The organism is Enterococcus sp. DIV0806c (assembly GCF_051710905.1).
In the GTDB taxonomy this organism is placed as follows: Bacteria; Bacillota; Bacilli; order Lactobacillales; family Enterococcaceae; genus Enterococcus_B; species Enterococcus_B mundtii.
On the sequence record NZ_JBIOLO010000002.1, the window covers coordinates 57,672 to 115,342 of the forward strand.

A 57,671-nucleotide genomic window follows, 5' to 3' on the forward strand; every position below is an offset into this window, starting at 1 on the left:
TCCTTCGTTTCATAAACTCTTCGTAACTATACTTGTATTCATTCGTTGGTAGCTGTTTAAGAGGTTGAAAGGATCGTTCCTTGTAAATAGCTTGTAGCTGATTGACACTTTCTATTAATGGTTTTATTTGACTATCCTGTCTCTTCAACTCTGTTAAAATCGCATTTCCTGTGCGCTTTTTCAAATCAAACAGGGCGTTTTTCTCTGCATCTTTTGTTTCTCTTTTGCTTTCCCCATAAAGACTTTTGGCTTCTTCTTTCAATGCTTTTGAAACCTGTATATATTCTTGATATCCAGGTTCTTTTGTTAAAACATATTTGGTTAGTTCATCGAGTTTCTCTCTTGTGTACGGTGAAAGCTTGGTTCGATTTTCATCCCCATAATTCCATTCTGAACGTTTGTCAGGTAAGGTTTCATATACTTCCTTTAATAATTTCATGGCGTGTCGATCGTAGCGTGCTGGCTCTTTTACTACTTTTGTTAAGGTGTTACGCAAATCACTTTTTCGTGTCAATAAATTTCGTTTCTCCATCCCAATCATTCGATCTTTATCATAAGAAAAACGTTCTAACTCATGTACATAATTGGTTTTCATTGCGTCTAACGTTGCTTGCCTTCTCTTCCCTTTCGGTACGATATAACTCACACCATTTTCAATCTCAGTATACGGCTTGCGCGTATTTTCTTTTTCAACAACTGCGAAATGAATATGGATATGTTTCGTATTGCGGTGAATCGTTGCCATCCAGTAACCTGTTTCATTTAATTGCTCTTTCTCGAATAATGTCTCCATCATTTTTCTTCCTGCTGCTTTCAAACCTTCTTCATCTAAGGTATCTGTTTTGGGATCGTACAAGCCTATTTTTTCAAGATACGAATGATCATGAGAGACAACATCTTGATAAATGATTGAGCCTTTTTGTTGCCCTCTTTGAAAGACTTGTTTGATCTCCTTTAGATCACTACCCTTCACTTCGTCTGAAGCAATAGAAAAAACTCCAGGAAGATTTCCTGAAGCTTTCTGGTGGGGTTCTATTTGATATTTTTCCATTGCTTGGTTCAAGCGTTGGTATTCTTTTTGTTCACTTTGCGTCAGTTCTTTCTTTTGCTCTAAAGCATAGTGGCGCGTCATATAAGAAAGATAATTGGTAAAATCTTGTTCCTCTAACTTGTCAAAATTGATTCCATGTTCCATCAACGATTGCGCTTCATTCGACGTTTCGCTGAATTCTTTACCCGTCTTACTCTCCGAAAAAGTTTCCCCTTCAGGAATATAGAAATCATTCAATACACCTTTTATTCGTTGTAGTTCCTGTTCTTCTTCTGGTGTTCGTCGTTCTATTTCTTCAAGAGCTTGTTCCCTTGTCATATAATCAATGTAAGTAGAAAATGACTTTTTATTTGGCAAAGTAAATTGACAAGTGAGAATGACTGCAGGCGATTGAGTCATTATTATTCTCCTTCATTTCTATCTTTTTAAAAACTGTGTTGGATCAAACGGATCGACTCTGGCATGAACAGATTCATTGATTGGTTTCTTGATCTTAGGAGAATATTTCTTCGTTTGATTCGCTTTTATTTTCCCTTCTACTCGTTCTTTTGCTTCTTGATAAACAGTTGAGTTTGTACCAATTAGTATTCCTGTATCTTTCAAATGAACATCTGCAAACTCTGAAACCATTTCGGTTAAAATAGAAATTTCCTTACTCATTCCATTCAACTTTGCTTGATTGGAATTTACTTTTTTCTCCATTTCTGGATCATAATTCATACATAAAAACCGAACAGCTTCACTATAGTTTTTAACCTCTGCATGAGTAGAAATAATTTCATTCAATACATCGATATGTGTTTGGTGAAAGTAAATGTGTTTGTCTATAACCTTTGCCATATCAAAGTTCACTTCCTCTATTTTGTTCAATTAAGATTTCTAAAATACGATTATTTTGGCTAACATATTCTTCTAATATCTTTGTGTTATAGCTTTGAATTTCTGTAAACTTTTCTAATAACTGGTCAAACTTTTCTTGTTTATATTCCATCAAAGGACGATCAAAATCATTTTCAACGAGTAGCTTTAAATAATCATTGCGACTCCATTTATTTCCTGTTCGATTTGTTAATTCTACGCATCTTCGATCAATTTCAGAAATGAATTTTGGATCTAAATCTCTAATTTTTATATTCATAATATCCTCCAATACAATATAGGATAGTGAAAAGGAGCCTATCCTTTTCACTATCCTACTGCTATCCTTTTGCCATCCTTCGCTATCCTTTTACTATCCTTTATAATAACAATTTGGGGTCATTTATTTTTTTCAGAAACGTGATAGGCACAGCCTATCCACCCACTTTTTTTAAAAGTGGGGTCACGTTTCCTTATGCTCTTTAAACTTCGTTCAACAGATGTATCTTAACAAGATTCGTTTGTAATACCTGATCAGAATAGATATGGTTACTACAATTGCTTAAAATCCATTCAAATTCTTGTTTATTTGATTTTCTGATGTTTATTTCATCTTCTCCTATCCCTAATTGAAATGTAGTAATTTCATATGCTTCTTTATATCTTTTGTCTAATTGAAATTCTAAACACTGATTTTGTTTCTTATAAATCACGTGTAATATTTCCCATAATGAAAAATATTCGCCATCCATTTTTATCTTTTTTATTACCGCTTTTTCACTTGAAAAAACTGTTCCAAATCGAACATCAAAGAAAATCATACTTACCAGTTCTTTGATGGTAGGAAATAACAAAGGTTCATCTAAATATAATTCGTAATCATATTCAATTTGATAATTCATTTCTATAACTCCTATTCTCTTATTTTATTATCGTTTAAACTAATTCAATTTGAGTTAATCGTTCTTCCTGAATCTTGTTTAAATAGATACCACAGGTTTGAACGGGGTGTTTGTCATTGGTAAATGTCGTATATATATATTCATAATCTTTTTGATCAACAAATACTTTCTGAAATGGAGAAACATAATACTCATGATATTTTTCAGAGCAGAGTAATTTCATCTGGTTATTATCGTATCTTAGTAACAGTTTTTTCTTATCAAAAAATAAATACTTAGAATAGATATAGCCAATAGTTTCATCTACTAGTGAACTATTCGTCTCGCATAGTTCACTAGACTGATAATTATTTTTCATAGAAAAACTCCTTATAAAGTTTTTTTAGGTATTTCTAGATCCCCACTTTTCCAATGAAAATAGGATGTGTTTTGCTGGATATTGCTTCCACCTAACCATACATTACCTATTCCATATCGTAAGCTTGTTTCCACTTCATAAAAATTGTAAACCTTCTTTTGTCGATCAATGAACTTCCTTTTTTTCTGTCCCTGAATAGAGTCTTTGATTTCCTTATTTGTAAATTCTTGAATACTCGTATGGACGGTATTCGTAAGAAGTAACCCGTCATACTTTCCATAGTTAACATAGTACTCATAACCAGAAAGCGTCGGGATCAGGTCACTCTCTATTTCTTTTTCAATTGAACGTTTAATAAGTTTCGTGGATACATACCCGATCAAAAAGAGAATAATACCCACTTCAAACAAATACATGTGTCCATTCAAAAATTGAACAAAGGTCATTAAAAATCCCTTCACTCCTTTTGTTGTTCTTCCAGATTGTTCGATTTGTTTTAATAGAGTCGCTAGTATTGCACTTACAATAATTAAATCGAATAGGCTTTTGAAAAGTTTTCCTGCTGTTAATTTTTGCCTGGTAAATTGCATGACTAATTGAGTAAAAATAGACAATAGTATGACAAAAATCAACGTCATTAGCACTGTAAAAATGTCTGATGCTGCAATCCTATTGGGATCATTTATTAAGTAATAAGCCGTTCCAAATACTCCAATCGAGTAAACGATTAAATCAAGAATAAGTCGAGACCCGTAACTACAGAGTTTACCTAATGGCCATAATTGTAATATCCAAAATTCTTTTCGCTTGATATTCGCTTTCAATGGAAACCAAGTGTGTTCCATCCAGTCATTGGATTTTATTTCGATTTCTTCTTTAATTTCCTTCTTCATTTCTTGCCAATGTGACGGCACAAATTTTCGGATCTTTAAAAATGAAAACATCAACGCAATGCACGATAGGAGACTCATAAACAAAAATGACAAATCTTTATTGATAAACCAAAAGAAAATTGGGGCGACAATCACAGCGAGACTAAAGAAAAAAACAGCTATACCTACGCTGATATAGCTGATCCATAAACATTTTTGATATACTTTTTTCACATAAAACCCTCCTGTTTTTATTTACTGTCAGCTGTAAAATATTTTTTTGCAGCCAAATAAAGAGCCTCAAAAGATCTGAATTTTAAGGTATCTATATTTTTTCTACCGTTCTTCAACTCAGATATTGTCGTGTTTGATAAATTCACTTCCTGACATATTTCTTTAACATTTACTACTTTGAGATAGGCGTTAATCAATACTTTTTGCTCAATGAAAGTATCTTTGCCAACCAAGTTCGCTCGCTTCATTTCCTTCACTCCACCTGTCCTTCTAAATATTTTCTTTTGACATACGATCAATTTTTTCTTGAATTTTTTGAATGATCTCTTCTTGATCTTTCATTTGTGTTTTCGATGTTTCAATTTCTTGCTGGTAACCATTTATCTTGTTCTCGGTATTTTCTTGATCATCTGCGACTTGATAAGGTAATTGATCTTTTAGTTTCTTCACTAACTCTTCATTCAAGTCGATGGTTGCTTGTAAGGTTTCCATCTGTTGTTGTGCTGTTTTTTGTTCTTTCTTGTATCCTTTCACTTTGTAATTGATCACATGTTGCTCGTAATCTTCATCTTTCACTTGATCCTTAACCTTATCTTCGTGAACATAATAAATCAGATCTTGCGGTTCTTGCATATCCACCTTTGGATCGATTTTTTCAGGAATAATCGTTAAGCGCATGGCGATATATTCTTCTGGTACATGTGCTAACTTCACTACAAAATAATCGTCAGACACCTTGATCACTTTGGCTTTTATTGCTTGATAATCGCCTTTTGCTGTCTTTACTTCTACTCGATAATTAAGATTAGCGAGTTCTTTTAACAAGCTTTGATCCTCATCATCGATCGCAAATTCAAAAACTAATTCTTGATCCGCTCCTTTTTCTTTTGAAACCATCGTCAGTTCTTTCGTGTTTAAAAATGTGTTCGTACTTACTTCATCTGGTACGTCTACTTTCTTATGCGTATAAATCGGACTCGCAAGGATTAAAAGGCCGAGAATCGTCAAAATTCCCAGCCATCGAAGATAACTTTTTCGTTTTTTAAACCGTTGTCTTGCTCCTTTTTTCTTACTCATTTTCTCCTCCTATCGAGTGAAGTAACTAAAGTCTGTGACTTTCCATTGTCCATCTACTTGTTTTTCAGTCACAGTCACTCCACCTTTTATTTTTTGTGGTTTGACATCTTTGAATTGAGGATTGCCGATCGTATAGTCCACAAAGACCACAAAATTTTGTTCTTCATTCTCACTGCTTGCTTGAGCGTAAGTTTCCACATCACCTAATGTAAAAGAGTAACTGCCGTAGTCATCATGCTGGTGACCATCGTCTACAGGACTTAATTTGTCGATCACTTCTTGGGTTGCGACATCTTTTAGTTTCTCTGTTACTTCATTCTTGCTTAATGATTTATCAATGGCTAATTGACCAAATGTTTCAGCCGTCTTTCTTTGTGCTTCAGTGACTTCTTCTTTTCCTTTTGTGCCGTCTTGTTGCTTCAGCTGATCGATTTCTTGGTTTTTCTCATGAATGGTTTGATTTAACTTGTCGATCTTCGCCTGTGCCTCAGAGGAACTTTTTTTGAGCGTCTCAGACGCGTTTTTAGCCACTTCTTCTGTTTGATAGGTATTTGTTGCTTGTTCCTCTTTCAACTGCCAAAACAACGCGATATTACCAATTAAACTAATACTAATTGCGGCTGTTAAGACGATTTTTAACGTTTTATTTTCCATCGTTTTTCTCCTAAATTATTTTTTACTGCTGTTCAAAAATGGTAGGGGATCAATCCACGTCCCATCATCAATGAAGGCATGGCCTTGTGCTTGACGCCAATCCATTCGCGTAAATCCTAAATGTAAGTGTTCCGTATCTCTAATTGCGATGACTTGACCAACTTTCACTTGATCTCCCACTTTCACACGAGAATTCCCTGTACTATTTGCAAATTCTTGATACACCATATTCAAGCCGTCGTAATTAATCACGATCACACACGCACCTAAACCTGAAATACCAGGATTGCCAACGTACACGACTTTCCCTCCATGCACCGCGTGAATTTCACTTCCTGGATGATCGACTGAACCAAAATCTAATCCGTCATGGAAACCATTTGGTCGGAACTCTCCCCCTGGATTCGTTCCAAATAATTGCCCACCGCTAAAGGAACTTTTATCTAAACTGCTACCAGGGAACGGGTTCGTCCATTCACCAGTAATTGGACCATTATTATTGCCACCTTCACCCCAATGTTTGATGGCGAATGCATCATATTCGGTTAATTGATTGCTATTAATAATCGACATACAATTTTTATAATACGCACTATCTTCCGTAATTCCCGCAGCGGCATACCCCCCTCGACCTAAGATCAATAGGCTCGCCCCAGGGCTTTTATTACCAACGCAAGCATTAAAATTGGACTGTGTGGCTACCATAAATCCGTAATATGAGAATGCGGCTTTTGAATTGGGAAACTTCATGTACCAACCCCCTTCAATCCCGCCAACTCCACGTGCGGTTCCCTTGGGGAACAAGCACCCATCAAACCAGGTGATCCCAAAAAAATTCAAGTCGTTTTTAGCAGATAATGACGTGCCAAACGCTGATTCATATCCGTATTGCGAAAGAATCACACTTGGTAATAATTTATATTTCACGGCTGCTCCTACGGCATATTGCGCAATCTCATCAGAAAAAGGACCTTTCCCTTTGATTTCTTTATAGATGGGTAAACCTTCTGAGTATTCTCCTGTAAAAGCTTCACCACCACTACTTGAACCTGAATCAGAGTTATCAATCGACCCCGCTGCCAGTATTAGAAAAAGCGTCACAAACACAGTGATCAAGAGGGTAAGCAAACCTGCAGAAGTACCAAACAACCACAAAAATAAGCGTCGCTTTGTACGACGCTTAACATACTGCTTGATTAAACTTTCATTTTGGCTTTCCATTATTTTCCTCCATCAAACAATTTTAACTGTCGATTATTTGGACTAAAATGAACACGAATTGTCTCTTTCGAACCAAAATTAATGACGGCCTCTCCTTGTTCTTGTTGAGGAATCGATTCTAATTCTGAATTCGTCATTGATTTACCGACTAACCCTTCTATATGACGTAAAATAGATTCGTCCATACGCATGAAGATCTTCGTAGAAGAAAATTCAAAGACTTTCTTCAGTTTCGAGAAGTTATCAGAAGACATATTTTCTGGCACCATTTCTTGTGGCGATTGGGTAGCTAAAACCGTCATCGCTTCTACTTTACGCATTTCTCGTTGGAAGTTTGTCACATAATTGACCGTTTCAATGAAATCTGGATTTATTGCATTATGACACTCATCGATCATGGCCAAGAAACGTTTGAAGTCTTGTTCTTCCATCTGGTTTTCTTTAATCAAACGTCGTTGTCTTCGTCCTTGAATCAATGCTTGATTCCAAATCAACGTCATCGCCATGTACATTTGACATTGTTGTACCCCGCGATCTAAACCTGTAATAGAGTCAATATCAAAAAAGACCAACTGTTGTTGGTCAAGGTGGCGAATCGTACTATGACCATCAAAGATCATGCCATACGTCTCACATAAGGATTCCACGATAGATTCCATTTCTTCTTTCCGATTCTTTTTCTCTTGGGAAGCACCTGGTAGTTCCAGTTGTCCTAAAAAGGCTAAAAATTCTTTGAACGTCGGATAAGCTTCTGGATCTTTCCCTGTGACTTGTGCCTCAGTATTTGAACGCGCATTGGAGGAAGTAAAGCCACGTGGCACTGTTCCATACTCTTCATAAAAACGATTCAAGTAGGTCTTGAATTCTGCTTTCATCGTTCCTGTTAATTGCGGACTAACAAGTTGTACTTGGTAAACCACTTTATCTAAATGCGTTTGATAAGACGCTGCTTCATTGATCAGTAAATCTTTGACTGATCCATCCTCATACAGATTGGAAGCATCGTCATACGTCCGTGTCGCAAAGATCTCTAAAGGATTGATCATTCCGTCAGACCCATCTAATCGCACCATAATGCCATTATATTCTTTTAAAAAGGGAATAAAGTCTTTTCCCTTTTCAAATCCCCAAATGAAATCTCCTTTAGCTAAATGGGATTCCGCAATCATTTTAAGAACAGTTGATTTACCAGCCCCCATCATTCCTAGAAGCAAGGTGTTGGTAGACAAACGGACGCTATTTTTATACGTGGCATTCCAAACGAATGGGCCACCCGTCATGGTTTCGCCATACTGTGTCCCTCCTGGATCTTTTAGCGTTTGGTGGTGGAACGGGAAGCCTCCGCCGATATTTAACGATGGCAGCGATTGTCCTTTGATATTTCCGAACCATTCAGCTTGTTCATCGAACATGGTGAACATTGATTGCCAATCTCTTTTGGTTTTGTGCAGATAAGTCACCCCACGATAATCCATTCCTTTTAGATTATCGATCAATTCCTGCGCCCGTTCATCGACTTCCTGAATCGTATTCCCATAGACATGCACTCGAACCTTGATTTGTTTGGAAATTTCCCCATTCGAAGTTAATTTTCGCGCATATTCCGCTAAATCCAAGTATTCTTCCGCACTTTTATTTCGGTCGGTTGCTTTTCGTTCATTATCTGATCGGTCATTTAATTCATCTAATGCGCGGTTGATTTGATCAATCACTTTTTGCTTTTCATCCGTGCAAGTATCGAGTGTGGATACGGTATGTGGATTGTTCATCAGGTTGGCTAACCAAAAAAGGGTTGGATTTTTTGTGTAATGATACACGGTCACACATCGCGAATACCCATTGCCATAGGTCACGTATTCTTCGTCAAAATTTAACCCACCTTGAGGCATCACTTGTTTTAAAAAATCCAAATCATAACCTTTGGACTTTAAAATCTCTATCTCACGATTGCCCAGTTGTTTTAATGGATCGATCACCCGTTGATTTTCCTGAGGCAAAAGTGCTGTTTTTATCATATCTAGCATGAATCATTTCCTCCCTCTTTCTTATTCGTCATTCATGTTGTTCATTCGATAAAGAATTTTGATCAATTCTTTTTTGTTGAGCGGTTTTAATCCTAAAATACCACTGGAACGCATTAACTGACGGTTTCTGGATTGTAAATCCTTGATTGTCTTTCCTTCAATGACGAAAAAGAAGCTTAAATCAGGACGTTCTTGTTCGGCCCGTTTAAGCTCTTGAATTTCTTCTACCAATTTCTTTTCGTATTTTCTCAGTTGATGTAAATTTTTTCCAAAGGTTTGTGCTAACCGATTTTTCTCTAGTAGCTGTCTTTTTTCGACAATTTGTTCCGTTAAATCTGTCTCTGTGGTCAAACTAACTAACTTAATTGTTGGTACATACGTACGCATGACGGTGGTCAATTGATTCATTCGCTCCAGTTTTTCTTGTTCATTTAATCCTTCCACGTCTGTAGAAACTACACGATAATATCGTTGGAAATGATCTTCTTTTGTTCGTAAGACGCCCTCTGCTGAACAAGATTTATAAGGAAATAAATCCAAAAGAGAGCGTTCCTCTGGTTTTCCAAACTGCAAAATGGATTTCTTATCCACGGAATTTTGCCCTTTAACTCGCATTTATTCTTCCTCCTTATAAGTGCCATGATAATTTCGATTAGGATCTAAGGCATGGTAATGATTTTTATCCGTAAAAAAAAGAGACTCAATAATCGCAAAAATTTGTCGTTGACCTGGATTATTATAGGGGCGCCAAACAATCACTAAGGCTATCGTAAACCATAACCCATAATTCAAAAAGGCAAAAAAGAGCGGCAAATGGACAATATTATTGACCATTTTTGCCCAAAAAATGCAGCCACCGATCGTTAATAGATCGATAAAGAAAAAAGCGAAAAACTTCCATTCGCCGCTAAATCTCGGAGGATTTTTCATATTAATGTATTTGTCCACAAATAATTTCTCCTTTTCATACATAGTATAGAAAAAAGGCCTAACTTGTAGGCCTTTTATTGTTTAATATCCTTCAATAGTTGTTCTTTCAATGCGTTGTTCTTGTCTTTGGTTTCTCTGGTCACATTTATTTTTGTTGGTGCAGTAAATGCAACATTTGCGGGTTTATAACCCGTATGAACTTGTTGAATAGGTTTGGGTGCAGCTTCTTTTGTCACAATATTTTGAACGGACACATTCCCTGTCTCACCACTTTCAGATAACTGATAAGAAACCGTTGTCTGATTCCCGTTTTCAGGCAAACGACTTGGTTTCAGTTGAACCTTATCCGCAGTTGATTGGTGAACAATGCTTTGTTCCTGCTCATCCAATTGATTGAAATGGCTATCTTTGAGTGGTAAATTCTGTGTCTTAGGCAAATCAATTTTGGTTGATTTTCCAGAGCCAACCTCGATGCCATTTTCATTTGGTAAATCGATGGAATCTTCATCCGTTTGTAATTCTTGATTTCGTTTGGGTAAATCTGAAATTCGTTTTTCATTTTCAGTGTTAACCGATTTATAGCGATACTGTTCTGGATCTGTTTTTGGCAATTGACCATTTTGTCCTTCTTCTGAACCTTTTTCTTCTAGTGGATTTTCGTTCGAAGGCAACTCTTCTTGGTGATCTTTGGCTGAAGGAATCGCTACACCTTCTTTGTTTTCTTTTTCTGTTGGTGCATTTGCCTTCACCGCTGCGTTGACTTGTCCTTCACCATAAGCTTCTTTTAGTCCTTCTTTGACTTCTGAAGCTTTTTCTTTTTGTTTTTCTAGTGCTTCAGATGGATTATTCACCGTTTCAGCCAATTCCTTAGCTCTAGTGCCGTCTAGTTTCTCTTCTAAAGTGTCTTTCGCTTTTTCTGTAAGATCTTCTGCTGTTTCTTTTAGTCCACGTTCATTGACGTACCCAAGCCCTTCTGCCGCTTTGACTACCCCGTTTTTCGCTTTCCCGAACATTTCAGAAACAGTTTTCTTACTATTAGGGATTGTTGTCGCTTTATCGTCTATTTGATCTTCCCCGTGATTATCGGGAACATCTTTTTGATTGCTCAAGCCATTTTTACGAATATCATTTAAATTACTTAAACCACTTTTCCCTGCACTTGCAAGGTTTTTAGTTCCACTACCCACATTTTTCGCAATATTTCCTAAGGCAAACATGCTAAGTAGAGAATTGCTACCGTTTTTCAGACTTGTATCAACACCGAAAATTTTCGTAACAGATTGAGAGCCTTTGAATAGCGCAATGGTTAATACCATTAGAGCGACCACATACAAGAATCCGTTGATTTTTCCTGCCGCGTGTAAATCTCCGACACCGGATAACATCAAGGTATAGATGCGTAATTCTAATATAGTGAATGCTAATAATAAGAAGGATTCGGAAATATCATATATTGCCGTTTTCATTCGTTGGCCTGTCTCAAAGTCCGTTGACGCGGCAATCACTAAATAGAATTTTTTAAATACTAACTCAATAATGCAAGTGACAATGGTAAATAGGATAAATAAATAAGCTATCGCCAAAGAAGATTGCCCAGCTAAAATAATACCTGGTTTACTACTGTACCGACGATACCCTGAAGTATACACATATTTAGCTAACCCCTCATCACTAATCTCTACTGGGATTTCTTTCCCATTATCATCTAATTCTAGTCGATACTGTAATGCCTTTAGTCGATCTTTTTGTAAATCTGATAATCCACTCTTCTCGTTATCAGCCATCTTAGCAGCTTCTTTAGGAATAATCACTGAATTAATATTAGCTGTTTTAAAGTTTTTCGCTGTGAGAGCATTTCTTTTGTTGGTTGGCAGCGATTCTACTTTGTTCGACTCAGTAGCTAGTAACGTACTTACATCGATCACATTATTCTGAATAATCTGGAAAGAAGGTGACCCAGATTTTTCTGCTTTATTTGCTGCAGTTACGTCTCCGTAAAAATTTTTACTGATATTTAGCCCTTCATCGATCAAAGAGCTACCACCAAAAATCAAAATCATGGCCATAACTAAATTCACTAAGATATTTTTCGGTTTTGGTGGGTTCTTACTCATGAAAAATTTCAAGCCTATATAGATCAACGTGACGACACAGAACAGCCCTAACACTTTACTGATCAAGCTTTGAAACAGTTCATTGACACCAGCGGCGTTCAATAATTCTTTTAAGTCAAAGCTTTGATAAATGGTTTTTTCTAGTAAAGTATTGAGATTATATAACCCCTTAATCAACCCCCATAGAAAGGCATTGTAGATCCAACTAAATACATCTTGATATTGCAAATAATTTCCATAATCTTGTAAGACTTTAGTGACAGCTTTTGGACTGGCATTACCTTCTCCAAATAAACCTGACCACCAATCGGAAATGTCGGAAAATATTCCTCCAATGATCATTCTTTCACCGCCTTTTCAGCTTCTAATAAAAGTCGTTTACTGATAACCTCTGTGATTTCTTCATTTTGACGCAATTTTTCAAGGTATTCTTGCAACCGATCCAGTTGCTTCTCTTCATAAAATTGAATAAGTAATTTTTGTGCTGTTGAGTTGTCTAAAGATTGAACGATTTTAATAAAAATGTCTTCTTTAGCTTCCTCTTCTATTTGATCGTGCATATTATGATAAAGTTGTCGTGCATATTCATCTGGTAGGAAATAGTCATAATTAATCTGCAAAGCCTTTAAATCGAGATCTGCGTGAGTACAATAAATATCAATATCATGAATGGTTCGACCTAAGGTGTCGAAATCTTCAAGATATTGATAAGCATAAGGACTATTTGTTTTTTCAGAATTAAAAATAGGATACGGTCGTATTTTATGCCCTTTCAAATCTTGTCGTTTTAACGGAGCGAGTACAATCGTTTCTCCTTCTAAGAAAGTTGAAATACGCTCAGGTGTTAAGATACGATCGGAATCAACATTACGATTGATATGAGTATTCATTCCTAAAGCATTGATCGTACTGTTTTCCTGTTCAACGGTTTTATTTCCAACCTTCTTAGAAAATTCTTCAATGGTGTTGTCGTCTGTCGACATAATATAGATATGTGTCTGGCAGTTTTCCTTAATGATCCCTGCATTTTTTTCTCCATATTTCGCGTAAAGTTGTTGATAGGATTGAATAAATAAATCCCATAACATATTACGACCTGCCGTAACCGTCATGATTCCTTCCATGTTGTCCATCGCTGGCATATTCCCGAATTCGTCTAAAATGAAATGAATTCTGCGGTGACATTTATCGCCTTTGGTCTTCACACATTGTGTAGATAATTCTTTATACAACTGACTAAGAAAAATGCTAACAATGATATGGTTAGAGGGATCATAATCGGGTGTTAACATAAAAATCGCCATTGGTTTATCGGTATAGTGCATCCGAATCGACTCGACTAATAAATTGCTTTTATCCTCTTCTAAAGTTAAAACCGCCTCTTTTTTTAACTCAGGTAAATGGGTTTCCCCACGTTTTTTTCGATAGACGATTTCTCCTTTTTCGTCTTTCAATGCTTCTTGAGTAAACCTATACCAAGCCGCAAATTCTTTTCCTTGATGATCGTATGTTAAGCAAACTTGATCACCTGCTGCTAAATGGCAGTCAAAATTGACTTCACAAAATCCTTTGTAACCTACTTTGACCCGTTCTTCATGAAATTTTTTACCTTCATGATAGAACGCTACTCTAATTCGCTGATTTAACAGACTTTCGTGTAATTTCAAATCTAAATATTTAGGAAACCCAACGGATTTATAATCAATCGTTGATTGAGAAGTCATCTTCGCAATTTTCGTTAGTGTAAATGGATTCAATCCTGTGATTGCCGTCGATAGAATGTTGCCTTTCGCTTTATCAGAACCAATTTTCGTTGCCCCATATTGTTTTTTTGCTAGATTTCCAGGTGGCAACTGATTCATAAACTCATCTAAAGCATTGAGTTGCTTAAATTCATTCGTCGGATCTTGATAATTGAAGCCACCAATTTCTGAAAGTAGTTCAACGAGATTATTTGGTGTTAATTTGGTGTAATCCCCTGTTTGATCCGCTTGTTCTAACAACGCAAAAATAAGCGCATTGACAGCCTTCTGTGCATTCTCGTTAAAGTATTTGTTATCTGAAGCATTCGCATCATAATAAATCGTGTTGGTAAAAGTATTCGCTAGCTGTGTCGCGGTATCTACGTCTCCTCGTTGCCAATATTTTACAATTAAAGCCAACGGATTATCACTCATGGACTGTAACGGTTCAGTCAGATTATAGGCATACACATCATAACCTCTGGCTTCTAATTCGTCTTTGCTGGCTACATACAATTCATTTTTGGGATCATTGACGACCATGGAACTTTGTCTTTCTGCACGAGACAAATTATCAATAGTCGCTAATACTTCAATCTGCCCTTTCCCTGATCGAGAAGTCCCAATAATACAAGTATTGACGGTATCTGTTTGGACATACCAGTCCTTTTTATAGTGGGTGATAGGAATGCCACCATATCCAGCAAAAGAACCTTTCGTATCCGGTATCTGAGGATAGATCTGTTGGATTTCCTTTAACGTCATTAAGCGATTATCTCCCTTTTGTCCATCTGCCAATGGGCGAAACCACATATCCATTTTCAAGCCCATAAGAACAGCTGGCACAACACAAATGGTAGAAACAACTAAACGTGTGCCTAAACTTGTTGCGGGGGTCAAAGGATTCCAAAAACCAGTTGAATTAAACTGGAATACCTGCGGCATTTCCTGTAATTGAAAAAGGTTCATTCCTTGTAAACTCCCTGGAATTATCTCAAATCGATGAAAGGCTTCTGGTATTCTTGTAACCAAATAGTTAATAGGAAGATAGACTAAACCACTATACGTTAGTTTTTGTTTGATTCGCTTATCATGCTTACCTGGTAACCGTTCACCTGCTGGCGCATAGCGATAAAAATGTGAAAGATATTTCTTTTTTTCTAATTTAAAAGGTTTGTCTTTTCGTCTCGTTGTTTCTCTGACGCGCATTATTTCACCTCATTTGATTCTGAACTTTCGGAAGAGGTTGATTGTACCGTTGAATCGCTTGATTCTTCTTTGGTCTTAGTAGAATCACTCTCTTTACTCTTTTCCGTACTTGAATCGATGGTTGATTGATTGGTACGATTCAATAATTCTTCCAATTGTTGTTCATATTCTTTTCTTGCTTGCTCCTGGGCTTCTTCCTTGATGGATACCGTTTTTGCTACAGAATCAGCTTGGGAAGATTGATTGATATGATTGAAAGCAAATACGGTCCCTCCGCCTAGAAGCAAGCTTAAACTTGCAATACATCCCACCATCCATCCGTTAAAGGAATGCCGTGGTGAAAGGGTTTGATTTCCTTGATTGTCCACTTGCGTTTGAAGAGTAGCGACTGAAGATACTGGTTGAGGTTGTGCTAGATAATTTAACTGTGCTTGTCGCAATGTATCCATTTGTTCTTGGCGTTCCTTACGAGCAGCCGCTTCTTTTTCCTTTTCTTGTGCTAATCGTTGTTGTTCTAACCTCATTTTCTGTTCGGCAAGATCCTGTTCTCGTTTCTTTAATTCTAATTGTTCACGCTCTTTTTCATTTTGCAGTTGTTTTTCTTCTTGCTCTTTCAATTCAATTTGTTGAAGTGTATATTCTTTTTTCCATTTTGGAATTTTGGCTTGTAATTCTTGTTGGATCTGCTCATGTTTTTCCAGAAGAACTTCGGTCGTTGTTTGATAGAGTTGATTCAGTTGCTCATTTAATTCTTTACTAATCTTTAGCTTATCTGTACGTAAGCCGCGATAAAATTCTTCTTTTCGTTCTCTGATACGTTCGTTTAACAAGTTTTCTTTTTCTTTCGACAACGCTTCTTGATTGGTCTTAGTAAAATTATTGATTTTTTCGACACACAACGCATACGCATTATCGCGTTTCTTTTCGTAGCGGTCTTTAATTTTTTGTACTTCTTCTTCGATCACTCGCTCTTCTTCTCTAGTTAATTCTTCTTTGGCTTTCTCCCAATTAGACGACTGTTCCGTCGCATACTCATTGATTTCTTGATCTGTTTCTTGTTGACGTTCTTCAAAGGTTCCTAATAGATCTTCTTGTGCTAGTTCATGCCAATTTGTTGCTTGAACAGACTCTAACTGTTCTAAAAGTGTGCCTTTCCCCTGTGAGATTAATTCCTCTTTGCTCTCTAAAAAAGCTTGGTACGTTTGAGGTAATTGATATTTCGAGTAGAGTTCATTTAAAAATAATTGATTTTTTTCTTTCATCCATTCATACGCAGGCGGATATTGATCCAATATAGAATCAAATACCGTTGCCTTTTGTATCTCTGCTTCCTTTTTCTCGACTTCTTCACTGATCAGTGGCTCAATATACGCCTGAGAATCCCCTTCAGTCCATGTTGGTTCTTCAGTAGCCTCGACTGTCTCAACTTCTACTTCTGTAATCTTTTCATCATCAATTACTTCTTCAAAAGGATCGCCATCCAATGGATCCATCACATTGGTTTCTTCTTCAAAAATGAATGCTTGAGTCGGAATGTCAGATGGTTCATTCACAAGGTCTGTCTCTTTTTCGTTTGATTCATCCTTTGGAAAGATGGGGCGTTCCCATGGGACTTCTTCGTTCGCTTCAACTTCACTCACTTGACTCACTTTTCTTTGATCGTTCTCTAACTCTTCTTCTAACACTTGAAGAAGTTTTTCATTTCGATAAGACTCTTCCACACTCATGGTTTCATCTGTTTCTTTAAAGACATCCTGACGGACTAAGTCCATCAAAGTAGGGTAGAAACCTTCTGACACCAGATAAGAAAGTGGACCGAAAACATATTCTGTGCCAGCTTTTTCTATTTTTCCTTCCGTATCATGCAAGGTGAGTGTCAATTCAATCGAAGGTTGATTTTCCTGTTCCAAAATTTTTCCCAACTCATGTAGTTGTTCTTCTGTTTCAATGACAGAATATTTAATTGATTTGGGTAAGACTGTAGCTTTTCCCTGTTCTTTCACAGCTTTTTTTAAAAGTTTTTTTCCTGATTTTGTATTGCTTGTAATCGTAAAGTACATTTCTTTTCTCCTTTCATAAAAAAAAGAGTAAAAAGTAGTCATTTACTTTTTACTCCTTCAATTTTTATTTTTTACAGTCCTTGTGGCGTTTGTCCAAACATTGCAAACATTGAAACAATAATAGAAGCTGCGGCTAAAATAACTCCTACCCCCATCAAGACATAACCGACGTGCATTTTCCCATTTTCAGCTCCTCTTCGGCCGAAGAAGAAGAATGTACCCCCAAGAACAATAGAGGCAACGGCCGCAACAGCGGCAAAAATCATTAGATTGTTTTTTAAACTAGTGGCTGCACTTTGTAATGCTCTAAAAATATCAACCGCAGCTACCATTTTTGGTTGTGTTAAAAAATTCATTGTCATTGATTCAAACATAAGATTGTTCGCTCCTTTTAGTGTTTACTAATTTCATCGAAAACGAGTTTTTCCCGTTCACGTTGATAGATATATTCTTCTAAGTCCTTATCTTTTCCCCGTAAGAGGTCAAATTGTACTTTTTCAAGGACTTCCTTTTTCCACTGTGTTTCAGAAACACCACGGCGTTCTAAGATCTTAGACGCGGCTTTTTCAAATGGCGTTTTAGCTTTTGCCACTATAATTCCTCCTTTAGGGTAAAGAAAAAGACTAGCAATCACTCGCTAGTCTTTTGTAATTTGTATTGATTTGATTGTGATCCATCATGAATCAAATCCTCTTTCGTTCGCTTTTCTTCCTTACTAGATCCAAGTAAAATCATTTTATTTACGCCATCCTTCTCATAAGGAACAACAATAAATAAATAATCGGGTTTATTAATAAATTCGTATACACCAGCTGAATCAACTACTTTATATCTCTCTAACCCTTGATAATCTTTTTGTTTTTCTACTGTTACTTGTACAGGCTCAGGACTCATTTCTTCAGAATATTCCCAAGTGGTATCATCTACTATTTTCAACTTATACCAAAATCCACCAATTTTTCTTTTCCAAACAGTCCCTGGCTGCAATAAACTATTATCATCTTTAGCTTCGGATTTCTTGTTACTTGAACATCCACTTAAAACGATAAAAAATAGTGCAAACATAGAGACAAACCATAGTTGCTTTTTCGTCATTTTAATCCTTCTTTCATTGTATATTATAAGTATATCAAATAACGAAAGTAGCAACAAATTTCTTCTTCTTACACGGGGAACGGATACTCATAAAATTCCTTCTTTCTATAGAAATTGTTTTCTTGATATTGTGATTTATTACAAAAAAGAGCTATAATAAAGAAAAAACAAGAGGGAGCTTTCAATAATGTACGCAGATAAAAATGAAATCGAATGGTTATTATTCGAAAGTGGAATCTCCGTTAAAGATATATATACGGAATCTGGTGTCGCACGTACTACAGTTATCGATTTGGTTAATAAAACCTCTTCAATCGACAAAATGCGTTTTGACAATGCAATCAAACTCACTAAGGTCGCGAAAAAGCGAAAAGAAATAACTGAGATTATATAATAAGAAAACCAATACCTTTGATGGAGTATTGGTTTTTTTATTGCTTTTTGTCGGCAAACCGTCAAATTACTCTTGACTTTTGTCGGTGTACCGTCATATAATTAATTTGTAATAATATTTAATCTATTTAGGAGTTGAAAACATGAAAATTTTAAACAAAAAAACTGTTTTAGCCATTGGAACATTTGCTGCTACACTTGGTCTCGCTGTATCGGTTGACGCTGCTTCGACTAACGTCATGTATCGTCTTTATAATCCAAATAACAATGAGCATTTTTACACCTCTAGCACCAAAGAACGTGATCACCTAGTGAAGATTAAGTGGGGGAATTATGAAGGCCCCGCTTGGGAAGCACCGACTAGCGGTGGGCACCTTGTCTATCGTCTCTATAATAAAGGATTACGTGATCACCACTACACTGCTAGCTGGGATGAAGTACAATGGTTGACCAAAAATTATGGTTGGACTTATGAAGGGCCTGCATGGCGTTCTGCCGAAAAAAATAATAAACCAATTTACCGCCTTTTCCTTCCTGGCGTAAAATCTGGTTCACATCATTACACTGCCAGTTGGAAAGAAGTACAATGGTTAACCAAAGACTATGGTTGGAAATACGAAGGTATTGGTTGGTATGGCGCTGACACCTCTACACCCAAAGTGAATAAATCCGCTTTAGAAGCTCTTTATACAAGCGTTAAGGGAACTAAAAAAGCTGACTATACCGACAATACCTGGAACACATTTCAAACTGCTTTAAACAATGCTAACAAAGTGTTAAATGACTCAAAAGCTTCTCAAACACAAGTGGATAATGCTAAAAATACATTAGATTCTGCTTACAAGGGATTAAAGAAAAAACCAGCTCCTACTGTGAACAAAGCTGAATTACAATCCTTGTACAACCAAGTAAAATCAACTGCTAAAGGTGATTTTACAGAAGGATCTTGGAATAATTTCCAGACTGCTTTATCCAATGCTAAAAAAGTACTAGACGATTCTAAGGCTTCTCAAACACAAGTGAATAATGCTAAAAATAGCCTTGATTCAGCGTTTAAAGGGTTACAACACACACCGAAACCTTCAGAATATGCCGTAACAGTTCGTCATGTCAATCGCCAAACTGGATCGGTATTGAAGGAAGAAAATGTCGCCGTTAAAGCTGGCACAAGCTATACAGCTAAAGCAAGAACAGATTTATCGAATTATGAAGCACCTCAATTTCAAGTAAATGGTGATTCCTCTCAAACAAAAACAATTAACGAAAATACCGTTATAACGTTTACTTATGATGAAGTCTTCTTAGTAGAAGTAAAAGCTCGACCAAACAAAATAGCTGACAGTGATCCGAATATTCAGGAGCTTTACAACTACACGAAGAGTTATCCTGTCGTTTATGGACAAAGCATCACAATTGAAGCACCTACGTTCAGTAATTTTGTTCTTGACCCTAGAGAAAGCTCTAGCAATACTGTGACTTTAAACAACGTTACAAGCAATCAAGGAATCAATTTTGCCTATACTCATGAATACAACGTCACTGTGAACCATATAAACGTTGACACAAACGTTGTTTTATCTACTGAAACACAAACAGTTTACGAAGGAGATAGTTTCTCTACTTCTTGGAAAAATATGACCAATCAAAACTACTTCTTGTGTAGAAATGACGATTCATCTGTGACTGTTGATAAAAATGGACAACGATCAATCAACAATGTTGACCAAAATCGAACGATCACTTTCAAATACAAAAATATCTCATTAAGTGATTTAAACAACTACGTGCGCCAAAAAGAACTTGCTTGGTTAAATAGCTACCGTCAACAAAATGGCGTTGCGCCAATGCAATTCAATGATATCGTTCAACAAGCGGCAGATATTCGTGCAAAAGAATTACAAGTAAGCTTCAGTCACTATCGACCTGGTGGCGGTACTTTCCAAGATTTATTAGAAAGCTTAGGCTGTTATGGTGCTAAAGGAGAAAATATTAATAGTTTCTACCTTTACGTGGACGAGATCCTTTCAGATACAGGAACGGTGAATGCCATGGTTATGTGGAAAGATAGCGCTGCTCATAACGCAAACTTGCTTTACAACAATCAAAGTATCGTTGGTTTATCCCATGCTTATGAAGTTTCTGCTGACGGATCACTTTCTTCAGACAACGTATTTATTAGTGCTAACCCAATTTTCAAATAGAAAAAAACAAGGCTGAAAACCAGCCTTGTTTTTTTGCTTAATTGAGCTTCAGAACTGCATAGCTAAAAGTAGCTAACGCAATTAATAGTAAACTTATCCCTAAAATTGTTACTAAATGTGTAGAACCTGTTTTAGGAATAATTACTTGTGGCAAGTTAGGATCAACACCGATTGTCACAACATTCGTTTTGTTTGAAATGTTATCTATTGCTGCTACAGCTTGGTTATCAATATTTTTTTCAGATTCTAGTGGGGTTTTAGCTGTAAATATCAGTTGGATTTCCCGTCCATCTAAAAGATTGTGGCTTAAGAAATCAGCGGAAGCTTCCCACTTCAGCGTTCTTGAATGGCTATCATAGATTAGCGTGCCTTCAGAAGTAATATCTTTTCCTGTACTCTTATCGATTACTTGCGCAGAACCTTCTTTATACGTTAAACGAGCTTCAATTGGATCTTGAATACTAAATTGCTTGTAATGATCTGACGCAGCGTCTATACCTTTTGTATGCCATTTTTGAGTGACTAGGTATTGTACTTCAGATCCTGCATTTAAAGGTGCTGTCGGTGTACCTTTCTTACCGCCATTTCGTCCATTTACATCTTTTCCATTTTGTTGCACTTCTTTCACTGGAATTTTAGGAAAATAAACGGTAATGATATTGGTATCCTTTTCTACTTTATTAATGATCGACGTTCCCTGATTTTTGGCCACACTATTTTGATTGGCCAATTCATTGACTTTCACATTGATCACTAATTCATAAGTCTCACCATCATACTTTATTCGATTGTTTAATGTGTCAGCTTTTGCTGCATATTTTACCTGGTGTTTTGCTTTGTCATAAGTCACTTCACCAGAAGTATCGAATTTTTTGTTTGTCCCACTTTCAACGTGTGCATCGACGTAATCGACTTCTTTTGGTAAATTATCGATTAACTCAAATCGATCGTAAACCGCTAATAAATCTACTCCTAATCGATTCACCTTCTGTTTGATTCGATATTGAATCGTGTCGCCTACCTGCAACATTGTATCGTTCACATTATTTCCATTTTTATCAACCCCTGTTTTTTCAGGTTGATCAGGAACAACACTAAAAATCGTCGCAGAAGACAAAGTAAACCAGGTCTGAACGTTAGAAGAACCAATCACAAAAGTTGGATTTGCTTCAGATATTTTATAGGACACGGTACCTTGACCAAACTTCGGATCTCCTAATTTATCATGCAAATTATTGAAATCATGATCTGCTTGTGTCAGCTTAGAGCTTCCTCCTGGGTTACCCCCTACTACATTCAGATTGTTGTAGAAAGATTTGAATTCTGAAAGAACCGTATCTTTTCTGACATACCAATCTGTCGTATTCATTTTGTCGTAGTGGGCATATTCTCCTTTAAGATCGGTGCTTTTTCCTCCTGCTGGATTCAAAGAATTAAAACTGATAAATGTGTCACCTGAGAATTGAACAGGACTTCCGTCCTCGTATGTGGCCACTAGCTGCACATTCATTTGTGTTGAATGGTAAACGATCCCTGAAAAAAGATTGTCTGAGATCCAAAGGACTGTTCTTTTTTTGGATTTACTCATTGCACCATTCGTATTTTTATACCCATCGTCTCGAAAGTGAGTTTTTGTATAGTCGTTATCCATTAGATTCCAGGGTAACGTATCCGAGTATAAATGAATATTAGATAAAACTAGCTTGATATTTACTTTTTTGCCATTATACGTTCCGATTTTTCCATAGTCAATATTGACCTTCGTATTGGTTGTTACACCTTCTAAAACAAGGTTGGTTTCACCATACTCTTTTTGAAACGAAGGATAGCGTATATTTTTATTTCCCTCAACTAAACCTACATAATCAGCTGTGAAATCTCCTTTGTTGGCATCCACATGATATTTATAAGTTTTTGACGCTCCCTCTACTGTAATATTGGTTTTGGCATTCGGTACATCTTTTGGAATAATAAAATTATTCTTCACATTTTGAATTGGATTCGACGGATCGACAATAACTTTTTCAGCAAAGACATTAGTTGTTTTTAGCCCAAACAATGTTCCTAACATCATCATTATGGGAAAAACATATTTTAACCGGCTAGCCCATGAGTGTTTAAAATTCATCCCTTCATCCCCTCTTTTTTATAAATAACTAGTGAAATTCCGACAACAACGATCAAATGGATCGTAATAAATAATGGATTCTTAATGAGTATTTTCATAATATCTAACGGCATAGAAGCCGCAGGTATCTTTAAAATCTTCATTAGGTAAGGTTGGTAGCTAGGCAAAAGTGATACTTGGGAAAAGAATAAACCGCAGTACAAGAAGACTGCGGTTAAACAAGAAAGATTGAATAATAATAATTTAATCCGTTTCATCTTATCTCTTCCTTACTCTATTGAAAACAAGTGAGTCATGAAATCCCAACAATTCTCAAAGAAATTTCTCTTTACACCAGTAGAAATGATTTTTTTCACTTCTTCTTTAGGCTGTGAAGCTTCTGATTTAGGATAGATCCACACATCCTTTATGAATTCACCATTTTTGTCAGAAACAGGTGCTACTAGCAAAATATCCTCGCTATTCGAAATGTTTTCAGGACTTGATTCATTGACAATATAATAAGCTTGTTTCTGATTTGCCTGTACTTCTACCGAGAATTCAAAGACACCTGTTTGTTGATCAATTGTCTTTGTTTCTCCGTTAGAAACTAGCTTCAATTGATCACTGGATAGTTTTTTCACTCGTTCTTTCAATTGGGATTCAATTTGATCCGTTGAGAGATCCTTAACCTCCATCTTTTGTAAAATGTCCGATACATCATAAACAGAAAACTTTGCGTCATTTACCCCTTCTTGTTTTTCAAGCTTTTGTCCCTGGTTGTCCAATTGTTCGGAAGAAATAATCTTTTGAACGTGAATAGTCTGTTTGATTATTTGATCGTCTTCAGCGATTGTCGGTTCTTCTGAAGATTCAACTGTGGACGAATCGACGGCTTCATCGCTACTTTGAATCGTGCTACTATCTGACGTTTGTACCGTTTCTTCTATGCTATCTGTGCTTTCCATGCTTTCTTGACTGTCTGCAAACATCAACTGTGTGTAGGCAGTGAAGGAAAAAAGAGCAGCTGCACAAACAAATAGCCATTTTCTATTCCTCATCATGCTGGTTAACCTCCTTTTATTTTTTCTTATGGCAGACGAAAATTGACCCACTAATGACAAGCAAAGTAAAAATAGCCCCACCAAAAAGCCATTTACTAGAAAGAATTTTCTTTTTTTCATGCTTCAATTCAGATTGATTGAAAGTTACTCGTTTACCATAAACAAGAAAACGGTGTGTGTTGACTCCTTTTGGCGTGCAAGTCATTAGCGTTACTCGATCTTCGTTGGGATTTGGTTCTAAGTAAGTGACAAAATTTCTTTGTAGTTCGTCTTTTTGCACTTCTTCAATCCGATCGATCTGATAAGCATGTTGCTCACCATCGACTTTTATATAAAACTTTTCTCCTTTTTTTACTGAAGGTAAATCATCAAAAAGGCTGTCTTTATACAGTCCGCTATGTCCTGCAATTAAAGGATTTTTACCGTTTCCCCCTGTGATATCACCAGTTCCTTCCGTAATTCCTACCCCATTTTCTAAAATTTTGTCGGACGTTCCGTCATAAACTGGTAATTTCAGAGAAATACTTGGAATTGTAAGAACACCAATGGGATTGCCTAACTCTATCTTAGCAACATCCAAAGAAGAATCCGTTTCTGTTGCCGTTCCTGTTCGATCGATTGCGGCAATCTGTTGATTTTGTTGGTATTTCGCTACGCTCGCTTCAGCGGGCATTAATAGTAAGACTCCTAAAGCTGAAAGTAACCAGAAAGCAATAATCCACTTTCCCATGATTCGCCTTTTCTTAGGCTTCCTGATAATCATTGGTTTTGATCCTTTTAAGCTTTCTTCTTAAAGTAAACAACTGCAGAGATTGCTCCTGCACCTAGCAATAAACAAGAAATCAATGCATAAGTTTGGAACCCATTGCTACCAGTCATTGGTACGGAAGCTTTTTGATTGTTTTTGATCGTAATTCGGTTTTCTTCTTTGTATGAATCTTTGTCTACTTTGAAAGAGATCTCTTTCGTTAATTTTTGATAGTTTTCAGGCGCTTTTGTTTCTTCCAGTGAATATTCACCTTCAGTTAAACCAGTGATTTCAAAGTGACCTTCTTTATCTGATTTTAGGATCGCTGCATTTGCTAAATCGTCTACCCATACTACTTCTTTGACACCGTCCTTATCAGTATCAACTAATCCACCGTAATATTTTCCTTCTGCGTTTTTAGCTGCAAATTCTGCGCCTTCAAGCGGTGTTGATTTGATACCAGTTCCAAACAATCCGCTATCGACTTTTAAGAATTTTGCGCCATAAGTTACCACGTCTGCTTTTGCTTTCTCATGGTGTTCTTCCTGGTTAAATGGATTATTGTTATAGACAAAATCAACGCTATTTGTTAATGGATTGGCAACAGCTGCGCTGTCATTTACATACATGTTATAAGTCATTTGAAGATCTTGCCCGTGTAAACTTGCGACAGTATCACTAACTTGACCATTATTCACGATAAAATCGATCACAAAGCCATTTTCTGAATTTTGGATCTTGTAATCTGTATTTTCTTTTAATACTACTGATCCATCTTTGTTTGTTACTTTGATATTTGCTTTAGCAGCGACATAAGAAAGTCCTTTTCCTGCCGTATCCCCCCATTTAAATACACTGTAAGGAGAAGTTTTACTTTTCACACCATTTACTGTAATTCCGTCTGTTCCACCTGCAATATCTGTTGGAATATGAATCGTTCCTTGATAATTAACGGCATCGCCAACTTGGAAAGAATGTTCGTCACCTGTTCCGTTGGTTACTGTCTTATCGATTATAGGAGCTTTGTAGTTTACGTAGGAAGCCTTTAGATCACTTGTCACACCGTCATTTGTAATTTCAAAGGTTAACTTATTATGTTCGTCGTTTCGAGCATCAGCTCCCAATAAATATTGATCAGCAGTAGTTTCTTGATCTGGTCCAACTACTACTTCTGAAGGAACTTCTACAAAATAGTATTTACCCAGTGTTAAATCTGTTGCAGTCAATTTTCCTTGATCATCCGATACGAGATCTCCTAATTTTGTTCCTTTTCCAGGTTCACCCTTGTATAACTCAAATTTTGCCCCTTTTAAAGGTGTTTGCTTGCTTTGAGCTGTGCCATCGTCACCAAATTTCGTTAATTCAAAACTCAACTTGGAAACAATGTTCTTAGGATACAAATGGATATCTTTTAAAAATCCTGATCCTGTGTTGTCTGTCATTGGCGCAATCACAACCATTGGTTTTGCTTTTTGCGTGACTAATCCAGCAGCGGATTTACTTTCATAAACCACATAGACATTCCCTTTGGAATTGACATAGGCTGGTTGATCAGCAAAAGTGATTTCACCATTTTCATCTACAGCTGAAGTGATTTTGTTGGTTGCATTCTTGATGTACTCACTGTTAGATCCCTTGTCTTCTACATCTTTAACGATTTCGTCCACTTTCGCGTTAGTTAGATCAGAATCATCAGACGGTAATACTTGGTCCGTAATATTTCCTAAAGTAAACTCCACGTCACCATAATCTGCTTTGTTGTATTTCATTACACCGTCGGGATATTGATCATGCGTATACCCATCATTTTTGATTCCATCGATATCTACATTCAATTGCGTCCCTTGATCGTACATTAATTTATGAACCGTGATATTGACTTTCTCTGGTGGCGTTTTTTGCGTCACATCTTCTGCGTATGCGCGATCCCCCTGGAAACACCCTGCAATAATCCCCAACATTCCAACGAGCATACCAGCTTTTTTTACATACTGATTGATTGCCATTTTTTTATCTCCTCATTTCATATTTCAACGACTCACGTTGATCAAAACCTTGTTATTGTAGCTCTCCCTGTACCACGTATCTTTCTTTGCCTTGTGCCGTATACACACAAGTAAATAACGTTAATAAGGGTTTCTCTCCTTTCTTTGGTAAAGACAAGAAAGAGTTCTCTTCAGGAACGCCATCGATTAATTTAAAGTACTCAGGTACGATAAATTGACGCGTTACCTTGTAACGATAAACCTCATCGTTACTAACTAAGTCCATCACCTCCCCTACTGACAATTGTTGAATATCAGAAAATAAAACACCTGGCATTTCCATATTGTGACCTGCTAGGACATAGTTTCCTTTGCCCATTTCGGCATCTTCATAAAAATAAGTCGCCGCTCCAAGACTCAACGTGTATTGATTGGCGCCTTTAAAAATCGGTAAGGCTAAACCAAGTGCAGGGATCTGAAGTTGGGCAAATACTTGTTTATTGATCCCCATTTCGATTGCTTCTTTTTGTATAGACGACATTTGCCCCAAAGACATATCATTATTGACGTTCGTTACATCATCCTTATAACTCTTTGCATGTATCTTGATTTGATCCGCGTGAATATTTTCGATATTTTGTTTAAACGTCTCTCCTTCCTGTTTTTGGTAACTAACATAGCCCAACACACTGCATAAGATGACTAAAGCAATTCCTAAAATACTAATTAATCTTTTTTTCATCTAGCTAGCTCCTTTCAGACAAAATAAAAAACACTTTCTCAAAACGAAAAAGTGTTTTTTAGTATTCCTATTCTAATTTATTTAACGGGTTGTTTATATTGGTGTGTAGCCATTGCCAGCAATAAGAACACAATCGGTATCCAACTGATTGTAGTTAATGTTTCTTCCATGAATGATTGGCACATGATCGCTAAAAAAGCCCACAAGAATGTTAGCTGTCCGTTTGTCAGTTCACGTTTTCTTACGAGCAACCATAAGAAACTAAGCAAAAGAATCATCGATAGAACAAAACCAATCAATCCATAGTGATTGACGAGTGCGTGATACGTATTATGATTGCCTAGAATCTGATTTCCTCTATGGAAGAAAAATGGTTTCATTCCTACAAATATTTGACCTGTTCTTTCTCCTAATGTTTCATAGAATTTCTGCCAAATTTCTTCTCGCCCTGTAAATAAGCGAATGTTGTCTGACATTGCAGCAAAATAAGAAATCGGTAAAGCTAGAAATGAAACTGCCGCATACATCCAAAAGGACAAGTGCGTATTTCGGAAAATTTTCTTAGGCAAAAGTTCTAAAATAACGAAGATAATAAGTCCGTACAATGCAGCTTTTGATTGGCAAACCCAAATGGTAATCCCCGCAAGAACCAAAGCTGGTAAAGATAGTAATCGCATGTACCATTTTCCAAATGAGCTAGCAAATCCTGTGATCAGAAGAGCTAATGTCATTAAGGAACTACCAATCGTGTTTGTGTTGATCCAAATATCTGATAATTTGTTTGATGGACTCCAAATACTTTGTCCTTCTGGTACTGGGATCTCGGTAAATACTCGGTAAACTGTTACGAGTAGAAAAACATAGAAGACTCCCAGGTACAAACTACGATCAAATACGGTAAATTCTGTCCAATTTACAACCAAAATAATGGCAATAATTGTTGGAACGATTAGATCACCATAGAAAGTATCTCCTCGATAGCTTCTAAAAAATGAAAAGAAAAGATAAAAAAGAATGCCAGCCGCAATATAGAATAGATCGTTTCTTTTTGCTTTATATAAATTTAGAAGAAATAAACAAGCTACGAAAAACGTCACTAACTGTGCAGCATGGTTATAAATAAATAATAGCATCGGCGGATTTAATCCAACCGTCCATATGAGATACAGCAAGGATATGAGCATTAATAGAAAAATGACACTCATTTTGTTAATCGTTTTTTCTACAAGTTCTTGTATGTGACCCACCTTCTTTATTTGTTGATTGTTTCTATATCGACTAACTCACACTGAATTACATCAACCTTTTTCATATCATTTGCTTGAAATCCTAAGAGCGTGAGTAGTGGTTTTTCACCAGCTTTTGGCAAGGATAAAAAAGAATTTGTTTCCTCAGATTGAACTATCTGGGGGTAATCAGAAATTTGTCCTATTTTGGAAACTTCATACTGATATTTATGCGTAGAATCAATCAAATAAATTTTTTCTCCTTCAGATAAAACTCCCAAATCTGATAATAAAACGCTTGATGCATCCACGTTATAACCAGCAAGAATATAATTTCCATTTCCCATTACAGCATCTGGATAATAAGTAGAAGCTACCCCTAAACTGAGCGTGTCGCTATTCGCTCCTCGAAAAACAGGAAGAGTAAATCCTGTGGAAGAAAAAATCAGTTTTCCAGCAATTTGATCTTTAAGATCTTTTTCTAAGGCCTGTTTTTGATTAGTCATAAGTTGCCTCTTAGAGATATCCGTGAAATTAGTTAAATCATCTTGATAGGTCTTAGCATGTTCTTGAATATAGATTGTTTTTGTCATATCATCTACACGTTTACCAATTTTGTCATTTTGATGTCCTTTATAAGCAAAATAACTAAATAAGAGAACAACAATGATTACTCCTAAGTAAGGATTCCATAAAGTTTTACTATTTTTATTCATCTATCTACCTTCTATACTTAAATTAATTCACCTATATTTACCTAAGATAAACCACGTTAAATTTTACTATTCTTTTTATTCAATAACAATGACTTATCACAAAAGATTATTTTCGCATCATAATTGATTGCTTTTATATCATAATTAATCATTCTTACGACATAATCGTTATGAAATCTCTAATAATAATTGACAACTAGCATTGTTTTTTACATAAGTACGTCTCAATTGTTCAAAATTTTTCATCGACCCTAACAAGCAGGCTTTCTCTTTTCCGCTTATCTGCGTATCATGGATATATTGCATGACAGATAATTGTTTGAGGTGTTTTTGTTTCATCGTTTCTAATAATGTCGCTTCTACTTCTTTTGACACTTCTTTTCTACTTTCAAATTCTTTGCTATTCAAGGAACTTCCTACCTTTCTTTTTCGTCAAAATAAAAAAGCCTATGCTCACATACGCTCTACACTTCACTCTTGAATTCTTTTTTCTATCATTAACAGACTACTTATTTTTTTCGATAATAAAATCTTTAATCTCTTTCGTCTTGTTTCGGTGTCTTAAACGATCTAAATGTTTGTATGCTTTGTAAAAAGCGTCATTGATCTCTTTTTGCGTAAAACCTTCTGTTTTCACCTCAAACATGACGCTATCTGGGTAAGTAGGTGTGTTATTAATCGGGTAGCCCAGGCCTTCTCCAGCACAAATGGATTTATTTTTTCCATCAATCCAAAATGGTCCGAATTGACTCCGCTCATCTACATTTTTAAAAAATAACTTCTTGCGATTGTCATCTACAAAATAGCCTCGACCATTCAGCCACTTGGTTAGCTCTTCATAAGTACCAACAAAAAATATCAGTTTGTTAAACATAATGAATGAATTCCTTTCTATGACATTTCTTCCGCTAATCTCCTACTTGGGTGGATTGCTGGCTGCCTTTTCTAACTGCTCGTGCTGGCTTTAAATCTTTGATCCCATTATGGGTTCTCCAATAATCGAACTCTTTTCGTAATTGTTCTTTTTCTATATTTGTTCCTTTGGATAGGGCTTTGAATACATCTTTAGGTGAATAGCCACGAGCTAACAGCTGTACGTACCTTCCTTTGGTCAAATTGTCCATATCCATCGCCTTTAAAACTGGTCGCGCCATCTAATGTTCCTCCTCACATCGAATTCCTTATTCTTTTTCCTCTGAAACAAAAATATCTAGTGTCCCTTCTTGTTTTTCCAAGACGATCACAGCGTCTCTTACTTCATAGTTGATTGCTCGATTCTCATCTGCTCCTTCCACACTAATAATAATGGCATTCCCATCATCAAAAGGTTGAACAATTTCAAAATCATCTTTATCAATTTGAAATCCTTGTTTTTTCGCTTGTTCTATCGCTTTTATAGCGGTTTCTTCCATCGCTTTACTTGTTTTCAATTTTGTCATTTGATTTCTCACCCCTTTGAACAAGTAGTTCCTTCTCTGACATGAATCAAAAAAATAAAGATATTTTATCGTTTTTCGTTTACTTAAAAAATAATATATATAATAAATCGACTCGTTTATGGCGTCCGAAACGAGAAACCCTAGTAGAAAACGGTAAATGCTCGATTGATCGAAAGATCAACGTCCTCGCAAGTATCTACATGTACTGCAGCACACGACACAACTTCTTGTGCGTCCTCCCCATTGCGAGAAGACCTACTCCTTATTCCATGAGTTTGCGTCAAAGCCTAGATCCCTTAGTAGCTGCTCATGTTTAATCTAGGCGCTATTCAAACTTGTCTAACTTCTACATTCCCTCTTGTTTACTTTGTGCATCTAATTTACACAAATTCATTTCACCACTATCCAAACAAAGGCATTTACTCGACTGACCAATTTTTTACGTTACCAATCGTAAAAACCTACCCCGTCACTTCCCGAAGGAAATTGTTGATAGATCAAGTCTACTCGTTGTTTTTCTAGAGATTCTAAGTTCTTTTAGAAGTCTCGACAATATTTTCAAGCAAGCGAAAAACGATAAAATATTTCAAACTTAACTGATTAACTGATTCCTTTTTTATTCTTTTGACCAGTTATCAGAAGACCTTGTTCATCATAAACATGTTTCATTCCGGTGAAGTTTATAAAGCGCCCCATCCCTTTTGCGGTACACCGTAAAACCCCATTTTTTCTTCGACCAATCAATACACCATTTTGATCATAGACATGTTTGATTTTTGGATATAACTCTTTCAACGACACAGGATCTTTTAACAGCACTTGTTTTCGTTTCCCGATGTAATAGATTAGTTCTTCTGATGCTTTATCTTTCTGTATCACATATCTTTTACATTGCACAACCGTCTTATTACAACCTGTCGACAATTTTTTAGTGATTTTCTCTGTAACGGTACACCGTTTACCGAAATGACAAATATCTTCCTGACTCAAAATCCCCGTGTATGACATAAAAAATAATCCTCCTACATTCTTAAACTATTATTAACCATTTTTTTGTGTTATTTTTCAAAAATAAAGAATTGATTTTCGTTCTTGACAAACGAAAAAGAGGGAGCGCATGCAAACATGCGTTCCCTCTAAATTCAGCGTTTATCCTACGGCAAAGAGCCACACGAGCGTTTTCTAACACTATGGTTTTCCATAGATTCATCGTTATACCAAAATTTTTTAACTTTCATAAAATCAAAAAAAGTGGTATCACTTTTGAATATCTGTTATACTAAGTCCGTTGCGGGTAGTACCGTAACACTGAAAGGTAAACGCATTAAGGGGCAAATCTTAATGCCGTGTATGAACGCTGACGAAGGTTACCAGCCTTCCGAGTTCATACCGCCTTTCTTTTTTTTGTATTTTCAATCATTCTAATCTATCGTCCAAATGTGCAGAACGAAAATCAATTCATCACAAGCATAGCAGACAATTAAATTTAAAACAACTAAAGCCATACAAAAAAAATGTAAATGAATATTAGCAATGCTGTTTGAAAAGAAGTAATATCAAGCTTTTCAGCTTAGTGAAAATGACTGAATTACCTCTATTTCGTGGATTATTATAACTCAAAAAAAAACAATTGCAAACACTAGTTCCCTATGTTTTTAAACGAAAATGGTCAAATAATCTAACGATTTTGAATTTAAAACCTGCGTTTGTGATTTTTATCATAAATTTTTAATCTTGAAATTCTGAAAGAATAACTATTACTTTGTAATATTTGTAATCAAATTAGAATTATAAAAAAAATCTAATTTTATACAGAAGAGCTTTTTTATAAACTACTCTAACCAATTTTCTGTACTAACTGTTGGTAATCCTTCAAGATCCTTTTTCTTTTCACCTACAAGCTTAGCAGCAATAGCTTTCTCAACAAACCAGTTTTTAACGTAAATAAATATTAAGTTTTGTAGATTATCAACTTTTTCTGTCTTCTGTTTTTGATAGGCTTTTAGTAAAGTCATATATAATCCTTTATCTGCGTCAACTCCATAATATTCGATTTCTTCGTAAACAATAATTGTATTTTCTGATTCCTGAGCCTTGTGTTTTGCATTGTGTATTGTTCTGACGGTTTGTTGTGCTTCACTGTAACTTTTTGAAAAAGTTTTAATTAAATTTAAAACTTTTTCTGGTATAAAAGTGTCAAAACTCGAATCAGTCATAATGTCAATAAAGTTATCTAGCAATAATTGATCTTGGAGCTGGTCTTTGTCAGTGTCTATATTGTGTCTATTAGTGTCTAAGTTATTATTATTAAGTTCTTGTATGATTTTCATACCCTCTGATTTATCAACGTTTTGAGAGGGTATGATTTTCATACCCTCTTGATTATCAATGGAGGGAGCTTTTTTATTTTCTTCTTTGGAGGGTATGATTTTCATACTCTCTGATTTATTAACGTTTTCTAGATTTTCTCTATCAAATTTTTCAAGCAGATAAATATCATTTTCTGTAACTTTTAACTCAGCAAGATAAAGCCTGTTTGGATTGTGTTTGCCTTGCTGTTTATTGAAACCCATTTTTTTTTGGAGTAATAAACCGAAGGATTCTAGTTCTTTTTTTATCGCTATTGCTTTTTGTTTTTGACAGTTTAGAACGTTGCATAATTCAGCTGTAGTGTATGTGAAAAAGATGTTGCCCTCTTCATCTACTTGCCTTTTACTAATTGCAATTTCTAGTCTTGCTTTTAAAAGCATATATGCGATTTTAGTTGAATCTTTCATTTTTTTATATTCGTCAGAAACGATAAAAACTTTAGGAAACTGGTAAAAAAGTTCATTGTATACTCTATCTGCTTTAAAATAATTAAAATCAGTCATGAATGCTCCTCTGCCTTCACTTTATATTTGCGTAAAAAATATCCACTCTTTTTGAAAATATCAAACATAAATAAAAAAAGCAAACGACATATAAGTTAATTTAAATTAAGTACTACCACCAAACAAATAAAAATTCCATTCTTTACTACCTTAATTCAAATTAAGTACTACCTCTTATTTTTTTGAAATTGTAATAGATACTACCATTAATATGAAAGCAGAAATACCTTTTTATTATTTTTTATAAATTAAGTACTACCCATTAATTAGTAGTACTTAATTTATATACTACCGCATGTTTATTTTTTAACTACCTCTTATAGATTTATATACTACCTAAGTAGAGTAGTTCGTATATTAAAACTTATATATATATATAAGTTAATGTAAAAATATTGATTAATGTACTACCAAAAAAATAATTAAGTACTACTAGGAAAACTCTTAAGTACTACTTTAATTTTGTAACTCAATAGATTAAATACTACCCAAAGTTTACATTTACATTATAAATAATAGTAGTTATAAACTACCGAATAATTAAATACTACCTAGAACTACATTAAATAGTTACTACCGTAATAATGATTAAATACTACTTTTCATGATTCTTTTAGATTATTAATTACTACCATATTTTAATAATCTACTACTAATGGATATATGGATTCTTTATAGCATTTTTTTGCTGTATCAATAAATTGTTGATATTAAATGATTTAACTACTACTTTTTTCAGGTAGTAAGTTATTTTTTTTTAGTTATCATAAATGGTAGTAAAGCATCTGAATAGTATATTAGATTGATAAATAAAATTTGTTAATAGATATTGAAATTACAACTTAATATTTTTATTACTAACATAACGGAAAAAAATACATACTACCGGTAAAAAGTAGTATGTATTAAAAATAAATAAGGTAGTTAATAATTTTTAAGAGATAAGATTTTATATAGCATACAAACACTGATTTTATTTAGTTAAGTGTTTTTTTTAGAACGTCTAAAAAGTAGGTATTGAAATAATAATAATTTCTCGCCACCGTTTTAAGGTAGTACATATAGAAGTAAAAAAGAGTAGTTAATAATTATTTTTAATATATAATGGTAGTATAGAATATATATATTAAGTATGTCTGCAATCACTTCTGTAATAGCATAAGCGAATTAAAATCTATTTAATATTACCTAGTAAAGGTAGTATGTGGTAAAATTAAAATAGAGTAGTAAGTAATTATCATATAATGTAATGGTAGTAAATAAATATAAATTTAATGAGAAATGAGGGAATAAGTAGTGGCGAAGAAATATGTAATTGGAAATTTTAAAGGTGGGGTAGGTAAAAGTACTTGTGCACAGATGTTAGGATTTGAATCAGCTGTTCATGAAGGAAAGAAAACATTGATTATCGATTTAGATATGCAAGGCAATACATCGGACGTTATGAACTTGACTCATATGAATTTTACGGAAGAAGAGGGTGGGGGAGATGGCCAGCCCATTTCGTACGAGAATACAGTAACAGATGTGTTGATTAATGATCTTTCACCTAATGAAGCAGTTTATAAAGTCATAAATAACTTATATATTCTTCCAGCAGACATGTCGTTTGAAATGTACGATGACTGGATTAAGGAACAATTCAATGATTCTTTATCTCAATTTAAATATATGAAAGAAAAGTTGGAGCCATTATTTGATGAATTTGAGGTGATTTACTTAGATGTACCACCTTCTATTTCTGTGTATAGTAAATCAGCAATGTATATTGCTGACTGGGCAATTGTAGTTCTACAAACACAAGTTAAATCTATGAGAAACGCAATGCAGTATCTAGAATACATGGATTTCTTTGTGAAAGAATTTGAAACCAATTTATATGTTGCAGGAGTTATTCCGTTTATGTTAGAAAGCGGGGATGCGGTTGACCAAGAGATGTACAAACAGGCTCAAGTAATTTATGGTGAGCATTTAATTAAAAATGTAGTATTAAAAAACGCTCGCCTGAAAAGGTATGATGGTTCTGGAATTACTATGGAAAAGACAAAAAAAGGTCTCTTAAAGCAATGGGATAGAAAAAGTCATGAACTCTTTATCAGTATTTTAAAAGAATTAGAACAACATGAAGATTGGTATTTGGAGGTGGAGTAATTGGCAGATATCAAAGGACTCGATATTTTTGGTAATAATAAGGGTCTCGATAAAATAAAAAAAGAGGCAGAAGCTAAAAAGAAGCAGCAAGTAGTTGTTCCTAAAGATAAACAAAAGTCAATTCCACAAATAGTAAAAGAAGATATGACGAGTATAAGACAGGAGAAATCTGAGCGTTTAGGAACAAAAAAAGTTGGGGCTCCGATCCGAAAATTTGATAAAGTTTTTTCTACAAAACATCCATTAAAATTGTCTACATTATTAAATGCTACTTCTAGGGTTTTGGTAGAAAAGTATGAAACGAACATGACAAGAGATGAGCTGTTAAGAAAAGCATTGGATGAATATATTAAACAAAATCTCACGCAAGAAGATAAACAGGATTTATTTAATGACGTGATAAAAGAATTAGATCTATTTAGAGAGAAATATCCGATAATTCCTGAATTAGACGGGCACGGAGAAATTGTAAGATCCTCAAGTCAAATAAAGAGAGACACTGAAGAAGCAATACGTACTGGTTGGGGAATGATTTCAAAAAATAGATATTAAAAATAATGTGCTACCTAATTATGGTAGTACATTATTTTTGTGCCGCTACTAAGACATCTTATTAGTTAATTTTTTAACTTAGGCAGAAGTCGCAACCCTTCTATAGGTGTGTGATGATGAATGCCGTTTGGTATGAGGGTTATCGTTGGTAACTTGAGAGCCGATAGTTAAGGCTGATTGCCTTTTTATTTTATTCTTTGTTATAATCAACCTATATAATAAATGAGCTGATATAACAATGGAATTAGATACTAATAATCATTCAGTGTTTCTTCTCTATTATCATCTGGTATTGGTAACTAAATATCGCAGACAAGTGATTGATGATGAAATATCTGAATTTACTAAAATTACTTTTGAACGAATTGTAGAATCTTATCACATTGCATTAGTTGAGTGGAATCATGATAAAGATCACATTCACATCATTGTTCAAAGAACAATCAAAAACGGAACTCTCAAAATTTATCTATGCGTATAAAGGTGCTAGCTCTCGGTTGATAAAATAGGATTATCCAAAAGTAAAACAATTTGTTATCGTAAAGTTTACAGTCTAATACTTCAGAGTCATATTTAACGGATAAAAATTTGATTTCATCATTGAATTCATTCTCAAATAGCTAAATCATAATACGTTCGATAGAATCTTTTAAATGTAAAACATTTTCTTTCATAATATAATCAGTTAGTTCAATTCTATTTCTAAAAAATAAACACCATAAGGGGACGTACGAGCTTGAACAATTTTGAGCAAGTCTAGGGAATTAGGCGTAGCAAACTGAATGTAGCAGTCTAAATTTTCTATCATAATACGATTCTTGATTACAGAACTTATGACTTCCAGTTGTTTCGGATCAACTTCATAAATATATACTGGAATCATTAAAAAGTTTCTTTTAAACATAATCAGGCATTCATCATCCAACTATAGAGGATGATGAATGCCTGATTTAAGTTAAAATAACTGATTTTATAAAATAGAGATCTTATTTTAATTGGAATATCTTTTTTAATCCCTTAACAACAAATGTCACAACGATTGCAGTTGTCAGAATGATTAACCATGTTGACACATGGATAGGAGTAGTACCTAGTAAATCATTCATGAAAGGTACGTACACGGCAACCAATTGTAGACCAACAGATGTAAGTATTGCAAAAATTAATATTTTATTTTTTAAAAATGATTTATCCAACCCAAAACCACTATTTTTACGAACATTGAATATATGCATTAGTTGAGCCACGGCCATAAAAGTAAATGTTGCTGTTTGTGCATACTCAAGAGTGTGATTAGTGTGTAACAGAATATTAAAAAATACAAATGCAACTATTCCAATAACTATCCCACTTAATATAATACGCCCTAGAAATTTTTTATTTACTAAACTATCAAATTTACTTCTTGGTTGCCGTTTCATTATATCATCTTCAGCTGGTTCAAAAGCTAAAGCCATTGCTGGACCGATATCAATTACTAGATTTAAAAATAAAACATGAAGGGGAAGAATTGGCATAGGTAATAAAAAAATAACACTTAAAAAGATTGTTATAATTTCTACCATGTTACAAGAGAAAAGGAATGAAACATATTTTTTTATATTATCAAAAATAATACGTCCTTCTTTGATAGCATCGATAATTGTACCGAATCGATCATCTGTTAAAATCATATCCGAAGCTTCCTTAGCAACTTCAGTTCCACGAATACCCATTGCAATTCCAATATCAGCTCCATTTAAAGCTGGTGCATCATTAACTCCGTCACCAGTCATAGAAACAATATTTCCTGCTTCTTTTAAAGCCTTTACTAATTGTAGTTTGTTTTCTGGCGATACACGAGCAAAAACAGCAGTATTTTCAATGTGGTCTTTGAGTTTTCCGTCTTTGTAAAATTGGTCGATCTCTATGCCTGTCATAGTATTAGCGTAACCATTTAATCCTATTTCACGCGCAATCATCGATGCTGTTTGAGGATGATCTCCCGTAATCATTTTGACTTTAATGCCCGCTTCTTGTGCTATTTTGATGGACTCTTTGACATCTTTTCGTGGTGGATCAACAATTCCAAAAAAGCCTTGTATTCTTAGTCCATTAAAAGAGTGTATCAACTCATCTTCAGTTAATCCACCTTTATAGTCTTTAATCTGTGCAACAGCCATTACTCTCTGCCCACTTGACGCCAATTCGTGATTGATGTTAAAGAATTTTTCTTTCAATTGTTCCTCAGGTTGAACCAGCTCTATTAAGACATCAGGTGCTCCTTTCATTATAAGAGTTCTTTTTGCATCTCTTTCATACACACTAATCATAAATTTGTTGTCTGAATTGAAAGGTAATTCTCCAATTTTCAAAGTACCTTTTTCAATTAACGCTTGTCGATTAATCCCTTCTTTTGCACCCAAAACCACAAATGCGCCATCAGTTGGATCACCTAGAATTTCATAATGTCCATTGTCTTCTTTTAAAGTCGATGTGGTACATAATGCACCATTTAGAATAATTTCAGCTAAATCAGGATGATCATTCACACTAATAATTTTGCCATTTTTCTTAAAACTGCCAATGGGTTCATAACCATTACCAGTAACTGTATACTTTTCACCACTGCTTAAAGTAATTGCAGTAACAGTCATTTGGTTTTCAGTTAATGTCCCAGTTTTATCACTAGCGATAATACTAGTAGCACCTAATGTCTCTACAGCAGAAAGGCTTTTAACTAATGCTTTGTGCTCAGCCATAATTTTCATTCCGCGTGACAAAGTGATCGTTGACACTGCAGGCATAGCTTCAGGAATAGCTGCTACAGCTAAAATGATTGCAATATGAGCCATTTCAATAAATTGCTGATCTGTTAGTATTCCGGCAATTAAAACAGCAAAAGCCGCAACTAATGCTGCAATAATAATTGCCTTACCTAATTTATCTAGCTCAACATCTAGTGGTGTTTTAATGTTTTTATCACCGGTCAACATGTTACTAATTTTGCCAACTTCTGTCTGCATACCTGTTTCTGTAACAATAGCATATCCATTCCCACGGGTAACTGCCGTTCCGGCAAAAACGACATTACATCGATCACCAAGTGGAATCTCTTCCATATATATTTTTTCTGCATTTTTTTCAGTCGATTCTGCTTCTCCTGTAAGTGCAGATTCTATACAAGCAAGATTTTTACTTTCAATCAAACGGGCGTCTGCAACTACTGCATCGCCCTCTTCTAAAAATAAAATATCTCCAGGAACAATCGTAGAAGATTCTACTTCCGTAAGGTACCCATTACGAATAACCTTAGCGGTAGTAAAAATCATTTTTTGCAAAGAATCAATTGACTTTTGAGCGCGTAATTCAGTAATAAAACCGGTGGCTACGGCTATTAATACAGCTATTAATACAGCTATTCCTTCTGTAATTTCCCCCATTGTAAAAGAGAGTACTGCCGCAGCAAATAATAAATAAACAATTAAATTATTCAAATTATGCCACAATAACGTCCAGGCCGATGGTGATTTTTGTTGCTGAATTGAATTTTCTCCATATTTATCTAACTTCTCTTTTACTTTTTCGTCTGTAAGTCCATGTTTTTGATCTGTTTTAAAAAATTTTGATGTTTCATTTATTGTTCGTTGATAAAATTTTTCCATATATTTCCTCCTAGTATTCCTATGTAGCTATATTCATAGCATTAGAAATCATACAATCATTTTCCTTTATTCTGTCTGAAATGGTTGTTACAGTGTAATCTTTAAATAAGTAGTGCTGCCAAGAAACTTCAATTTTTTCAATAACTACTTTTTCGAATAAAATCCTTCCTGAAATTTCTGTTATGCTCAAAGCTCATTTATTAACTAACCTAAGAATACTCTAACATAAAATCATGATGATTCTTAGAGGATAGAAAAATTTATCTGATATTTTGTCTTGCATTTAATTTCAGCAAATACAGATAAGAAACATTAATGTATTATACTATGGCCCTGATTTCAGATAATTTTTAGATAGGTTTCGATATTTTCACTTCGGGGTGAAAATAATGATTTTTATTAAATGTACTATTCAGGTAAAGTAATAGATAAATAAGACATAACAATCTACGTTCCAATTATTCGTGTCTCTTTATGAAAATTGTTTTTTAGAATGAACAGAACTGCATGTATGATTTTGGAACATAGTCTAATCCAACAATTATTTCAAGATATTTGAACTTGCTAAAATATCTTTTTTTGTTTTATCTAAAACGATAATTTTTGAGTCGATTTTAGAGAGGAAGAGGAAAATGAAACATAGAAAAATGAACGTAATAAGCTGTTTGTTAGTAATCCTAGCATTAAGCGGACCTCCTAATGTTATAGCCACGTCGGTTCAGTCAGTTGAGACCGAAGGATCAATTCATTTTACGGGACGCTATGAACCAACCGGTACACCGGATCCACCACCGACAGAAATAGCTAAGCCCATTATTGAGGGAGACCTTCCCCAGACCAATGCAACGATGCAATCTTACTGGATTTGGCTAGGTTGTTTACTCACAGGTTTAGTTGTATTCTTTGGAATCAAAAGAAATATGAAGTACAAAAAAAATAGAGAAAATTAAAGAGGGAATCACACATGAAATTTATTCGATTAGTAAGTGTTGCTGCATTATCTACGACCATTTTAGCTGGAGGCGTTCAAGCGTTTGCTGATGGAGATCCGGTAGAAACAAGCGAAGTCCGCAAAACGACAATCGATGGGCAAATCACCTTCACCCCAGGGGATGACGATACGGAAGTGGATGAACTACCCGGAGAACCAGAGGTAGACATTCCACCTATTACAGGTCCGGATGGACAAAATAAAGGACCGTTAACGATCGCGACAGTTCCAACGATGAACTTCGGCTCACAAATTATCTCAACTACCGATAAAAATTACAACATGATCGCTGAAAGACAACAAAAGGCAGGAACAACGGGCGAAGAAAACAAGATCCCTTATGTGAGTTTGGCACAAGTCCAAGACACACGTGGTACAAATGAAGGATGGAAATTAATGGTTAGCTTGTCTGAATTTGAAGGTCCAGCTGATACACAAAATAAAGTGTTAAAAGGGGCAAAGATCACATTGCACGATCCAAATCTTGTTTATAGCATCAATGATCCTGAACAAGAACCTGAGGTACATGCTACTGGCCTGGAAATTTTACCCGGAGAAAAGGCTGTGCCAGTGATGACAGCGGCTGCTAAAAAAGGGGCCGGATCATCTTCTGTTGTTTGGGGGGACAATGCTGCTCTTGCACAACAAGTCACAGCCGGAGCGGACGTAGTGGAAAATGACGCAATCAAACTATTTGTTCCAGGTTCAACCGCCAAAGATGCGGTAACGTATACCTCTACATTGACATGGGAATTAAAACTAACACCTGAGAATGAGCCTGATGAGGATTAAGAAATAACATTCCTATTTCCATGTTCCATTAGTTACTGGCAGCGTTACAGATTTCTGTGACGCTGCTTTTTTTTAAGAAAGGATTACGTTAGATGAACTATACACAAAAGAAGTACAAATACTTATGGTTGCTCGCCATTTTCTGTTTTTTCTTACCGGTTTCGGTTCAGGCAGAAGAAACGGCACTTAATATTTATGCCACACCACTTTTTCCAGACAGCCAAGTAGATGAGGACAAAGGCTATTACGATTTGAATCTAGCCCCGAATCAAAAAGAAACCTTGCGCTTGGAGATTGGGAACACGAGTGCAGAACCCATAAGGGTTCAGGTCACCCCACATACGGCATATACCAACGTGTTAGGAAACGTCGAATACGGCAAAGATGCCGAAGAAGCGGATCCAACCTTAACCCACTCCTTAGATGAGCTGATAACGCCTTCCGGTGTCATTGAATTAGCTGGAAATGAAAAGAAGACGGTTGAGATTCCCTTACAGATGCCAGACAAAGCCTTTGACGGCTTTTTGGCCGGAGGCTTACGCATTGCCGAACTAAAAGAGGAAACAGAAGAAGCCGATGAAACCACAGGGGAAGGCGTGGCCATTAAGAATGAATTCGCCTATGTGGTTGGTGTAGTCGTCAGTAATAGCAGAGACTCGGTGCAACCTGAGTTGGAACTATTAGATGTGTTTGCGGATCAATTGAACTACCGCAATGTGATCAGCGCCACGTTACAAAACTTTACGCCTACTTTTGTCAATCAATTGGCGGTGAAAGCTACCGTGAAACGAGCAGGGGAGAACGAGGTCCTCTATAAGGCAGAGAAAGAAATGATGCAGATGGCCCCAAATTCTAATTTCAACTTCCCAATTTCTTTAGAAGGCGACCGTTTTCGAAGTGGGAACTATGTCCTAGAATTAACAGCGACATCAGGAGAGAATGAATGGTCATGGACGCGTGAATTTACGATTGAAGCCGATGAAGCCCGCAAGTTAAATCGAGAAGACGTAATGATTGATTCAAGTATCAATTGGTGGATGATCGGTGCGATTATTTTACTCGTTTTAATGCTTGGCTTGGTGCTTTACCTGATGAGACAGAAGAAAAGAGCACGTGAAATTACAAAAGAATTATAAGTATACAAATTTTCCTCGGACAGCCTCGGATAGAATAGAAAGGAAATGTCGCAATGAAAAATAGACTCTACCATCTTTTGAATGTTGTTAGTATAGGATTACTATTTATTCAAGTACTCATTTTTCCAGTTGCTTCCGTCAGTTTATCTTCAGTAAATGCAATAGATGTTCTAGAAGATCAAACAGAATTAGATGGCTTTAGTGAAGAAGTTCTCCCTAATATTCCTGAGTTGAAGGAAATTGAAGATTTACCTCTTTCTTTTTCGACTGTCGATTCAACTATTATAGGCAAAGCTGGAGAAAATATCATTCTCTCATTTCATGCAAATAAAAAAATAAATGAAGCAACCGTAAAATTGCCTGAAGAAGCTAAGATTGTTGAAGAAGATATACCAGTAGGCGTTACGATCGAAGAATCCAAGGAAGCAAATTACTGGGTGATTCATTCTGAAAAAATGCAAGAAACATTCACTTTTCCGGTGGTATTCGAAGAAGAAGGAAGTTATGAAGCAGCCATCGATGAAGCAAAAATACAAATTTATATACAGCCGATGGAAACAATATCACCGTATGAACAAGGAGAAACTAATGTAGATAAAGATGAATCAACTGAAGCCGAAGAAAGTACAGGAAATAAACATATAGCTACAGATGATGAAGTTGAAATTGACAAAGCTATTTCCTATAGTTCTCCTGAAGAAGGAGTAGCTGAGGTAACTAACTGGACAGACTTTGGACAGGCTTTCGGTACGCCTTCTATCACGAGAATAGAAGTTTTAGAGGACTTTGAAGTTCCAACTAACTCTACTGTTCCTGGATTTATTAGTGGTGTGGGGTCTAATCCATCAGGAGCAGCACAATTTGTCTATTTAACACCTGCAAATAGTTCGAGAAAATTAGTAGTGAATGGTAATGGTCATCACATAGATTTTGGCTCGGTAGCACTTGTACCGATGCCCGCTACTCATAATGCACAATCACCTTGGGATATTACTTTTAATAATGCAACTATTTACTCGGGAAACTGGTGGGGATTTTTATCAGTCCAACAAGGGCTATCATCGGCTCAACAAGAAGTTTCCAGAATTGCTTTAAAAGATGTATCTTGTGTGGGGAACCAAATGCTTTCCCCATACTATACTCATGTAGATTTGTATGGTTCGATTGAAAACCATGTAGTAGCAAGCTATAATTCACCTTTTAGAACGAACTTTGCTGTGAATACTCCAAATTCTATAAACATTGAATCCCGCAGTTTAACAATTAAAGAAGATGCTGTTGTCAATTTTTCTACTTTGAACTCTGGCAATGTCGTAATTGGCGTAGGTAACCAGTCAGGTAGTCTTACACTTGAAAAAAATGCTACCTTCAACCTAGAATCAAACGGTACATTAGCCAGTGCGAATGCGAATGCGCAGACTGGATCCAGCATTGATATTGCAAATGGAAATTTGATAATGGATGAAGGATCAGCAATCAATATTAATACGACTCGGAATTTTGCAGCACTAACTTTGCGTAGTACTACCTCTACTTTAGAGGTTAATGATGGGGCAAAATTCAATATTGAATCTACGAATCACAGTTTCACAGGTAATGGAGTTAATCGCAATTTAGTTTCTATGAATGCGGGAAGTTCGCTTTTAGTGGGATCAGATGCTGAACTTAATATAAATGCTAAAGGTCGAGGAAGTGCATCTTCTAGCATCATTTATGTCGCAGGTGCGGCTAACTTCAAAATTGCTAAAGATGGATCCATGGACATAAAAAGTGACAGTAATTCAATCAATCAAAATTTACTATTTTTTGCTTCGGCAAATTCAATATTTGAATTTTCTGATGCTAAAAAGGTTAATTTAGAACGGACAAACCAGATTTCAGGTTCTGCAACTAATGGACTGATTAATATCACAGGAAGTACAGGGCAATTGGATATTGATGTCCAGTCCGTCAAACAATGGAATAGAGATAATTTTACAGAAGAGCCAGATTATTTTTGGAATCCTATCTTTAATTTAATCCTTCGTTACAATACGATAAATCCAACAATCACGAATGTTTCTTCTATCTTTCAAGAGACGATGACTAGCTTCAATGAAGCTTTCACTACACGTAACGTTCAGAGAATCCTCTTTGAAAAAATACCAGATGTAGAGGTAACTATTGACCCTCTAACGGAAGACGCATTGGAAGTAAATTCTTATACTATTACCGGCAAGGCTTCTCCGCACAGTGTAATACGGTTCTCTGGTGATCCAGCAATACCAGATGGTGAAATTCAATCACCAAATTTTTCAGAAACCGATAAATATCATGTGACTGCTGATGAAAATGGAGACTATTTATATGAGTTACCTAAAGATTCACTATTCACTGAAGGAAACGAAGTTACGGCTTATGCTTTTCTAAATGGAAAATCTGCTACCGCAAGTACGGTTGTTGAAAAATCGAGAAGACCACCTAATCCTAAGGATCCGATGAATCCCGAAATTGAAGTCGATCCAGAGAATAAACCTGAGCTGGAAGAAGAACAAGGTTTATTAAGCATTGATTTTGCTTCTCAATTCACATTTGGCGAACAAGCGATTTCTACTCAGATGAAGCGGTATTATGCACAACCGCAACGCTTGTTAAATCCTGATGGAACCGTCAATGAGGCTGAAGAGCGACCAAACTATATCCAGATCAGTGATCGACGGCCAGAAGAGGAACGTCACGGCTGGCAATTGTCAGTTACACAAAACAGTCAGTTCATGGATTCTCAAGACAATCAACTTAGAGGCGCACGCTTGTTGCTGATCAACCAACAACTTGTGTCTGTTCATGGAAGCGGTGAACCGGTACTTCAGAATCAAGACGGTGTCACCTTGATTCCAGAAGCAAAGACGCCCCTTTTGAACGCACGCGACGGTCAAGGAGTCGGGACTTGGATTTATCGGTTTGGGAATAGTGAAAATACTGATAAAAGTATAGCACTTGAAGTGCCACCAATAGCTGCCCCAAAAGCGACAACTTACCAAACGACTTTAACTTGGGAATTAAGTTCAGTACCTGATAATTAAATGATAAAAAGAAGAAAGGGATTAGCTGTATTAGTAAAGAAAAGTAAACACGTTATTGCACAAATGCAAATCCATCAGATCCAGTTCGCCTGAGGAACGATTATAAGAGAAATCAGAGATTTAAATTATTATTTTGACGAAATGAGTCAATTGATTTAGTCTTTTAAAACATTTGAGAAATATTAAATGTTGTGGGAATTTAGGGTTTTCAGAAGCTAACTTGCATTCGATGTCGCCTAAATTTATTGTTATACTGCCTGTGCATTCAGGTATTGATTCCAAAAATTTCCTTGAAATGAACAATGAAAAAGAAAAAGTAGGAAAAGGCTCTTTGATCTCAGTTAAAACTATTTTTCAATTAACGGTTGGAGCTGTGAGCCGCCCAAAGGACTGTTTACCAGTAAAAAATAGTCAATACACAATAACAAGATCAGCTTATTCACTCTATTATAAAAAAATGGGCTAATTATTCAGGTCAGAAAAAGATAATTTAGAAATTCTCATGAATAAATTTTCAGCTGAATAAAAGGAGTATAGTCAAACTATTTATTTCTCCTACCATTTAATCGGACTACATGCGTTGAAGCTAAGGTCCAATAAAAAGTAGACTTCTATTTTGGAGACGGTTCCTAACTTAATCATACTGAACTTGTATAATATTGGATCATCCAAGAGGTAGGAAAAACTTTTTAGCCAAGTATCTTTTTACCAATGCAGGGAAAAATCCGCCTAATGTTAGCAAGTTTTCTTCAATTTAAACACGATACTGGATAATGGAACCGAAGACAAAGTCGACGAAACATATGAAAGAAATCCGAGAAAGGTGAGGAAATGATCTTGCGAGAAATACAGATGGCCTTTATTACAAATTCAGAAATCAAACGCTGGATGCAAATACTTACCGTAATCGAGCGAGAGAAGCATTTTACGATCGTAGAATTGGGGGAACGACTTGGTGTTTCACAGCGTACAATGATAAAAGATATTCAATCAATAAAGAAATATTTCGGTAAAAGTATTTCATTGTTCTCTAATTATAGTGGATATCATTTTGAAGAATTAATACGCATTGACTATTTAGAGAAGAAAGATCAGCTCTTGGAGAAAGAAATTCTATTTGAAATTGTGGGAAATATTTTTTATGGTGAGATAATGACACTCTCTGAGTTAGCCCACCAGTATAATTATGCAGAAAGTACTTTGCGGCGTTTTTTAGTAAAGACCCAACCGGTACTAGATAGCTACGGGCTAACATTGTGTTTCAAACCAATAAGTTTTCAAGGAGATGAAGCGAACATTCGAAAATTTTTTTTTGATTTTTATTATTACGGCGACCAAACCCCATTCACTATTTACCCGCCCGAAGAACTGCACCAAACCATATTAAGGGAACTTTCAGGAAAGCTAGGTAAATATGAATTAGGGACTGGTATAACGATTTCAGCTTTTTATTACTACCTTTATATCACGATGATTCGAGTACAACAAAATCAATATGTCTCATTACCTAGCTGGCTCAAAAAAAGGGATTATCAGGAAAATGATTTTCAGCTATTATATTCTTTACAAGCTGTTATCAAAAAAGAATACAATATCTGGCTACCAATAGAGGAGTTTTCTTGGCTACATTTACGTATTATCACGAAACGAACGGTCGAACGAATGGATCCAGAGAATCTTTTTACGCAACGATTTAATCGTTGGCCAGCGGCTATTGAGCTTGTGGTGATGGACTATTTTGCAGATCCATTCTTTGATAAATGGGATACTGTTGTTTTGAAGCAGTATATGACATCATTTTTTGTTTCAAGAATGATCAATGAAGCTATCGCTCCAGTGTTAAATAAAGAGCTAGCAGAAGTGATTACGACTCTTAAGGAAAATAGTCCACAACTTTATTTTAATCATGTGTACTTTTTCCAACAGCATGCGTCACTTCTTGACTTTTCTCCTGAATACTTTGAAGACATTGTGGTTAGTTTCACATTGTACATGGGTCTGGTATTCCAGCACTATCAACCAGAGAAACGCGTGCTGTTTTTATTAGAGGGGAATTATTTAGTTGTCCAAGCAATCCGTCAGCAAGCACGACAACAATTAGAGGAACGTCATCAATTACTATTCATGCCACTTCAAGGATTGACACAAGATCGGATAGATAGTGAGCAAGTGGATTTGATTGTTACAAACTATCGACCATATGTATGGGAATACCAGTTACAAACAGACTATATACTTTTGAACAATATTCCCGACACGAATGACTGGGATCTGGTTAAAAATAGGTTGAATCCATTGGCGGATCGGCTTGCTTTATGTCGTGAGATTCGTAGTCAAGAAATCATTCAAAAAAAGCCTTCTCCTACTAGAAATTGAAAGAAGGCGATTACCTAAGAAAGAGGAAGAAGAAATGTCTATATATACAACAAGAGCAGCATACATTAATGGCTTTCAAAAAGTAATTGAACAAACTAATAGAGAAAGTAAAAAGCTAGATGACTATCTAGCAAATCAGATTCAACGACTAGATGAGTTACTAGATCAGATATCAAAAGAAAACTTTTGGCAACTAGAGCCAGAAATTATGGGGATTGATGCACGGCTATCCTTACTCACAGAGCTACTTAAATTCAATTTTGAAGATTTTTCGGATGAAGAGATCATTCGGATAACAGAAAAAGATTATCGTACTTATTTGAAGGAACTCTGTGGTTATAGCTTAAGTGAAGAAGCAAATCATTCGTTGGTATTTAATGTTATCTGACAATCCCGCGACTAAAGTATTAGTTTTTTAGGCAATACGCCCTAACGGGCACTAATTTACTAAGCTATATCCGAAAGGCCTATTGTTTTAATGTTTGTGCTACTTATGTAGCACAATTGCTACAGATGCAATATCGTGTGTTCTTTCCATCACTGTGACCACAAAAAGAACCATATGTTATAATAAATCATGTGTACATCTATTAATTAATAAAAAAACAGAAGCCAATCCCTTTATAATGACGTATATATATAAAATATAAAACTTATATAATCTTAATTTACAATATGTGAAACGATATGTTGGATAGGTAAGTAAAAACATGGAGGAAGATTTTATGAAAATATTTATAGTTGGTTCTACAGGACGTGTTGCAAGCAAGTTGATCGATCAGCTTGTTATAGAAGGACACCAAATTATAGCGGGGTCTCGTCATCCAGAGAACATAAGAAAACACCCACAAATCTCTGCTGTCTATTTAGATCTTCATGAGGATTTGTCTTCAATTAGTGAAACTATAGGTAAAGTTGATACTATATACTTTACTGCCGGTTCACGTGGAAAAGATCTGTTACAGACAGATGTGTTTGGTGCGATAAAAACCATGCAAGCAGCAGAAATTAATGGTATTTCTCGTTTTATCATGCTTAGTTCAATATTTTCGTTAGAACCGGAACAGTGGAAACAAAAAGGCCTAAAGGAGATTCCGGATTACAATGTCGCAAAGTTTTTAGCAGATACCTACTTAGTGCATAATACTAAATTAGACTATACAATTTTACAACCGACAAATTTAGTAGATAAAAAAGGAAGTCAAGAGATTACCATAGATCATGGTAAAATTGCCGAAAATTCGATTGAAAATGTGGCTATCACGCTTGCTGGAGTTCTAAAATTTGAAAATACAATTCATAAGATTATTAAAATGCGTGATGGGGAGACTCCCATTAATGAAGCCTTACGAAATGTCTGAAAATTAAACTGAGCGAAAGCTTGTCAAGGAACCTTCTTGGTTCTAGACAAGCTTTTTGTAAATCAAATTGAATTATAATAACTTGAAAGTTAGAAGGTTGAATTCTAGAAAGATTTTAGAAAGTGGGAATAAACTCAATAGTTTTTGACTCTTTTTTTACTACTCATTTCACAGCTCCTTCGGTAGCTTAATTAGTTAGGTCAGAAAGATATTCTTTTAGAGTCCAACAGGGTATACCCCAATGTCATTAAGTTAAGACAAAAAAATAAATAATAGTCTCAAGTATATCGCTTTTTTCTTATTAACTTGACCAATTTTATATTTTTAAGCAACACAAAAAAACGCCTTATATGGTATAGTCCGATTTATAATATTAGGCAATACGATATAAAAAACCAACAAATTTCTTTTTTGTTATATTTCTCTGGTTACTCCGATTCTGTCGTATGGGGAGGAGATATCTTCTTATCAAAATTTCTACATTGACGGTTTGATCAAGAAAAAATCTTTTACAAATGCCTATAGCTTGTGTGAAATTAAGCTGATAGAACTGCTTTAAAGGAGCTGATAACGCCACTACCTGAGCAATTTCCTTTGAAAAATTGTATATAATGAGACGAGCGTAAATTTCTTGAATAATAAACTCTAGTTTCTTTGAGTGGAATTGGTTTAATCCTAAGGCATATTTTAATTCTTTAAAGGAAGTTTCAATTCCCCAGCGTAAGTGATAAAGTACTTTTAAATCTTCGCTTTTAAAAGTGAAGGAATCAAGATTCGTGACTAAAGATTCATAACTATGCTCACTCAACTTAATCCGAACGACTCTGATACTAACGGGATAGCTTTCTTTTGAATCGGGGGGGAGATAATCAAAGCGGGCTTTTTTACGCACAAATTGATAGCTTTTGTCAGCTTTGATTTTATTGGTCTGTCTTCTTGTTAACCAAAGGTTAACCTCTTTATCAAATGTTCCTTTTTGAGGTAATCCAAGTCCTTTAAGAAAGCCATTACTTTTGGTATCTTTTACTCGAATCGCGAATTTTTGACCACTTTTTCTAATATGTTCGTACACGTTAAATGACTCATGACCACGATCTGCAATAATAATTGTCGGCTTTTCAAAAGTAAACTCATCAACCATTTGGCACAAACTGCTCCGTTCGTCTAGCTGTCTAATTTTTTGGAAGTTTACCGATGCATAGTATTTATTTAATGGGTCATATAAAGCATTGAGATGAAAAGAGCCTACAGGTTTATCAAACTTTCCGATGGTGTAATGGGATTCAGGATCATTTTCATCATAAGGAATATTAATATCGGAGCCATCATGAGCCAATAGTTGGTACCCTTTATATTGCTTGTTTTGGTTACTTGAAGGAATGGTTCGCTAGAAGAGTTGTTTGAAAGCTTTACTCTTTATTTACTTCGAGCCTGTACAAATGCGGAAGCAATTGGCGTTTGAAGTGTAAAATCAAAGTAAGAGAGTAATTCACTAGAAAGACTTTGTCCACCGAAAGAGAGAATAATTTTGATCGTTGTCTCAAAAGATAATTTTCTATTTCGTGAAAATCAAGCGGAGATTGAGCAAAAATTTCAGGTTGATTTGTAATACAGCGAATTTGATCTTCTAAATTTTGTTTGATTTTATGAGCTGCTTGAAGTGTGGATGAAATGTTGCTAGTATTAGACATAAGGGCACCTCCAGAATACGTAACGCTATGACGTTTTATTATTGTTAAAATAATTGTATCAAGAGAGTGTCCTTTTACATAGAAAAAATAAAGCGGGAAGACTTAATTGTTTTCCTGCTTTATTTTTTTCTTAACTTAATGACATTGGAGTATACCCGGTTGGTCTTTTTGTGTGTTCGTGATATAACTTGGAAGTTACTTTTATTTTTAAATGACACAAATTTTCCGATTTATTTGACAGATTCATAGTCGATAAGAGCAACAAAAGTCAATTGATTTTTAGTGATAAATTGATGAGGTATTTATATAAAATAAAGAATTTTTTACTTAGGAATAATTTTCATGATATTTTGTATAAGTAACAAAAGGATAATTTATTGATAGATATTTAAAAATCTACCCAGAAAAATTAGTTGCCTTTATCATTTAGCACTGAAAATTTTTGCCAATCATCTAGAAAAGTGACAGGTTCTTACCAGGAATTTTTGGCCCTCTTTAATCAAGAAGTTATGAAAACAAGGAAGGTCAGAGAGTTTAAGTGATTAAAATTCTGAAGGTGCAGCAATTGAAATTTCAGACGATGATTTACCGTTTCAAGGAGAAAGCACAGAAACAAGGACTATCTTAATTCGTACTTAAGATAGTCCTTGTTTCTGATTTGTAAAGAGTAATTATAACACTAGGATTATAGTCAATGCAAGAAACAGCATATTAAGCTTACAGAAAAGCGAAATGAAAAATATATTGAAGCTAGTCGTGTTGATCTAAAGGGATTTATTATCTTTGAGTAGGATGAATAGTGGTGACTACAAAAAAACTGGAGTTTTTCTATTTAGTAAAATTACCTTCAACCGATTTGTTTTTTCGGTCGTTATTTTAAATTTGCATGTCGAAGTGAAAATTTTGATTATTTATTTCGGTGAGAATCTTGTAATCTAGAAGATGCAAGGAAGGCCACAAGTTGAGCCTTATTTGTTTAATCGTTTTTATCAAAAACCTTCGTTTTTAAGAATGATTATTTGTTATTTATCACTTGGGATAGAAAGTCTAATCTAATCACTTTTTCAAGACATCTGATGCGATCAGATGTCTTTTTTGTAGTTTCCTTAAAAACGAAGAGTTTTGAGAGAAACATTAAAGGAGGAGGGAAGATGCGAAAAACGGTTGGTCAGATGATTGCACTTTGTGTCCTAATAATAGCGATGCAGTTTCCGCTATTGGTTTACGGTACAGAGATCCAATCCGTCGAGTCAGAAGGATCGATTGGATTTACTGGGGCCTATGAACCAATCGGTTCACCAGATCCACCCCCTAGCACCAGCCCACAAAAGCCAGGTGGCACTTTGCCGCAAACCAATACGATCAGTAGCCCACTCGGGCTATGGGTTGGCAGTTTCTTAGTGGCAAGTGTTTTATTAGTTTTAGGGTACAAAAGAAGAAAAGCAACACAAAAAACAATTAAATGAAAGTAGGAATTTAAGTATGAAATTTATCCGTTTAGCAACTGTAGCCGCATTATCAACCACGATCTTTGCCGGAGGCGTACAAGTCTTCGCTGAAGAAGAGCAGCCAGAGGCGACAAAAGAAGTCCGTAAAGCAACTACTGATGGTCAGATCACTTTCACACCTAGTAATGACGATACGATCGTTGATCCTGGAGATGAGGGGCCAGGGGTTGATATCCCAGCAATCGTAGATCCGGACGGAAACAATACAGGACCATTAACCATTGCAACCGTGCCAACGATGAACTTTGGTTCACAAATTATCTCGACGACAGATAAGAATTACAACATGGTCGCTGAAAGACAACAAAAAACAGGAACAACTGGTGAAGAAAACAAGGTGCCTTATGTGAGTTTGGCACAAGTCCAAGATACTCGCGGAACGAACGAGGGATGGGAACTAAGTGTTAGCTTAACTGAATTCCAAGCCCCTACGGATACCCTAAATAACGTATTAAAAGGTGCGAAAATCACGTTATTCGATCCAACCCTTCTTTACAGTGTTGACGATGCAGATCAGGCGCCTGCTATTCACTCAAGCGGGTTAGAATTGATTCCAAACAATGATGCAGTGCCAATTATGACGGCAGCAGCTAAAAAAGGGAGTGGAACCTCGACGACTGTTTGGGGAGACCATGACGCGATCGCAAAACAAGTAGAAGATGGGGTAGCGGTTGTAGAAAATGAGGCAATCCAACTGTTTGTTCCTGGCTCGACCGCCAAAGATGCAGTAACGTATACCTCTACATTGACATGGGAATTAGAACTAACACCTGATAATGAGCCTGATGAGGTTTAAGAAGTAACCATTTCCATGTTCCATTAGTTACTGGCAGCGTTACAGATTTCTGTGGCGCTGCTTTTTTTAGAAAGGATTATGACAAATGAGACACAAACGATCGATTCAAAGTGGGCTGTGGCTCCTAGCGGTGTTTTTCTTTTTCTTGCCCGTTTCAGCCCAAGCCGAAGAGACGGCCTTAAATACACATGTCACCCCGCTTTTCCCAGAAAGTCAAGTCGATGAAAGTAAAGGCTATTACGAGCTACTACTCGCTCCTAATCAAAAAGAGAACTTGCAGCTGAAAGTTGGTAATTCCAGTTCAGAACCAATTAACGTGCAGGTGACACCACATACGGCTTATACGAATACCTTGGGAAATGTCGAGTATGGCAAAGATGCCGAAGAAGCGGATCCGACCTTGATCCACTCCTTGGATGAACTGATGACTCCTTCGGAGGTCATTACATTAGTTGGAAATGAAACAAAGATTATAGAAATTCCTCTTCAAATGCCTAAAGACGCCTTTGAAGGGTATTTAGCCGGTGGTTTACGGATCACCGAAGTCAAAGAAGAGGAAGAAAGTGAAGCTCCAGAAGGAGAAGGTGTAGCGATCAAGAATGAGTTTGCCCATGTAGTTGGTGTGGTCGTCAGTAATACGCGAGACTCGGTGCAACCGGAGTTGGAACTATTGGATGTGTTTGCGGATCAATTGAATTATCGCAATGTGATCAGCGCCACTTTGCAAAACTTTACGCCTACTTTTGTCAATCAATTGGCGGTGGAAGCTACCGTGAAACGAGCAGGGGAGAACGAGGTTCTCTATAAGGCCAGCAAAGAAATGATGCAAATGGCGCCAAATTCGAACTTTAATTTTCCGATTTCCTTAGAAGGAGATCGCTTTCGCAGCGGGAACTATGTCTTAGAATTAACAGCGACTTCTGGAGAAAATGAATGGTCTTGGACACGTGAGTTTACGATCGATGCCGACGATGCACGTAAGTTGAACCGAGAAGACGTCATGATCGACAACAGTCCAAATTGGTGGGTGATCGGAACCATCAGTTTATTGATTCTATTGGTCATCATCCTGCTTTACTTCGTTTTAAAGAAAAGAAAGCAAGAAAAAAAGCAAAAAGAGTAGGAGGGATTTAGAGTGAACATTCGCAAATACGTTGTAGTATGCACGACTCTTTTACTATTAGCACAATGGGTACCCGTTACTATCAGTCAGGTCTATGCAGAAACGAATGGACCAGTAGATGAGCAGGCACTCACTGCTTTTCGCAGTCATCTACCAGATTATGTAGCAATGAGTACCAATACTGTTACACCGGTCGAGGAAGCACCACCAGCAGTTCAAGAGTTTTCATTTGTAGAAAAGACTTCTCGGACAGGCACAAATCAACCGGTTATCTTACGTTTTACAAGTACCTATCCTGCAGATGAGGTTCTAGTACGGATACCGAAGGAAGGCCAAGTATTGGCAAGTTATTTTTCTGATGGGGAGTCCATCACGCATTCCCATGGAGAGTACTGGACGCTTCACACCGAAGGACAACAAACAGAATTTACTCTTCCTGTGGTGTTTGAGACAGCGGGAAACTACTTCTTGACTGTCGATCATGACGCGGATCATTTCTATTTAGAAGTAGAGGAAAGCACTCTAAAATCAGAGGACCAGAAATCTTCTGATATAAAGGATCAAGAAAATACTGATTTCAAAGAGCCGCCACTTGAAAGTCAAGATGCAGAAGTGATGAGTGATATTCCCGTTGCAGTTCAACCAGTCATTGCAGCTGAGAAGAACCTATCAATCTCAGAAGAAGTCATTGCGGCCGAGGAAAAGCGGATTTTAGCAGAAATAACTGATCAAAAACGTAATACAACAGCAACTGCTAACGTAAGAAATTGGTCACAATTTCGTTCTGCTTGGAATAATAGCGCATGGATGGTAGATATTAGAATTGAGGAAAGTTTTAGTTACTCTTCTTCAATCCTAGGGAGTTCATTAAATAAACTTAATAATTCTTACAGAACAATAGGTTCTAATGTGGCCCCTGGCCGGAATGCTTCAATTAACATGGGAACTTCGGGAAACAGCTTACAACTAGAAAATTCTACGTTGAATATGAGAAGGACGACCATCGAATCCGAAAGTTCTGGAAGCCAACCGTTAATAGATCTAGATAAAGCTTCCACTTTTGAGATAACTGAGAGGACAACGATTTTAAATAGAAGAAACTCTCCTGCAGTAGCACTCAATGATAGATCGACAGCGTTTTTTTTTGGTTTTGATCAAAGAAAAATTATCTATAATCAGGTGGCAGTATCACCTGTTAGGCTAAGTAATAATTCTAGGTTTGAACTTCACCAGGGTGGAGTAGTCGTTGGAAGTAATAGTGCTTCGAATAATTGGATTCCTCCAATATCTTCAGATACTAATTCTACAATAACCTTTTCGCGTACAGGTCAAAGTATTAACAATGTTATGATGGGTGGCCGTATCAATGTATCAGTACCTAGTAATCCAAGCGTTGCGCATTTAACAACCTATAGAGTTCCTTGGAATTCAGTTGTTGCCGAAATAACTGGAGTAAACGGTTCAATAGTAAATTCCAGTACTAGTGATCCGAATGACTTTTCTGAAAGATATTTGGCTAATCATAATTTAGTTGATTATCGATCAATAACTGTAGGAGCATCAGCTTCAGATGGATTCGTACCACCCCCACGTCCTTCTTATGCACTTTTATTAGAAGCAATCCCTCTTGATGGGGGAAACCCTACGGCAGAAACAACAACGATTACTCAAGGTGAGTCCACCACACTTCACGCAAACCCAACTGAAACATTTAATTTTGTTCGTTGGGAAGTTGTTTCAGGAGTAGGGAGTAGTATTGCAGATGAAACAAATGCAACGACTACTTTTACAATGGGGACTGCTGATACAGTTGTACAAGCAGTCTATCAAAAGAAACAAGGGGGAGACATAACGGTTGAATATGTCGATAACACTCGAAAGGAACTGGCAGAACCAGAGATTATCCACGGACTGATTGAGGAAGAATACGAGACTAAGGCGAAAGAAATTGACGGGTACACTTTAACTGAAGTACCCAAAAATGCATCAGGACGATTTACCGAAGAGGACCAGACCGTTACTTACGTTTACGCGAAAGATGCTCTTGATCCTGTTTCACCTGTGGATCCATTAGCACCGGATAAAGAAGTTGACCCAGAAAATCCACCAGAACTTCCAGAAGATCAAGGTGCCTTAAGTATTGACTTTGCGTCACGCTTTTCTTTCGGAAAACAAGGCATTTCTGCGCAGACAAAGCGCTATTATGCGCAACCGCAACGCCTGTTAAATCCTGACGGGACCGTCAATGATGCCGAAGAACGCCCCAACTACATCCAAGTCAGTGATCGACGGCCAGAAGATGCGCGGCGTGGTTGGCAGTTAGCGGTCACACAAAACAGTCAGTTTACAGATCTACAGGAAAATGAATTACGAGGCGCACGCTTGATGTTGACCAACCAACAATTTGCTTCCGTCCAAGGGATGGGTGAACCCATGTTGCATAATCCAGACGGTGTTACCTTAATTCCTGGGGAAAAGACCGATCTTTTGACCGCGCTCGATGGTCAAGGCGCAGGAACGTGGGTCTATCGGTTTGGTGATGGTGAAAGTGCAAGCGAAAGTGTGGCACTTGAAGTGCCGCCAACCGCGGATC

General features: G+C 36.1%; 48 protein-coding genes and 4 pseudogenes (2 of these 52 cut by a window edge). 16 read left to right on the forward strand and 36 right to left on the reverse strand.

Going from position 1 to position 57,671, the window contains the following annotated elements; genetic code table 11:
• The 19 genes from mobP2 to IGK77_RS15185 all read right to left on the reverse strand — a co-directional run.
• Nucleotides 1-1,450: the 5' portion of a MobP2 family relaxase gene (gene mobP2 / locus IGK77_RS15095; RefSeq protein ID WP_438713267.1), read on the reverse strand. Its footprint begins 143 nt before the window's first position; only the first 1,450 of its 1,593 coding nucleotides appear in the window; the start codon lies at nt 1,448-1,450; its stop codon lies off the left edge, out of view.
• A gap of 18 nt (nt 1,451-1,468) precedes the next feature.
• Nucleotides 1,469-1,891, reverse strand: a complete 423-nt coding sequence (locus IGK77_RS15100; RefSeq protein WP_023523814.1) for a hypothetical protein — start codon at nt 1,889-1,891, stop codon at nt 1,469-1,471.
• A gap of 1 nt (nt 1,892) precedes the next feature.
• Entirely contained in the window at nt 1,893-2,189 is a 297-nt protein-coding gene (locus tag IGK77_RS15105; RefSeq protein ID WP_023523813.1) for a hypothetical protein, read from the reverse strand.
• A 202-nt stretch (nt 2,190-2,391) separates the two neighbouring features.
• Nucleotides 2,392-2,811: a hypothetical protein gene (locus IGK77_RS15110; protein ID WP_438713268.1), complete on the reverse strand. Its 420-nt coding sequence runs from the start codon at nt 2,809-2,811 to the stop codon at nt 2,392-2,394.
• A gap of 34 nt (nt 2,812-2,845) precedes the next feature.
• On the reverse strand, nt 2,846-3,169 hold the full coding sequence (locus IGK77_RS15115; RefSeq protein WP_438713269.1) for a hypothetical protein: 324 nt from the start codon (nt 3,167-3,169) through the stop codon (nt 2,846-2,848).
• 11 nt (nt 3,170-3,180) lie between these two features.
• Nucleotides 3,181-4,275 carry a hypothetical protein gene (locus IGK77_RS15120; protein WP_438713270.1) on the reverse strand — a complete coding sequence of 365 codons (1,095 nt, stop codon included), beginning with the start codon at nt 4,273-4,275 and terminating at the stop codon, nt 3,181-3,183.
• 17 nt (nt 4,276-4,292) lie between these two features.
• Nucleotides 4,293-4,523 carry a hypothetical protein gene (locus tag IGK77_RS15125; RefSeq protein WP_108145554.1) on the reverse strand — a complete coding sequence of 77 codons (231 nt, stop codon included), beginning with the start codon at nt 4,521-4,523 and terminating at the stop codon, nt 4,293-4,295.
• A gap of 22 nt (nt 4,524-4,545) precedes the next feature.
• A complete protein-coding gene (locus IGK77_RS15130) occupies nt 4,546-5,352 on the reverse strand; it encodes a hypothetical protein (protein WP_438713271.1) in 807 nt (268 codons plus the stop codon).
• A 9-nt stretch (nt 5,353-5,361) separates the two neighbouring features.
• On the reverse strand, nt 5,362-6,006 hold the full coding sequence (locus IGK77_RS15135; protein ID WP_438713272.1) for a hypothetical protein: 645 nt from the start codon (nt 6,004-6,006) through the stop codon (nt 5,362-5,364).
• A gap of 15 nt (nt 6,007-6,021) precedes the next feature.
• Nucleotides 6,022-7,227, reverse strand: a complete 1,206-nt coding sequence (locus IGK77_RS15140; protein ID WP_108145557.1) for a glucosaminidase domain-containing protein — start codon at nt 7,225-7,227, stop codon at nt 6,022-6,024.
• Nucleotides 7,227-9,251, reverse strand: coding sequence for a VirB4 family type IV secretion system protein (locus IGK77_RS15145; protein ID WP_438713273.1), 2,025 nt, complete (start codon nt 9,249-9,251; stop codon nt 7,227-7,229). Before IGK77_RS15145 ends, IGK77_RS15140 begins: the two co-directional genes overlap by 1 nt.
• Before the next feature lie 21 nt (nt 9,252-9,272).
• Nucleotides 9,273-9,866, reverse strand: coding sequence for a hypothetical protein (locus IGK77_RS15150; RefSeq protein WP_438713274.1), 594 nt, complete (start codon nt 9,864-9,866; stop codon nt 9,273-9,275).
• A complete protein-coding gene (locus IGK77_RS15155; protein WP_041684735.1) occupies nt 9,867-10,223 on the reverse strand; it encodes a hypothetical protein in 357 nt (118 codons plus the stop codon).
• Nucleotides 10,224-10,255: 32 nt separating this feature from the next.
• Complete coding sequence (locus IGK77_RS15160; protein WP_438713275.1) at nt 10,256-12,637, reverse strand: pLS20_p028 family conjugation system transmembrane protein; 2,382 nt, start codon at nt 12,635-12,637, stop codon at nt 10,256-10,258.
• Nucleotides 12,634-15,246 carry a VirD4-like conjugal transfer protein, CD1115 family gene (locus IGK77_RS15165; protein ID WP_438713276.1) on the reverse strand — a complete coding sequence of 871 codons (2,613 nt, stop codon included), beginning with the start codon at nt 15,244-15,246 and terminating at the stop codon, nt 12,634-12,636. Before IGK77_RS15165 ends, IGK77_RS15160 begins: the two co-directional genes overlap by 4 nt.
• Entirely contained in the window at nt 15,246-17,306 is a 2,061-nt protein-coding gene (locus IGK77_RS15170) for a hypothetical protein (RefSeq protein WP_438713277.1), read from the reverse strand. The genes IGK77_RS15165 and IGK77_RS15170 overlap by 1 nt, the downstream gene beginning before the upstream one ends.
• Before the next feature lie 71 nt (nt 17,307-17,377).
• The gene (locus IGK77_RS15175; RefSeq protein ID WP_023523801.1) at nt 17,378-17,680 is read right to left on the reverse strand and encodes a hypothetical protein; all 303 of its coding nucleotides are present in this window, start codon (nt 17,678-17,680) and stop codon (nt 17,378-17,380) included.
• A 17-nt stretch (nt 17,681-17,697) separates the two neighbouring features.
• The gene (locus IGK77_RS15180) at nt 17,698-17,940 is read right to left on the reverse strand and encodes a DUF5415 family protein (RefSeq protein WP_438713278.1); all 243 of its coding nucleotides are present in this window, start codon (nt 17,938-17,940) and stop codon (nt 17,698-17,700) included.
• A complete protein-coding gene (locus IGK77_RS15185) occupies nt 17,937-18,401 on the reverse strand; it encodes a hypothetical protein (protein ID WP_438713279.1) in 465 nt (154 codons plus the stop codon). The genes IGK77_RS15180 and IGK77_RS15185 overlap by 4 nt, the downstream gene beginning before the upstream one ends.
• 187 nt (nt 18,402-18,588) lie before the next feature.
• On the opposite strand from IGK77_RS15185, the gene IGK77_RS15190 reads away from it, so the two are divergent.
• The gene (locus tag IGK77_RS15190; protein WP_438713280.1) at nt 18,589-18,795 is read left to right on the forward strand and encodes a hypothetical protein; all 207 of its coding nucleotides are present in this window, start codon (nt 18,589-18,591) and stop codon (nt 18,793-18,795) included.
• A gap of 142 nt (nt 18,796-18,937) precedes the next feature.
• Nucleotides 18,938-20,995, forward strand: coding sequence for a CAP domain-containing protein (locus IGK77_RS15195; RefSeq protein ID WP_438713281.1), 2,058 nt, complete (start codon nt 18,938-18,940; stop codon nt 20,993-20,995).
• 37 nt (nt 20,996-21,032) lie between these two features.
• On the opposite strand, the gene IGK77_RS15200 is transcribed toward IGK77_RS15195, so the two are convergent.
• The 14 genes and pseudogenes from IGK77_RS15200 to IGK77_RS15265 form a co-directional block, all read right to left on the reverse strand.
• Nucleotides 21,033-23,123, reverse strand: a complete 2,091-nt coding sequence (locus IGK77_RS15200) for an isopeptide-forming domain-containing fimbrial protein (protein WP_438713282.1) — start codon at nt 23,121-23,123, stop codon at nt 21,033-21,035.
• Complete coding sequence (locus IGK77_RS15205; RefSeq protein ID WP_438713283.1) at nt 23,120-23,380, reverse strand: hypothetical protein; 261 nt, start codon at nt 23,378-23,380, stop codon at nt 23,120-23,122. Before IGK77_RS15205 ends, IGK77_RS15200 begins: the two co-directional genes overlap by 4 nt.
• A gap of 12 nt (nt 23,381-23,392) precedes the next feature.
• Nucleotides 23,393-24,163: a pilin N-terminal domain-containing protein gene (locus IGK77_RS15210; protein ID WP_438713284.1), complete on the reverse strand. Its 771-nt coding sequence runs from the start codon at nt 24,161-24,163 to the stop codon at nt 23,393-23,395.
• 19 nt (nt 24,164-24,182) lie between these two features.
• Complete coding sequence (locus IGK77_RS15215; protein WP_438713286.1) at nt 24,183-24,929, reverse strand: class C sortase; 747 nt, start codon at nt 24,927-24,929, stop codon at nt 24,183-24,185.
• A 14-nt stretch (nt 24,930-24,943) separates the two neighbouring features.
• Entirely contained in the window at nt 24,944-26,920 is a 1,977-nt protein-coding gene (locus IGK77_RS15220) for a pilin N-terminal domain-containing protein (RefSeq protein WP_438713287.1), read from the reverse strand.
• 52 nt (nt 26,921-26,972) lie between these two features.
• On the reverse strand, nt 26,973-27,641 hold the full coding sequence (locus IGK77_RS15225) for a class A sortase (protein ID WP_438713288.1): 669 nt from the start codon (nt 27,639-27,641) through the stop codon (nt 26,973-26,975).
• Between the two features lie 77 nt (nt 27,642-27,718).
• Entirely contained in the window at nt 27,719-28,888 is a 1,170-nt protein-coding gene (locus IGK77_RS15230; RefSeq protein WP_438713289.1) for an EpaQ family protein, read from the reverse strand.
• Between the two features lie 5 nt (nt 28,889-28,893).
• Nucleotides 28,894-29,583 (reverse strand): sortase domain-containing protein, encoded by a 690-nt coding sequence (locus IGK77_RS15235; protein ID WP_438713291.1) that lies wholly within the window; start codon nt 29,581-29,583, stop codon nt 28,894-28,896.
• A 168-nt stretch (nt 29,584-29,751) separates the two neighbouring features.
• Entirely contained in the window at nt 29,752-29,991 is a 240-nt protein-coding gene (locus IGK77_RS15240) for a hypothetical protein (RefSeq protein WP_438713292.1), read from the reverse strand.
• 97 nt (nt 29,992-30,088) lie between these two features.
• Nucleotides 30,089-30,457, reverse strand: a complete 369-nt coding sequence (locus IGK77_RS15245; RefSeq protein WP_438713293.1) for a hypothetical protein — start codon at nt 30,455-30,457, stop codon at nt 30,089-30,091.
• A gap of 34 nt (nt 30,458-30,491) precedes the next feature.
• Nucleotides 30,492-30,737 carry a hypothetical protein gene (locus IGK77_RS15250; protein WP_438713294.1) on the reverse strand — a complete coding sequence of 82 codons (246 nt, stop codon included), beginning with the start codon at nt 30,735-30,737 and terminating at the stop codon, nt 30,492-30,494.
• 27 nt (nt 30,738-30,764) lie between these two features.
• Nucleotides 30,765-31,022, reverse strand: a complete 258-nt coding sequence (locus tag IGK77_RS15255) for a 2-hydroxyacyl-CoA dehydratase (RefSeq protein WP_438713295.1) — start codon at nt 31,020-31,022, stop codon at nt 30,765-30,767.
• A gap of 681 nt (nt 31,023-31,703) precedes the next feature.
• A pseudogene (gene traE / locus IGK77_RS15260) lies at nt 31,704-32,030 on the reverse strand (type IV conjugative transfer system protein TraE); the annotation flags it as partial.
• 824 nt (nt 32,031-32,854) lie between these two features.
• Nucleotides 32,855-33,895, reverse strand: coding sequence for a replication initiator protein A (locus IGK77_RS15265; RefSeq protein ID WP_438713296.1), 1,041 nt, complete (start codon nt 33,893-33,895; stop codon nt 32,855-32,857).
• A gap of 1,296 nt (nt 33,896-35,191) precedes the next feature.
• Here IGK77_RS15265 and IGK77_RS15270 point away from each other — a divergent pair.
• From IGK77_RS15270 to tnpA, 3 genes and pseudogenes are all read left to right on the forward strand, one after another.
• Complete coding sequence (locus IGK77_RS15270; RefSeq protein ID WP_438713297.1) at nt 35,192-36,046, forward strand: ParA family protein; 855 nt, start codon at nt 35,192-35,194, stop codon at nt 36,044-36,046.
• Nucleotides 36,047-36,598, forward strand: coding sequence for a hypothetical protein (locus IGK77_RS15275; protein WP_438713298.1), 552 nt, complete (start codon nt 36,047-36,049; stop codon nt 36,596-36,598).
• 238 nt (nt 36,599-36,836) lie between these two features.
• A pseudogene (tnpA, locus tag IGK77_RS15280) lies at nt 36,837-37,104 on the forward strand (IS200/IS605 family transposase); the annotation flags it as partial.
• A gap of 185 nt (nt 37,105-37,289) precedes the next feature.
• On the opposite strand, the pseudogene IGK77_RS15285 reads toward tnpA, so the two are convergent.
• Nucleotides 37,290-37,481: pseudogene (locus IGK77_RS15285) on the reverse strand (LytR/AlgR family response regulator transcription factor); the annotation flags it as partial.
• 103 nt (nt 37,482-37,584) lie between these two features.
• Nucleotides 37,585-40,242, reverse strand: a complete 2,658-nt coding sequence (locus IGK77_RS15290; RefSeq protein WP_438713299.1) for a cation-translocating P-type ATPase — start codon at nt 40,240-40,242, stop codon at nt 37,585-37,587.
• A gap of 632 nt (nt 40,243-40,874) precedes the next feature.
• Here IGK77_RS15290 and IGK77_RS15295 point away from each other — a divergent pair.
• From IGK77_RS15295 to IGK77_RS15325, 7 genes are all read left to right on the forward strand, one after another.
• Complete coding sequence (locus IGK77_RS15295) at nt 40,875-41,192, forward strand: LPXTG cell wall anchor domain-containing protein (protein WP_438713300.1); 318 nt, start codon at nt 40,875-40,877, stop codon at nt 41,190-41,192.
• Between the two features lie 14 nt (nt 41,193-41,206).
• Nucleotides 41,207-42,025 carry a WxL domain-containing protein gene (locus tag IGK77_RS15300; RefSeq protein WP_438713301.1) on the forward strand — a complete coding sequence of 273 codons (819 nt, stop codon included), beginning with the start codon at nt 41,207-41,209 and terminating at the stop codon, nt 42,023-42,025.
• 92 nt (nt 42,026-42,117) lie between these two features.
• Nucleotides 42,118-43,161 carry a DUF916 and DUF3324 domain-containing protein gene (locus tag IGK77_RS15305; RefSeq protein ID WP_438713302.1) on the forward strand — a complete coding sequence of 348 codons (1,044 nt, stop codon included), beginning with the start codon at nt 42,118-42,120 and terminating at the stop codon, nt 43,159-43,161.
• 53 nt (nt 43,162-43,214) lie between these two features.
• Nucleotides 43,215-46,223, forward strand: a complete 3,009-nt coding sequence (locus tag IGK77_RS15310) for a WxL domain-containing protein (RefSeq protein WP_438713303.1) — start codon at nt 43,215-43,217, stop codon at nt 46,221-46,223.
• Nucleotides 46,224-47,075: 852 nt separating this feature from the next.
• Entirely contained in the window at nt 47,076-48,599 is a 1,524-nt protein-coding gene (locus tag IGK77_RS15315) for a helix-turn-helix domain-containing protein (RefSeq protein ID WP_438713304.1), read from the forward strand.
• A gap of 34 nt (nt 48,600-48,633) precedes the next feature.
• Entirely contained in the window at nt 48,634-48,987 is a 354-nt protein-coding gene (locus IGK77_RS15320; RefSeq protein ID WP_438713305.1) for a DUF7006 family protein, read from the forward strand.
• 337 nt (nt 48,988-49,324) lie between these two features.
• Nucleotides 49,325-49,960 (forward strand): NAD(P)H-binding protein, encoded by a 636-nt coding sequence (locus IGK77_RS15325; RefSeq protein ID WP_438713306.1) that lies wholly within the window; start codon nt 49,325-49,327, stop codon nt 49,958-49,960.
• 373 nt (nt 49,961-50,333) lie between these two features.
• Here IGK77_RS15325 and IGK77_RS15330 read toward each other — a convergent pair.
• A pseudogene (locus IGK77_RS15330) lies at nt 50,334-51,651 on the reverse strand (IS4 family transposase).
• 1,151 nt (nt 51,652-52,802) lie between these two features.
• Between IGK77_RS15330 and IGK77_RS15335 the strand changes: the two are divergent.
• The 4 genes from IGK77_RS15335 to IGK77_RS15350 form a co-directional block, all read left to right on the forward strand.
• Nucleotides 52,803-53,117, forward strand: a complete 315-nt coding sequence (locus IGK77_RS15335; protein ID WP_438713234.1) for an LPXTG cell wall anchor domain-containing protein — start codon at nt 52,803-52,805, stop codon at nt 53,115-53,117.
• A gap of 16 nt (nt 53,118-53,133) precedes the next feature.
• Nucleotides 53,134-53,955: a WxL domain-containing protein gene (locus IGK77_RS15340; RefSeq protein ID WP_438713307.1), complete on the forward strand. Its 822-nt coding sequence runs from the start codon at nt 53,134-53,136 to the stop codon at nt 53,953-53,955.
• A gap of 85 nt (nt 53,956-54,040) precedes the next feature.
• A complete protein-coding gene (locus IGK77_RS15345; protein WP_438713308.1) occupies nt 54,041-55,078 on the forward strand; it encodes a DUF916 and DUF3324 domain-containing protein in 1,038 nt (345 codons plus the stop codon).
• A 12-nt stretch (nt 55,079-55,090) separates the two neighbouring features.
• On the forward strand, nt 55,091-57,671 hold the 5' portion of the coding sequence (locus IGK77_RS15350; protein WP_438713309.1) for a WxL domain-containing protein. Its footprint extends 62 nt past the window's final position; the window shows 2,581 of its 2,643 coding nt (coding positions 1-2,581); it begins with the start codon at nt 55,091-55,093; the stop codon falls past the right edge of the window.

What these genes read in the sequence shown, in the direction of transcription:
- IGK77_RS15100 (WP_023523814.1), bottom strand. Translation starts at nt 1,891, where the DNA reads ATGGCAAAGGTTATAGACAAACACATTTACTTTCACCAAACACATATC.
- IGK77_RS15105 (WP_023523813.1), bottom strand. Translation starts at nt 2,189, where the DNA reads ATGAATATAAAAATTAGAGATTTAGATCCAAAATTCATTTCTGAAATT.
- IGK77_RS15110 (WP_438713268.1), bottom strand. Translation starts at nt 2,811, where the DNA reads ATGAATTATCAAATTGAATATGATTACGAATTATATTTAGATGAACCT.
- IGK77_RS15115 (WP_438713269.1), bottom strand. Translation starts at nt 3,169, where the DNA reads ATGAAAAATAATTATCAGTCTAGTGAACTATGCGAGACGAATAGTTCA.
- IGK77_RS15125 (WP_108145554.1), bottom strand. Translation starts at nt 4,523, where the DNA reads ATGAAGCGAGCGAACTTGGTTGGCAAAGATACTTTCATTGAGCAAAAA.
- IGK77_RS15130 (WP_438713271.1), bottom strand. Translation starts at nt 5,352, where the DNA reads ATGAGTAAGAAAAAAGGAGCAAGACAACGGTTTAAAAAACGAAAAAGT.
- IGK77_RS15135 (WP_438713272.1), bottom strand. Translation starts at nt 6,006, where the DNA reads ATGGAAAATAAAACGTTAAAAATCGTCTTAACAGCCGCAATTAGTATT.
- IGK77_RS15140 (WP_108145557.1), bottom strand. Translation starts at nt 7,227, where the DNA reads ATGGAAAGCCAAAATGAAAGTTTAATCAAGCAGTATGTTAAGCGTCGT.
- IGK77_RS15145 (WP_438713273.1), bottom strand. Translation starts at nt 9,251, where the DNA reads ATGCTAGATATGATAAAAACAGCACTTTTGCCTCAGGAAAATCAACGG.
- IGK77_RS15150 (WP_438713274.1), bottom strand. Translation starts at nt 9,866, where the DNA reads ATGCGAGTTAAAGGGCAAAATTCCGTGGATAAGAAATCCATTTTGCAG.
- IGK77_RS15155 (WP_041684735.1), bottom strand. Translation starts at nt 10,223, where the DNA reads ATGTATGAAAAGGAGAAATTATTTGTGGACAAATACATTAATATGAAA.
- IGK77_RS15160 (WP_438713275.1), bottom strand. Translation starts at nt 12,637, where the DNA reads ATGATCATTGGAGGAATATTTTCCGACATTTCCGATTGGTGGTCAGGT.
- IGK77_RS15165 (WP_438713276.1), bottom strand. Translation starts at nt 15,246, where the DNA reads ATGCGCGTCAGAGAAACAACGAGACGAAAAGACAAACCTTTTAAATTA.
- IGK77_RS15170 (WP_438713277.1), bottom strand. Translation starts at nt 17,306, where the DNA reads ATGTACTTTACGATTACAAGCAATACAAAATCAGGAAAAAAACTTTTA.
- IGK77_RS15175 (WP_023523801.1), bottom strand. Translation starts at nt 17,680, where the DNA reads ATGTTTGAATCAATGACAATGAATTTTTTAACACAACCAAAAATGGTA.
- IGK77_RS15185 (WP_438713279.1), bottom strand. Translation starts at nt 18,401, where the DNA reads ATGACGAAAAAGCAACTATGGTTTGTCTCTATGTTTGCACTATTTTTT.
- IGK77_RS15190 (WP_438713280.1), top strand. Translation starts at nt 18,589, where the DNA reads ATGTACGCAGATAAAAATGAAATCGAATGGTTATTATTCGAAAGTGGA.
- IGK77_RS15195 (WP_438713281.1), top strand. Translation starts at nt 18,938, where the DNA reads ATGAAAATTTTAAACAAAAAAACTGTTTTAGCCATTGGAACATTTGCT.
- IGK77_RS15200 (WP_438713282.1), bottom strand. Translation starts at nt 23,123, where the DNA reads ATGAATTTTAAACACTCATGGGCTAGCCGGTTAAAATATGTTTTTCCC.
- IGK77_RS15205 (WP_438713283.1), bottom strand. Translation starts at nt 23,380, where the DNA reads ATGAAACGGATTAAATTATTATTATTCAATCTTTCTTGTTTAACCGCA.
- IGK77_RS15210 (WP_438713284.1), bottom strand. Translation starts at nt 24,163, where the DNA reads ATGAGGAATAGAAAATGGCTATTTGTTTGTGCAGCTGCTCTTTTTTCC.
- IGK77_RS15215 (WP_438713286.1), bottom strand. Translation starts at nt 24,929, where the DNA reads ATGATTATCAGGAAGCCTAAGAAAAGGCGAATCATGGGAAAGTGGATT.
- IGK77_RS15220 (WP_438713287.1), bottom strand. Translation starts at nt 26,920, where the DNA reads ATGGCAATCAATCAGTATGTAAAAAAAGCTGGTATGCTCGTTGGAATG.
- IGK77_RS15225 (WP_438713288.1), bottom strand. Translation starts at nt 27,641, where the DNA reads ATGAAAAAAAGATTAATTAGTATTTTAGGAATTGCTTTAGTCATCTTA.
- IGK77_RS15235 (WP_438713291.1), bottom strand. Translation starts at nt 29,583, where the DNA reads ATGAATAAAAATAGTAAAACTTTATGGAATCCTTACTTAGGAGTAATC.
- IGK77_RS15245 (WP_438713293.1), bottom strand. Translation starts at nt 30,457, where the DNA reads ATGTTTAACAAACTGATATTTTTTGTTGGTACTTATGAAGAGCTAACC.
- IGK77_RS15250 (WP_438713294.1), bottom strand. Translation starts at nt 30,737, where the DNA reads ATGGCGCGACCAGTTTTAAAGGCGATGGATATGGACAATTTGACCAAA.
- IGK77_RS15255 (WP_438713295.1), bottom strand. Translation starts at nt 31,022, where the DNA reads ATGACAAAATTGAAAACAAGTAAAGCGATGGAAGAAACCGCTATAAAA.
- IGK77_RS15265 (WP_438713296.1), bottom strand. Translation starts at nt 33,895, where the DNA reads ATGACTGATTTTAATTATTTTAAAGCAGATAGAGTATACAATGAACTT.
- IGK77_RS15290 (WP_438713299.1), bottom strand. Translation starts at nt 40,242, where the DNA reads ATGGAAAAATTTTATCAACGAACAATAAATGAAACATCAAAATTTTTT.
- IGK77_RS15295 (WP_438713300.1), top strand. Translation starts at nt 40,875, where the DNA reads ATGAAACATAGAAAAATGAACGTAATAAGCTGTTTGTTAGTAATCCTA.
- IGK77_RS15300 (WP_438713301.1), top strand. Translation starts at nt 41,207, where the DNA reads ATGAAATTTATTCGATTAGTAAGTGTTGCTGCATTATCTACGACCATT.
- IGK77_RS15305 (WP_438713302.1), top strand. Translation starts at nt 42,118, where the DNA reads ATGAACTATACACAAAAGAAGTACAAATACTTATGGTTGCTCGCCATT.
- IGK77_RS15310 (WP_438713303.1), top strand. Translation starts at nt 43,215, where the DNA reads ATGAAAAATAGACTCTACCATCTTTTGAATGTTGTTAGTATAGGATTA.
- IGK77_RS15315 (WP_438713304.1), top strand. Translation starts at nt 47,076, where the DNA reads ATGGCCTTTATTACAAATTCAGAAATCAAACGCTGGATGCAAATACTT.
- IGK77_RS15320 (WP_438713305.1), top strand. Translation starts at nt 48,634, where the DNA reads ATGTCTATATATACAACAAGAGCAGCATACATTAATGGCTTTCAAAAA.
- IGK77_RS15325 (WP_438713306.1), top strand. Translation starts at nt 49,325, where the DNA reads ATGAAAATATTTATAGTTGGTTCTACAGGACGTGTTGCAAGCAAGTTG.
- IGK77_RS15335 (WP_438713234.1), top strand. Translation starts at nt 52,803, where the DNA reads ATGCGAAAAACGGTTGGTCAGATGATTGCACTTTGTGTCCTAATAATA.
- IGK77_RS15340 (WP_438713307.1), top strand. Translation starts at nt 53,134, where the DNA reads ATGAAATTTATCCGTTTAGCAACTGTAGCCGCATTATCAACCACGATC.
- IGK77_RS15345 (WP_438713308.1), top strand. Translation starts at nt 54,041, where the DNA reads ATGAGACACAAACGATCGATTCAAAGTGGGCTGTGGCTCCTAGCGGTG.